This window comes from Burkholderia sp. 28_3 (assembly GCF_003253915.1).
Taxonomy (GTDB): Bacteria; Pseudomonadota; Gammaproteobacteria; order Burkholderiales; family Burkholderiaceae; genus Burkholderia; species Burkholderia cenocepacia.
Genome location: NZ_QKZF01000005.1, coordinates 55,609 through 112,042, shown reverse-complemented (window position 1 = coordinate 112,042; position 56,434 = coordinate 55,609). Strand labels below are relative to the sequence as shown.

The window sequence follows — 56,434 nt, the reverse complement described above, 5'->3', positions numbered from 1 at the left end:
CAATGCGCGCAGCTCTTGCAGGTCGCGCTGTTGCCGGCCGTCGGCGCGGCGATGAAGGTCTTGCCGGGCGCGGCAAGCTGCATCTTGTGCAGGATGCCGAGATCGGTCGCGACGATGAAGCGGGTCGCGTCGAACTTGACGGCCGCGTCGATCAGCTGCGTGGTCGAGCCGACGACATCGGCCTGCGCCACGACGTTTTCCGGCGACTCGGGATGGACGAGCACCTTCGCGTCCGGATATTCGGCGCGCAGCAGGTCGAGCTCGATGCCCTTGAACTCGTCGTGGACGAGGCACGAGCCCTGCCACAGCAGCATGTCCGCGCCGGTTTTCTTCTGGATGTAGCTGCCGAGATGGCGGTCCGGCGCCCAGATGATCTTTTCGCCGCGCGCGTGCAGGTCGGCCACGATCTCGAGGCCGATCGACGACGTGACCATCCAGTCCGCGCGCGCCTTCACGGCCGCGCTGGTGTTCGCGTAGACGACGACGGTACGGTCGGGATGCGCATCGCAGAACGCCGAGAATTCGTCGACCGGGCAGCCGAGGTCGAGCGAGCAGGTCGCGTCGAGATCGGGCATCAGGATCCGTTTGTTCGGGCTCAGGATCTTCGCGGTTTCGCCCATGAAGCGCACGCCGGCGACGACCAGCGTCTGCGCGTCGTGATCGCGGCCGAAGCGCGCCATTTCGAGCGAATCCGCCACGCAGCCGCCCGTTTCGTCGGCCAGTTCCTGCAGTTCGGCGTCCACGTAGTAGTGGGCGACCAGCACGGCCTTTTCACGGGCAAGCAACGCCTTGATGCGTGCTTTCAGCGCAGCGCGTTCCTCGGCGGACGGCGCATCGGGCACCTTGGCCCATGCCTGCCCCACGCCGCACACGGTCCCGGCTGCGACGGGCCGGTCGTACTCGACGGGTTTGATCGTCGATTGCATCTCCATATCTCCTGTCGATCAGCGTTGGCGCTTGAGCGCTTACCCTGATCCCATGCTACGCGGTCGATCGGCGTTGGCGCGTTCGTGCCTGCCCCGATCCCATCCCTTTCATTCGCCCCGGGACACCACCCGCCACGGCCCCAAGCGTCAGACAAATCCCGGCCCGCCGACGCGCTTCACAAACCGGCGGCCCAAATGAAAAAACCCCGCCAACGCGGGGTTTGTGACGTCCTGAGATTCTAATCGATTTCGAATCAGGCGTAGCGACGCAGGCGCGTCGCGAATTCCTGCAGCGCCTTGATGCCGCTTTGTTCTGCGCGATGACACCAATCCTGCAATTGCGCGAGAAGCTGTTCGCGCGACGCGGTCGAACGATCCCAGATCGCGGCCAGATCCTGGCGCAGCTGGAAGTACGTATGCAGCTTCTGGCTGTTCGCGAAGATTTCCGGCAGCAGCTTCTTCTGCGGCTCGTCGAGACCGTCGGCGTCCTTGTGGAACCACTTGCGGGCACCGCGCATCAACTGGTACTTCTCGCTCGAACCGAGTTCCTTCAGGTGCGCGAGCTCCTGGCGGTACGCACGCTTCACGGCCTTGCCGTAGCTCGCCATCACTTCGTAGCGGTTCGACAGCACGGCCTGCAGCGTTTCCTGATCGAGCACCGTCTTCGGCTTGTTCAGGCGCGGCGTCGGCGCGACCTTCTTCACCTTCGCGAGACCGAAGGCCGACATGATGCGGATGTACATCCAGCCGATGTCGAACTCGTACCACTTGTTCGACAGCTTCGCCGACGTCGCGAACGTGTGGTGGTTGTTGTGCAGCTCTTCGCCGCCGATCACGATGCCCCACGGGAACAGGTTCGTGCTCGCGTCGGCCGAGTTGAAGTTGCGATAGCCCCAGAAGTGACCGAAGCCATTGACGACACCGGCCGCCCAGAACGGGATCCACACCATCTGCACGGCCCAGACGGTCAGGCCGAGCACGCCGAACAGCGCGACGTCGATCACCATCATCAGGCTCACGCCGAGGATCGGGTACTTCGAATAGAGGTTGCGTTCGATCCAGTCGTTCGGCGTGCCGTGGCTGAACTTGCGCATCGTCTCTTCGTTCTTCGCTTCCGCGCGATACAGCTCGGCGCCCTCGAGGAACACCTTCCAGATGCCGCGCGTCTGCGGGCTGTGCGGATCTTCCTCGGTCTCGCACTTCGCATGGTGCTTGCGGTGAATCGCGGCCCACTGGCCGGTCAGCATGCCGGTGGTCATCCACAGCCAGAGACGGAAGAAGTGGCTCGCGATCGGATGCAGCTCCAGCGCGCGGTGCGCCTGGCAGCGATGCAGGTAGACCGTCACACCGATGATCGTGACGTGCGTGACGGCGAGCGCGAACAGCGCGACCTGCCACCACGAAAAATGCAGGAGCCCGTGGGAAAGAAAATCGAGCAGGGAATTCAACAAGGCAGTTACCTGTGATGAGAGCGACGCCGCACCGGCGTCAGAAGAATGAAAGCATACCGCGTGTAGACCAGAATTTTACTTCAACCGTTCCAAGTCTTTGTAAAAAATGAATATTTTCTTGCCCTGACGCAATCCGCGCGGTCCACGGCCGGACTGGGAAAGGCCCGCGATCCGGTTCCGACCGCGGAATCGGTACGATTGACCGCCCGCACCCGCTACGCGGCCGGCGCGCGCCCGTCCAGCGCACCGTTGGCGGCGGCCGAATCGTGCCCGGCCGCCACGCCGGCCGCGGCGAAGCCGTCTGGCAACCCGACCACGCGCACTTCGCGCTGCGGAAACGGAATCGAAATCCCGTGCTCGCTGAAGAGCCGCCAGATGTTGCGGTTCACGCTCGAACGCACGCCCGACGTGCCCTTCGCCGAATCCTCGATCCAGAAGCCGAGCTCCAGGTCGATCCCGTCCGCGCCGAAACTCACGAGGTACGGGGTGGGCGCCGGCTCGGCCAGCACGCGCGGCACGTCCTTCGCCGCGTCGGCGAGCAACGCGAGCGCCTGCTCGACGTCGCTCGTGTACGCCACCTGCACCGCCACCTTCGCATAGCCGCGCGTCAGGTACGACGACTGGTTCTGCACGACGTCGGTGATCAGCTTCTCGTTCGGGATCAGCGTCTCGTTGCCGTCGAGGCCGCGCACGACCGTGTAGCGCGTGCGGATCTGGGTGACCACGCCCTGCAGCCCGCCGACGCTGATCGCATCGCCGAGCCGCAGCGAGCGGTCGAGCAGGATGATGAAGCCCGACACGTAGTTGCTGGCGATCTTCTGCAGCCCGAACCCGAGGCCGACGCCGACCGCGCCGCCGAACACGCCGAGCACCGTCACGTCGATGCCGACGAGCGACAGCCCGATCAGGATCGCCGCGAACACGAGCAGCGCGCGGCCGACCCGCGACAGCACGACCTTCAGGTTCGCGTCGAGCGTGCTCGCGCGCGACAGGCGATCCTCGAGCACCGAGCCGAGCCACATCGCGACCATCAGCGTCACGCACACCCACAGCGCGCCGGAAATCACCGACAGCAGCGTGAGGTGCGCGGTCGCGACGCGGAACTGCACGCTGTCGAGCCAGCCGAGCACGTCGCGCTGGATGCCGAGCACGGTCATCACCATCGCGGCCCACACGACGGTCGACACGATCTTCTCGACGATCGACAGCCATGCGTGCGTGTGGCCGTCACGCGCGAACACGCGCCGCGCGAAGAAGAACAGCACGTAGATCAGCCCGATGCCGAACAGCGGCACGAGCGCGAGCGACAGCAGCGACGTCGACATGAACGGGTCGAACGCGAGCTGCGCACCGCCGACGAACACGCTGCCGAACAGCGGAAACAACGCGCGCTTGAGGCTTTGCGCGCCCGCGCCCGGCGCGCGTCCGGCCGCCCGGCGCCGCGCATCGATCCGGCCGTGCACGAAGCGCGCGGCGACCCACGCGAAACACAGCGCACCGACGAGGATCGCCGCCTGCCAGATCATCACCGGCTGGTGGAAATCGCGAATCACCGAGGCCAGCCGGTGCGACAGCAGGCGGCTCTGCAGGTTCTCCATCGTCCGTCCGGGCGGTCGTTACTGCGCCGCGCGGCGCTCGAGCACCGCGGCGAAGAAGCCGTCGGTCGCGTGACGGTGCGGCCACAGCGACAGATAGTCGCCCGTCTCGAGCTCGATGCGCTGGTCGGCCAGCACCTTCTGCGCCGGCACCAGCACGAAGTCCGGATGGTCGGCCAGGAACTGTTCGACGATGCGCTCGTTCTCGGCATCCAGCACGCTGCAGGTCGCGTAGACGAGCCGGCCGCCCTTCTTCACGAGCCGCGCGGCGCTCGCGAGGATCGACGCCTGCTTCGGCGTCAGCTCGTCGATCGCGGTGCGCGTCTGGCGCCATTTGAGGTCCGGATTGCGACGCAGCGTGCCGAGGCCGCTGCACGGCGCGTCGACCAGCACGCGGTCGATCTTGCCGGCGAGGCGCTTGATCTTCGCGTCGTGCTCGCTGTCGATCAGCACCGGGTTCACGTTCGACAGCCCGCTGCGTGCGAGGCGCGGCTTCAGCTTCGCGAGACGCTTCTCCGACACGTCGAACGCATAGAGGCGCCCGGTCGAGCGCATCATCGCGCCGAGGGCGAGCGTCTTGCCGCCCGCGCCCGCGCAGAAATCGACGACCATCTCGCCGCGGCGCGGCGCGACCAGCGAGCACAGCAGCTGGCTGCCTTCGTCCTGGACCTCGATCGCGCCCTCCTCGAACAACTTGAGGCGCGTCAGCGCCGGCTTGCCGACCACGCGCACGCCGAACGGCGCGAACGGCGTCGCGCCCGCATCGATGCCGCTCACGCGCAGCGCTTCGATCACCTGGTCGCGGCTTGCCTTCTGCGCGTTGGCACGCAGGTCGAGCGGCGCCGGGTAGTTCAGCGCGGCGGCGAGCTGCGCGAGCTCCTCGGCATCGAAACGCTCCGACAGCGCCTGGTGAATCCAGTCGGGCAGGTTGGTGCGAATGCGCACCGGCAGGCTCGCCGGATCGATCTTCGACACGTGCTCGAGCCACGCGGACTCGGTGTCGGACAGGAACGGCTTCAGCGCATTGCGGCCGACCGTCTGCATCAGGCCGAGCAGCGTGAGGCGTCGCGCAGGCGTGCCGGTGCCGCTCTCGGCCAGGTGCGAAAACTCCATCTTCCGGCGCAGCACCGCGAACACGGCCTCGGCGATCACGCCGCGCTCCGCATGCCCGAGCTTCGGGTGCGCGCGGAAGAACCGGCTCGTCGTCGCGTCGGCGGGGCCGGCGAACTTCAGCACCTCGGCCAGCAAAGTCTCGGTCTGGCCGATCAGGAATCCGTGCAGCTTCATACGCCCTCACTCGTTTCGGTTTGCGGTTGGTCCGCGAAAATCCAGCGCGCCTCTTCGGGCGCCACCACTGCGCGGCCGTTCTCGAGGCGCAACCGCCCGTCGACGAACCAGCGCACCGCACGCGGATACAGCACGTGCTCGACCGCCAGCACGCGCTGCGCGAGCGCGGCCGCGTCGTCGCCGGCGCGCACGGGCACCGCGCCCTGCGCGACGATCGCCCCGCTGTCCAGCTCGGGAATCACGAAATGCACGCTCGCGCCATGCAGCGCGACCCCGGCGTCGAGCGCCTGCTGGTGCGTGTGGATGCCCTTGAAGCTCGGCAGCAGCGACGGATGGATGTTCAGCAGCCGGCCCTCGTATCGTCTGACGAATGCGGGCGTGAGGATGCGCATGAAGCCGGCGAGGACGACGAGATCGGGCGAGAAGCGGTCGATCTCGGCGGCGAGCGCCGCGTCGAAGCTGTCGCGGCCGTCGAACGACCGGTGGTCGACCACCGCCGTCGCCACCCCGTGCGACGCGGCAAAAGCCAGTCCGGCCGCATCGGGCCGGTTGGCGATCACGGCGGCAATCTCGGCCGGCCAGCGTTCCTGCGCGCACGCGCGGACGATGGCCTCCATGTTGCTGCCGCGACCGGAAATCAGGATCACGAGTTTTTTCATCCGCGAATTTTACCATTCGCCCCCGCGTTTCCCGCCTTCTCGGCCGCCGGCCCGCCCGAACGTTTATAATCTTCTGCTTTGCGGCATCCCACCGCCCATTCCCCCGACGCTGCATCCGCTATCGTGAAAGTCTTCCGCGGCCTGCCCAACGCCGAGAGCCGCGCCCCGTGCGCGCTGACGATCGGCAACTTCGACGGTGTCCATCGCGGCCACCAGGCCCTGCTCGCGCGCGTGCGCGCGGCAGCGGACGCGCGCGGCCTGCCCGTGTGCGTGATGACGTTCGAGCCGCACCCGCGCGAATTCTTCAATCCGGCCGGCGCGCCGCCGCGCATCGCGATGCTGCGCGACAAGCTCGAAGCGCTGCGCGATCACGGTGTCGACCGCGTCGTCGTCGAGCACTTCAACCACACCTTCGCGAGCCAGTCGCCGCAGGCGTTCGTCGAGCGCACGCTGGTGAACGGGCTGCATACGCGCTGGATGATGGTCGGCGACGATTTCTGTTACGGCGCGAAGCGCGCGGGCACCTTCGACACGCTGAAGGCGGCCGGCGAGCAGCACGGCTTCGAGGTCGAGCAGATGGGCACGGTGGCCGGCAGCGACGGCACGCGCATTTCCAGCTCCGGCGTGCGCGCGGCGCTCGCCGCGGGCGATCTCGACGCGGCCGCTCAGGCGCTCGGCCACGGCTACGCGATCAGCGGCCACGTCGCGCACGGGCTGAAGCTCGGCCGCGATCTCGGCTTCCCGACGCTGAACCTGCCGATCGCGCACAAGCGGCCGGCGCTCGCGGGCATCTTCGTCGTGCAGGTGCACGGCCTCGGCCCCGAGCCGCTGCCGGGCGTCGCGAGCCTCGGGCTGCGCCCGACCGTCGACGATTCGGGCCGCGTGCTGCTCGAAGTTCACCTGCTCGACTGGCACGGCGATGCGTACGGCAAGCTGATCCGTGTCGAATTCCTGAAGAAGCTGCGCGACGAGGCGAAGTTCGACGATCTCGAGGCGCTGTCGCGCGCGATCGCGCTGGACGTCGCGAATGCGCGCGCGTACTTCATCGAACGCGACCGTGCGCCGGGCAGCCGCGCGACGGGCTTCGCGACGTCGGCTACCGACCGAATTAGCTGATCCGGACGGCGGCGCGCGGGCGCCGCCCCCCTCGCGCCGCCCTCTCGCGCGCATCCCCGATTCACGACGCCCGAGCGTCCCCCGATTGAGATAGCGATCCCATCATGAGCAACAAGAAAGCCGATTCGAAACCGCAGGCCAAGTATCCGGTCAACCTGCTCGACACGCCGTTCCCGATGCGTGGCGACCTGCCCAAGCGCGAGCCGCAGTGGGTCAAGGAGTGGGAAGAGCGCGGCATCTACGACAAGATCCGCGCGGCCAGCCAGGGCCGGCCGAAGTTCATCCTGCACGACGGCCCGCCGTATGCGAACGGCGACATCCACCTCGGCCACGCGGTCAACAAGATCCTGAAGGACATCGTCGTCAAGTCGCGCAACATGGCCGGCTTCGACGCGCCGTACGTGCCCGGTTGGGATTGCCACGGGATGCCGATCGAGATCCAGATCGAGAAGCAGTTCGGCAAGTCGCTGCCGGCGGCCGAGGTGATGAGCAAGGCGCGCGCGTACGCGACCGAGCAGATCGAGAAGCAGAAGGTCGGCTTCAAGCGCCTCGGCGTGCTCGGCGACTGGGCGAATCCGTACAAGACGATGAACTTCGTGAACGAGGCGGAAGAAATCCGCGCGCTCGGCAAGATCATCGAGAAGGGCTACGTGTACCGCGGGCTGAAGCCGGTGAACTGGTGCTTCGACTGCGGCTCGGCGCTCGCGGAAGCGGAAGTCGAGTACAAGGACCGCACCGATCCGACGATCGACGTGATGTTCGCGTTCGCGGAACCGGAAAAGACCGCGCAGGCGTTCGGCCTGCCGGCGCTGCCGCGCGCCGACGGCGGGATCGTGATCTGGACCACCACGCCGTGGACGATTCCCGCCAACCAGGCGCTGAACCTCCATCCGGAAATCGTCTACGCGCTGGTCGACACCGAGCGCGGGCTGCTGATCATCGCGGAAGAGCGCGTCGAAGCCTGCATGAGCGACTTCAAGCTGACGGGCCGCATCATCGCGACCACACCCGGCGTGAAGCTCGCGAACCTGCGCTTCCACCACCCGCTCGCATCGGCCCACCCCGGCTACAAGCGCACCGCGCCCGTCTACCTCGGCGACTACGTGACGACCGACACCGGTACCGGCGTCGTGCACTCGTCGCCCGCGTACGGTATCGAGGACTTCATGTCGTGCAAGGCGCACGGGATGACCGATTCCGACTTCATCAACCCGGTGATGGGCGACGGCCGCTATATCGAATCGCTGCCGCTGTTCGGCGGCCTGTCGATCTGGGATGCGAACCCGAAGATCGTCGACGCGCTGAAGGCGGCCGGCTCGCTGCTGCGCAGCGAGAAGTACACGCACAGCTACATGCACTGCTGGCGCCACAAGACGCCGATCATCTACCGCGCGACGTCGCAATGGTTCGCCGGCATGGACGTGACGCCGCGAGACGGCGGCAAGACGCTGCGCGAAACGGCGCTCGAAGGCGTCGACGCGACCGCGTTCTACCCGTCGTGGGGCAAGCAGCGCCTGTTCAGCATGATCGCGAACCGTCCGGACTGGACGCTGTCGCGCCAGCGCCAGTGGGGCGTGCCGATGGCGTTCTTCGTGCACAAGGAAACCGGCGAGCTGCACCCGCGCACGCTCGAGCTGCTCGAGGAAGTCGCGAAGCGCGTCGAGCAGTCGGGTATCGAGGCGTGGCAATCGCTCGACCCGCGCGAGCTGATCGGCGACGACGCGAACCTGTACGAAAAGAACCGCGACACACTCGACGTGTGGTTCGACTCGGGCACGACGCACTGGCACGTGCTGCGCGGCTCGCACAAGGATCAGCTGCAGTTCCCGGCCGACTTGTACCTCGAAGGCTCGGACCAGCATCGCGGCTGGTTCCACTCGTCGCTGCTGACGGCCTCGATGATCGATGGCCGCGCGCCGTACAAGGGCCTGCTCACGCACGGCTTCACGGTCGACGGCGAAGGCCGCAAGATGAGCAAGTCGCTCGGCAACGGCATCGACCCGCATGAAGTCGCGAACCGCCTCGGCGCGGAAATCATCCGCCTGTGGATCGCGTCGACCGACTACTCGGGCGAGCTCGCGATTTCCGAGGAAATCCTGAAGCGCGTGACCGAAGGCTATCGCCGCATCCGCAACACGCTGCGCTTCCTGCTCGCGAACCTGTCGGACTTCGACTTCGCGCAGCACGCGGTGCCGGTCGACGAATGGCTCGAGATCGACCGCTATGCGGTCGCGTTCTCGCAGCAACTGCAGACGGAACTGCTCGGCCACTACGAGAAGTACGAATTCCACCCGGTCGTCGCGAAGCTGCAGACGTACTGCTCGGAAGACCTCGGCGGCTTCTACCTCGACGTGCTGAAGGATCGCCTGTACACGAGCGCCGCCGATTCGCGCGCGCGCCGCTCCGCGCAGACCGCGCTGTACCACCTGACGCACGGCTTGCTGCGCGTGCTCGCGCCGTTCCTGTCGTTCACGGCGGAAGAAGCGTGGAAGGTGTTCCAGCCGGCGAGCGACACGATCTTCACGGAGACCTACTATGCGTATCCGGAAGTCGCCGGCTCGGCCGCGCTGATCGACAAGTGGGCGCTGCTGCGCGACGTGCGCGGCAACGTGACGAAGGCGCTCGAGGAAGCGCGCACCGCGAACCGCATCGGTTCGTCGCTGCAGGCCGAAGTCACCGTCCATGCGAGCGGCGCGCGCTACGACGCGCTGACGAGCCTCGGCGACGACCTGAAGTTCGTGCTGATCACGTCGGCCGCGACGGTCGTCAAGGTCGACGACGAAGCGCAGGAAAGCGTCGACGTGGCCGCGTCGAAGTACCAGAAGTGCGAGCGCTGCTGGCACTACCGCGAAGATGTCGGCGCGCACGCCGAGCATCCGACGCTGTGCGGCCGCTGCTTCTCGAACCTGTTTGAAAACGGCGAAATCCGGAGCGCTGCGTAAATATGGCGAAGACCCTGTCGAAACCGGCCAGCGGCGCGCTCGCGCCCTGGCTCGGCATTTCGCTGATCGTGATCCTGTTCGACCAGCTGTCGAAGATCGCGATCCTGAAAACGTTCGCGTACGGCGCGCAGCATGCGCTGACGTCGTTCTTCAACCTCGTGCTGGTGTACAACCGCGGCGCCGCGTTCGGCTTCCTGTCGACCGCGAGCGGCTGGCAGCGCTGGGCGTTCACCGCGCTCGGCGTCGGCGCGACGCTCGTGATCTGCTTCCTGCTGAAGCGCCACGGCCACCAGCGGCTGTTCAGCGTGTCGCTCGCGCTGATCCTCGGCGGCGCGCTCGGCAACGTGATCGACCGGCTGGTCTACGGTCACGTGATCGACTTCCTCGATTTCCATCTCGGCGCGTGGCACTTCCCGGCGTTCAACCTTGCCGATTCCGCGATCACGATCGGCGCGGTGCTGCTGATCTACGACGAGCTGCGGCGCGTGCGCGGTTCGCGCTGAGCGCGCATACTCCGTGTCGACGGCCGGCTTCGCGCCGGCCGTTCCGTTTGACCCCAGGAGGCCTGAGTTGGCACACGCAGAACTCGCAGGAAAACACCTCGTTCTCGGCCTGACGGGCGGCATCGCCTGCTACAAGATCGCCGAGCTCACGCGGCTGCTCGTGAAGGCCGGCGCGACCGTGCAGGTCGCGATGACCGACGCCGCCACCCAGTTCATCACGCCCGTCACGATGCAGGCGCTGTCGGGCCGGCCCGTCTATACGAGCCAGTGGGACGCGCGCATCGACAACAACATGGCGCACATCGACCTGTCGCGCGAAGCCGACGCGATCGTGATCGCGCCCGCGTCGACGGATTTCCTCGCGAAGCTCGCGCACGGGTTCGCGGACGATCTGCTGTCGACGCTGTGCGTCGCGCGCGACTGTCCGCTGCTGGTCGTCCCCGCGATGAACCGCCAGATGTGGCAGAACCCGGCCACGCAACGCAACGCCGCGCAACTGCGCGCGGACGGCGTGTCGGTGCTCGGCCCGGATTCGGGCGCGCAGGCGTGCGGCGAAGTCGGCGACGGCCGCATGCTCGAGCCCGAGGCGATCTATGAGGCGATCGTCGCGCACTTCGCGCCGAAGGTGCTCGCGCACCGGCGCGTGCTGATCACGGCCGGCCCGACGTTCGAACCGCTCGATCCGGTGCGCGGCCTGACGAACCGCTCCAGCGGCAAGATGGGTTTCGCGCTCGCGCGCGCCGCGCAACAGGCCGGCGCCGACGTCCATCTGGTCGCCGGGCCGGTCGCGCTCGACACGCCGTGGGGCGTGTACCGCCAGGACGTGCAGACCGCGCAGCAGATGTACGACGCGGTGATGCATGCGGTCGCCGATGCCGACATCTTCATCGCGGTGGCCGCGGTCGCCGACTGGCGCGTCGACCAGCCGGCCGAGCAGAAGATGAAGAAGACGGCCGACCGCAAGATGCCGGCGCTCGCGTTCGTCGAGAATCCCGACATCCTCGCGTCGGTCGCGGCGCTGCCCGATGCGCCGTTCTGCGTCGGCTTCGCGGCCGAAAGCGGCGACCTCGACGTGCACGGCGACGAGAAGCGCAAGCGCAAGAACGTGCCGCTGCTCGTGGGCAACCTCGGCCCGCTGACGTTCGGCCGCGACGACAACGAAGTCGTGCTGTTCGAGGCCGCCGGCCTCACGCGCCTGCCCCGCGCGCCCAAAGACGAACTCGCGCATGCGCTCGTCGCGGAAATCGCGAAGCGCCTGCCCGACAACCGCCTGATCTGATCACCCGCGCGGCGGCGCGTGCCGCTGCGCCCTTCCCGACCGATTCGACGACCGCATGAAACTCGACCTGAAGATCCTCGACGCGCGCATGCGCGACTACCTGCCCGCCTACGCGACCACCGGCAGCGCGGGCCTCGACCTGCGCGCGTGCCTCGACGCACCGGTCACGCTGCAGCCGGGCGAGACCACGCTCGTGCCGACGGGCCTCGCGATCCACCTTGCGGACCCCGGCTATGCGGCGCTGATCCTGCCGCGCTCGGGCCTCGGCCACAAGCACGGGATCGTGCTCGGCAACCTCGTCGGCCTGATCGACTCCGACTACCAGGGCCAGTTGATGGTCTCGACATGGAACCGCGGTCAGACCGAGTTCGTGCTGAACCCGTTCGAACGCCTCGCGCAGCTCGTGATCGTGCCGGTCGTGCAGGCGCAGTTCAATATCGTCGACGAATTCACCGAGAGCGATCGCGGCGAAGGCGGCTTCGGCAGCACCGGCCGCCACTGAACCTGAGCCACGCAGCACGAAAAAAGGGGCCTCGCGGCCCCTTTTCTTTGGCACGCACCCGTCACTTGCCGGCTGGTTGCGCGATCCGCGCGGGCACCGGTTCGCGACGCCGCGCCTGCGTGATGCTCGCATAGGCGACCATCGCGACCAGCACGCCCGACAGCACCACCGACGAGCCGACCGTGCCGAGCGCGAGGCCGCCCTTCGCGACCGGCTTCGTCAGCAGGTCGCCGACCGTCGCGCCGAACGGCCGCGTGAGCACGAACGCGGCCCAGAACAGCAGCACGCCGGAGAGGTGCGTGAAGTAGTGCGCGAGCACGATCGCCGCGAGCAGGCCGCCGATCAGCAATGCGCCGCCGCCGAAGCCGAGCCCCGAGCTGTCCGCGAGGAAGTCGCCGAGCGCGGTACCGAGCGTGTTTGAGAACAGGATCGCGATCCAGTAGAGCAGCTCGACCTTGCGTGTACGGATCCGGTCGACCGACAGCGATTCGCCGCTGACGCGCCAGACCGCGAAGATCGCCAGCAGGATCGCGACGAGGATCGACGAGCCGGCCGCATAGCCGAGGCCGAGCGTGCGATCCATGAAATCGGACATCGTCGTGCCGGCCGTGCTCGTCGCGACGATCACCGCCCAGTAGATCGCCGGGCGATAGCGCGTCGTCCTGAGCTGGGCGCCCAGCGTCACGAGAAAGAAACCGAACAGCAGGATCGAGCTGACCGCGTAGCCGACGTTCAGCGTCATCGACAGCAGATCGCCGCCGGTCTCGCCGAGCGTCGTCGCACAGATCTTCATGATCCAGAACGCGAGCGTGATTTCGGGAAGTTTGTTCATTCGAACCCCTTTTTGCAGGAAGCGGCGTGCCGGTGCGGACCGGCACGCATTGCAGACAGGATCGAATGTAGTCGCCGCTCGCTTAACGGAACCTTAGCGACTGGAGAACGGCGTGGGCGGCCGCCCCGGCGCGGTCAGCGCGCGTGCTGGTGCCGGTAATGCAGTGCGTAGGCGAGCGTCAGCAGCACGACGAACACGACGCCGACCACCATCGTCATCCGGAATTCGCGCGTGAAGGCGGTCGTCAGCAGGATCGCCGCGACGAGCCCCGCGCCGAGCAGGCTGCCGAACGGGTGCCCCCACATCCGGAATGCGAGTGCGGGGCCGCGATACTGCGAGCGGAACCGCAAGTGCGTGACGAAGATCATCAGCCACGTGAACAGCGCGCCGAACATCGCGATCGCCATCATCACGGTGAACGCGGTGTCGGGCGCCACCGCGACCAGCACGGCCGCCACCGCGACGCCGCTCGTCGAGATCCACAGCGCCGCGCGCGGCACGCCGTTCGCGCCGAGCCGGCCGAACACTGCGGGCGCGAGGCGCGCGCGCGACAGGCTGAACATCATCCGCGTCGTCACGTAGAGCTGGCTGTTCATCGCCGACAGCGCCGCGATCAGCAGCACGAAATTGATCACGCCGGCCGCATACGGCACGTGCGTCGCGGCCATCACCTTCACGAACGGGCTTTCGTCGGTGCCGGCCTGCGTCCACGGGACGATCGCGAGCATCAGCGACAGCGTCAGCAGGTAGAACAGCACGAGCCGGAACACGGTCGAGCGGAATGCGCGCGTGACCGCGTGCTGCGGATCGCGCGCTTCGCCGGCCGCGATCGCGACGGCTTCGATGCTCATGTAGCTGAAGATCGCGACGATCACCGCGACCCAGGTGCCCCACGGTCCCTTCGGCATGAAGCCGCCGTGCGCGGTGTAGTTCGCGAAACCGATGCCCGACGCGGCCGGCGCCGCCCACACGAGATAGGCGCCGAGCACGATGAACACGACGATCGCCGCGATCTTCAGCAGCGAGAACGCGTATTCGACCGTGCCGTACAGCGTGACGCTCGCGAGGTTCACCGCGATCAGCAGCGCGGAGAAGCCGATCACCCAGTACCAGCCGGGCACCGCCGGGAACCAGTACTTCATGAACACGGCGATCGCGCTGATCTCGGTGCCGATCGCGAACACGACCGCGAACCAGTACGCATAGCGCACCAGGAAGCCCGCGAGCGGGCCGACGTAATGCTCGGCATACGCGCCGAACGAGCCGGCCGTCGGATGCGCGACGGTCATTTCCGCGAGCGCGCCCATCAGCAGCAGCGCGATCAGCGCGCCGATCGCATAGGAAACCAGCACGCTCGGGCCGGCGAGCCCGATCGCGAACCCGCTGCCGAGGAACAGCCCCGTGCCGATCGCGCCGCCGATCGCGATCATCGCCATCTGCCCCGACGTCAGCGCGTGGCGCAACCCTTGTTCGCGCGCGACGATAGCGTCGAACGACCGTTGTTGTTGTGTCACTGCGTTACCACTCCCCTGCACCACCATCGCGCCGCCGGCGCCGGATAAAACGAAACGGCGCGGAGACCTTCCCGCGCCGTTCGCATGAACAACGAATTATCGCTTACTCGACTTCGACCGTCTCTTCGTTCGGCTTGTGCGGCGGATTCGCCAGCTTGTCGAACGACAACTGCACCTTGTCGCTTTCGTCGACGTCGACCGTCACGTGGCCGCCGTTGAGGAGCTTGCCGAACAGCAGTTCGTCGGCCAGCGCACGCCGGATCGTGTCCTGGATCAGCCGCTGCATCGGCCGCGCGCCCATCAGCGGGTCGAAGCCGTGCTTCGCGAGATGCTTGCGCAACGCGTCGGTGAAGAGCGCGTCGACCTTCTTCTCGTGCAGCTGTTCCTCGAGCTGGATCAGGAACTTGTCGACCACGCGCATGATGATCTCCTCATCGAGCGAGCGGAAGCTGATGATCGCATCCAGGCGGTTGCGGAACTCCGGCGTGAACAGGCGCTTGATGTCGGTCATCTCGTCGCCCGTTTCGCGGCGCGTCGTGAAACCGATCGTCGCCTTCTGCATCGACTCGGCGCCCGCGTTCGTCGTCATGATGATGATGACGTTGCGGAAATCCGCCTTGCGGCCGTTGTTGTCCGTCAGCGTGCCGTGGTCCATCACCTGCAGCAGCACGTTGAAGATGTCCGGATGCGCCTTCTCGATTTCGTCGAGCAGCAGCACGCAATGCGGCTTCTTCGTGACGGCTTCGGTCAGCAGGCCGCCCTGGTCGAACCCGACGTAGCCCGGCGGCGCGCCGATCAACCGGCTCACCGCGTGACGCTCCATGTATTCCGACATGTCGAAGCGGATCAGCTCGATGCCGAGCGTGAACGCGAGCTGGCGCGCCACTTCGGTCTTGCCGACGCCCGTCGGGCCGGAGAACAGGAACGCGCCGATCGGCTTGTCCATCTTGCCGAGACCCGCACGCGCCATCTTGATCGAGGCCGCGAGCGCGTCGATCGCCGGATCCTGGCCGAACACGACGCTCTTCAGGTCGCGGTCGAGCGTCTGCAGCTTGCTGCGATCGTCCTGCGACACGCTTTGCGCCGGCACGCGCGCGATCTTCGAGATGATTTCCTCGATCTCGCTCTTGCCGATCGTCTTCTTCTGCTTCGACTTCGGCAGGATGCGCTGCGCGGCGCCCGCCTCGTCGATCACGTCGATCGCCTTGTCCGGCAGGTGACGGTCGGTGATGAAGCGTGCCGACAGCTCGGCCGCGGCCGACAGGGCGCCCGACGAATACTTGACGCCGTGATGCTCCTCGAAGCGCGACTTCAGCCCGCGCAGGATCGCGACCGTCTGCTCGACGCTCGGCTCCGTCACGTCGACCTTCTGGAAGCGCCGCGACAGCGCCGCATCCTTTTCGAAGATGCCGCGATATTCGGTGAACGTCGTCGCGCCGATGCACTTGAGCGTGCCCGACGACAACGCCGGCTTCAGCAGGTTCGACGCATCGAGCGTGCCGCCCGACGCGGCGCCCGCGCCGATCAGCGTATGGATTTCGTCGATGAACAGGATCGCGTGCGGGCGCTCCTTCAGCTCTTTGAGCACCGTCTTCAGGCGCTGCTCGAAATCGCCGCGATACTTGGTGCCCGCGAGCAGCGCGCCCATGTCGAGCGAGTACACCTGCGCGTTCGCGAGGATGTCCGGCACTTCGCCGCGCGTGATCCGATACGCGAGCCCTTCGGCGATCGCGGTCTTGCCGACGCCGGCTTCGCCGACGAGCAGCGGGTTGTTCTTGCGGCGACGGCACAGCACCTGCACGACGCGCTCGACCTCGGGCTCGCGACCGATCAGCGGATCGATGCGGCCGTCCTTCGCCATCTGGTTCAGGTTCTGCGTGAACTGCGCGAGCGGCGTTTCCTTCTGCGCATTCGCGTCTTCGCTTTCCGCGTTCGCGTCGGTCGACTTCGCGGCTTCGCCGTTGTTCGTCTTCGCGATGCCGTGCGAAATGAAGTTCACCACGTCGAGGCGCGTGACGCCCTGCTGCTGCAGGTAGTACACGGCGTGCGAATCCTTCTCGCCGAAGATCGCGACCAGCACGTTCGCGCCGGTGACTTCCTTCTTGCCGTTCGACGTCGACTGGACGTGCATGATCGCGCGCTGGATCACACGCTGGAAACCGAGCGTCGGCTGGGTATCGACATCGTCGGTGCCCGGGACGGTAGGTGTGTTGTCGTGGATGAAATTGCGCAGGTTCTGACGCAGGTCCTCGATGTTGGCCGCGCACGCGCGCAACACCTCGGCTGCCGTCGGATTATCCAGCAGGGCCAGCAGCAGATGCTCGACCGTAATGAACTCATGGCGCGCCTGACGTGCTTCCATGAACGCCATGTGCAGGCTGACTTCCAATTCCTGGGCAATCATGCTTCCTCCATCACGCACTGCAGCGGATGCCCTGCCTGCCGCGCATGGGTAACGACTTGCTCAACCTTGGTCGACGCGATGTCCCGCGTATAGACCCCACAAACCCCTCGCCCTTCGCGATGGACCTTCAGCATGATCTGCGTGGCCGTCTCGCGATCCTTCTTGAAATACTCCTGGACCACCATCACGACGAACTCCATCGGCGTGAAGTCGTCGTTGAGCAGCACCACCTTGTACATCGAAGGCGGCTTGAGCTTCTGCTGCTTGCGTTCCAGGACGGTACTGTCCTGCTTGTCCGGGATAATCGCCATACACCCATTCTAAACAACTCGGACAGGCCCGCAATCCTGCCATTACCCGACCGACCGGCCGGCGCCCTCCCCGGTATCCCGGAACACGCGCTCGTCTTCGCGCCATACGAAAGCCGGCTGCGGTGCCGGCTTTCACGCATGGCGCGGAACACGAACCGTCAGGGGGAATCGCACCGGAACGTCGTGTCCGCATCCAGTATCCCACAAGCCGGGACGACTCGAACGCGTGTCACTCGAGCCTGGTATATGAGCCGATTATGCGGCTTTTCAAGCCCCCGCGCTTGGCCGCATGCTGCAAAGCAAAGCCGGAAAAACCCTGAAAATGGGTTCTTTACAACGACCCTCTAAACGTCTAAAAATTCCACTTGACACTCCAATAAAGAGCGCCAACAATCAAGCTGGCACTTTTTTCAATTTGCCGGTTGGCGAAACGAAAGAGGCCGAGGTGAGCTTGTGAGGGGGGAACGGCTGCATTTTCCGGTCGTTTAGCTTTTCGAGCGTGCTCGTGGTAAGTAGCAGCGACTGTGTGACAGGGGAAGTAGGAAATGGCAACTGGTATCGTTAAGTGGTTCAACGACGCGAAGGGCTTCGGTTTCATCACTCCCGATGAGGGCGGTGAGGATCTGTTTGCGCACTTCTCGGCTATCACCATGAATGGCTTCAAGACGCTGAAGGAAGGCCAGAAGGTGAGCTTTGACGTCGTCCAAGGGCCGAAGGGCAAGCAAGCGTCGAACATCCAGGCCGTATAAGGCATCGGATATCTGACGAAGAAACCCGGCGCATTTGCGCCGGGTTTCTTTTTTTGTGGCCGGCCAATCGATAATCGATTGGCCGGCCTTTTCGTTCAATCCCGATAATTGAACACGCATTGTCTTGTCACGCATGCAGATCGGATATCGAATCCGCACGTGAAACAGTTTCGCGGCTTCGTTACACGACCTTCAGCGTCCCCATCATCCCGAGATCCTCGTGTTCGAGAATGTGGCAGTGAAACATGCGCTCGCCGGGCATGTCTTGGGTGACCAGAATCGACACGGTTTCACCGCTGCGCACGTTCACGGTATCGCGCCACGCGCGGAACGGTTCGCTCGTGCGCGAACCGGCCGACGCCCGCTCGATCACCTGGAACTGCGTGCCGTGCAGATGGAACGGATGGTCCATGTCCGTCGTATTGCGGATCTCCCAGCGCTCGACGTCGCCGCGCCGGCTCGTCAGCGTCGCACGGTGCGGCGCGTAGGTGTCGCCGTTGATCGTGAAGCGCATGCCCGCCGGCCGGCCGTGCGCCGCGCCCTTCATCATCGCGTCCATGTCCATTTCCTCGCCGAACGCGACCGTCTTGTGCGCCACCGGTTCGCCCAGCGGCGCCACCGCGCGCAACGTGGCAGGCAGCGCGCGGGCCTCGGCGGGCGCGAACGCGACATCGGCCAGCGCCAGCGCCGGATCGGGCGGCAGGCTGCCGTGGCCTGCGTCGTGCGACATCGCCATCTTGCGGCGGTCGTACTCGGCCGCCTGCAGCACCGCGCGCGACGCGCGGTCGCCGGCACGCACCAGCAGTTCCGCGCGCTCGCCCGGCGCGATCAGCAGCGACGTCACGCGCCGCGGCGCGTCGAACAACCCGCCGTCGGTGCCCACGTGCTCGAACGCGCGGCCGTCGTCGAACGCGATGCGCAGGTAGCGCGCGCTGCACGCGTTCCAGACCCGCCAGCGTTCGTCACCCGCGACGTCGATGCGCGGCCGGCGCGCGCCGTTGACCAGCACGAACTGGCCTTCACGGCCGTTCATCCAGTCCATCATGTCGTTCGGCGCAATCGTGCCGTCGCGTGCAAGCTTCAGGTCCGACACGAACAAGTGGCGCTCGGGCCAGCCGGCAAGCGGATCGTCCGCGGCGCGCACGACGAACGGGCCCGCCAGCCCGCGGAACACCTGCTCGGCGGTCATCATGTGCGGATGCGGGTGGTACCAATAGGTACCGGCGCTGCCCTTCGGCAGCGTGAAGCGATACACGCGCGACCCGCCGGGCGCGACGGGATCGGACGGATTGCCGTCCTGGTCGGGCGGCACAGGCAGGCCGTGCCAGTGAATCGTCGACGGCTGCGGCAGCTTGTTGACGAACCTGATCTCGACCGTATCGCCCTCGCGCACGTCGATCAGCGGGCCGACGACGGGGCCTTGCGTGCCCGCGCCGAACCGCCAGAACAAGGTCGGCCGCGCGCCGCGCAGCAGCGGTCGCGCCACCGGTTGAGCAACCAGCGTGGCCCGGAACGTGCCGGGCTCGCGGCTTTCGTTGGCGAGCGTGCGCAACGTCGCGAGCGGCGCGCCGGCCGGCAGCGCGTCGGCGGCCGCCAGCACGGCCGGCGCGGGCTGGCCGTGCTGCGCGTGCGCCGACATCCCCGACATGCCTGCCATGTCGTCCATCGCATCCATGCCGGCCATGCCCGCGTGACCGGCATGCTGCGCCCACGCGGTGCGCGCGAACAGCGATGCGGCCGCGACGCCGATGGCACGCGACAGGAAAGTTCTCCGTCTCATCAATCGATCCTCGTTGTTCATGCAGCGCCGCGCGACAGCCGCGGCGGTCGCGTCATCATAACCGCAGGGCCGGATCGGAAAACGCCGTCGCCGGGCGGGCGGCGATACGCCGCAGCGAGCATCGCCACCGTGCCGGATGCGGCGCCACGCTTGGCATCGCCGAGCGGCGCCTCGCCAGCGGTCGCTCCTCGTCCGCCGTCCCCATGCGCGTTGCGCCCGCCCCCACGTTTCCACCCGCTGCATCGACGATCCGCAAACCCGTTGATTTTTCACGATGCGGAACAAGTCACTGCGTTATAAAAATTCGTGGTGCAGGGCACAAATTTCCCGTTTCGCGATGCCGAAAAACGTTCCGCAATACAAAACGATCGAAATAATTATTTGTTTTTAAAAGAGAATTTTTGTTTCGAGAAGCCGTTCTACATGCACCATCCGGGCGGGTCGCGGACGTAGACTTTGTTCCATGCACTGACGCTTCGCCACGACGGTCCGACACGGAACGCGGCGCAGGCAGCCAGTCGGGCCACCGCCGGCCGAGCCGGCAGGCGGCACAACAGAATCGCTCGTCATCAGAAAGGGAGAACGGAAATGAAGGGATTTCGCTTTGGTTCAGCGCTCGGGTCGTTCTATATCCTGCCGGGAAACGGCGGCTGGGAAGCGACGTTCGGCAACGCCCTGCTCGGCGCATTCTCGTGCCCCGAAGTGGCGGCCGACCACATCTCCCGCGGCGACTGCGAGCAACTGTCCGAACTCGACACTGCAACGCTCGAAGTGCCGCACGAAATCGCCGAATGGGAAATCGTTCACGTCTGAATGGCACGCCTGCAACGAAAAACGCCCCGGGCGACCGGGGCGTTTTCATTGGATGTCGGGCGGCGAACGGCTGACCGCGCCGCGTCGACACGCGCATCGGCTCGCGCGAGTGCGCGCCCGGCGTCAGGCGACCGCGTCGACGATGCCGTTCAGCGTCGCGCTCGGGCGCATGGCCTGGCTCGTCAGGTCGACGTTCGGACGGTAGTAGCCGCCGATCGCCTGCGGCTTGCCCTGCGCGGCCGCCAGTTCCTCCAGGATGCGCGCTTCGTTGTCGGACAGCGCCTTCGCCACGCCCTCGAACTGCGCCTTCAGCGCGGCGTCCTCGGTCTGCTCGGCCAATGCCTGCGCCCAGTACAGGCACAGGTAGAAGTGGCTGCCGCGGTTGTCGAGGCCGCCGACCTTGCGCGCCGGCGACTTGTTCTCGTCCAGGAACTTGCCGGTTGCCTGGTCGAGCGTCTTCGCGAGCACGAGCGCCTTCGGGTTCTGGTACGCGTTGCCGAGGTGCTCGAGCGACGCGGCCAGCGCGAGGAATTCGCCGAGCGAATCCCAGCGCAGGAAGCCTTCCTCGACGAACTGCTGCACGTGCTTCGGCGCGGAGCCGCCCGCCCCCGTTTCGAACATCCCGCCGCCGGCCATCAGCGGCACGATCGACAGCATCTTCGCGCTGGTGCCGAGTTCCATGATCGGGAACAGGTCGGTCAGGTAATCGCGCAGCACGTTGCCGGTGACCGAGATCGTGTCCTTGCCCGCGCGGATGCGCTCGAGCGAGAAACGCGTGGCGTCGACCGGCGTCATGATCCGGATGTCGAGGCCGTTCGTGTCGTGATCCTTCAGGTAGCGTTCGACCTTCGCGATGATCTGCGCATCGTGCGCGCGCGCCGGATCGAGCCAGAACACGGCCGGGGCGCCGGTCGCGCGGGCGCGGTTGACCGCGAGCTTGACCCAGTCCTGCACCGGTGCGTCCTTCGTCTGGCACATGCGCCAGATGTCGCCCGCCTCGACCGCGTGCTCGAGCAGCACGTTGCCGGCTTCGTCGGTGACGCGCACGACGCCGTCCGCCGGGATCTGGAACGTCTTGTCGTGCGAACCGTATTCTTCGGCCGCCTGCGCCATCAGGCCGACGTTCGGCACGCTGCCCATCGTGACCGGATCGAACGCGCCGTGCTGCTTGCAGTCCTCGATCACGGCCTGGTACACGCCTGCGTAGCAGCGGTCCGGAATCACGGCCTTCGCGTCGTACAGTTGACCGTCCGGGCCCCACATGCCGCCCGAATCGCGGATCATCGCCGGCATCGATGCATCGACGATCACGTCGCTCGGCACGTGCAGGTTCGTGATGCCCTTGTCCGAGTTGACCATCGCGAGGCGCGGGCGCACCGCGTACTCGGCCTTGACGTCGGCCTCGATCGCTTCGCGCGTGTCGGCCGGCAGGTCCTTCAGGCGCGCGTACAGGTCGCCGATCCCGTTGTTCGGATTGAAGCCGGCCTTCGCCAGCACGTCCGCGTGCTTCGTGAGCGCGTCGCGGTAGAACACCGACACGAAGTGACCGAACAGGATCGGGTCCGAGACCTTCATCATGGTCGCCTTCAGGTGCACCGAGAACAGCACGTCCTGCGCCTTCGCGTCGGCGATCTGCGCTTCGATGAAGCTGCGCAGCGCGTTGCGGCTCATCACCGATGCGTCGATCACTTCACCGGCCTTCACGGCCGTCTTTTCCTTCAGCACCTTCTTCGCGCCGTCGGTCGTCGTGAGTTCGATCTTCACGCTGCCGGCCTCGGCGATCAGCGCCGACTTCTCGCTGCCGTAGAAGTCGCCTTCGCTCATGTGCGCGACGTGGGCCTTCGACGTGGACTTCCACGCGCCCATCTTGTGCGGATGCTTGCGTGCGTAGTTCTTGACCGACAGCGGCGCGCGGCGGTCGGAGTTGCCTTCGCGCAGCACCGGGTTCACCGCGCTGCCCTTGATCTTGTCGTAGCGCGCCTTGACGGCCTTCTCTTCGTCCGTCGACGGATCTTCCGGATAGGCCGGCAGCGCGTAACCCTGCGCCTGCAATTCGGCGATCGCGGCCTTCAGCTGCGGCACCGATGCGCTGATGTTCGGCAGCTTGATGATGTTCGCTTCCGGCTTCAGCGTGAGCTGGCCCAGCTCGGCCAGATCGTCGGAACCCTTCTGCTCCGACGGCAGGACGTCTGCGAATGCCGCGATGATGCGGCCGGCGAGCGAGATGTCGCGCGTTTCGACGGCGACGCCGGACGAACGCGTGAAGGCCTTGACGATCGGCAGCAGCGAATAGGTCGCGAGCGCCGGCGCTTCGTCGGTGAGGGTGTAGATGATCTTGGGCGAAGTGGACATGGTGGTCAAAGCATTGCTACGTAATGGTGGGACTGAAGAGCGCCGGCGGTAACCGGCGGGGAGCGACCGGGTCGATCGCGAAAGGGGCGCGCCGGCTCAGCCGGGCGGAGGTGTTGCGAGGGCCGTCATGTTCTACCTTGCAGGGCATGCGGGCCGCATCGCGGCGCCGCGGCCCGCATGCCGGACCGCCCTGCCAACAAACCTGCCATCCACGAAACGCTCCGGCGCCGGCAGTCAGCGCCGGGGCGGCCGGCAACGTGCCGGCCCACCCCGGAAGGGGTCTTACATGTTCTCGATCAGCACTTCGCCGAAGCCGGAGCACGACACCTGCGTCGCGCCTTCCATCAGGCGCGCGAAGTCGTACGTGACGCGCTTCTGCAGGATCGACTTCTCCATCGCGGCGATGATCGTGTCGGCTGCTTCCGTCCAGCCGAGGTGGCGCAGCATCATTTCCGCCGACAGGATCTCGGAACCCGGGTTCACGTAATCCTTGCCCGCGTACTTCGGCGCCGTGCCGTGCGTCGCCTCGAACATCGCGACCGAATCCGACAGGTTCGCGCCCGGCGCGATCCCGATGCCGCCGACCTGCGCGGCCAGCGCATCGGAGATGTAGTCGCCGTTCAGGTTCAGCGTCGCGATCACGTCGTATTCGGCCGGGCGCAGCAGGATCTGCTGCAGGAACGCGTCGGCGATCGAATCCTTGATCACGATCTCGTTACCCGTCTTCGGGTTCTTCACGCGCATCCACGGGCCGCCGTCGATCAGCTCGCCGCCGAATTCCTTCTGCGCGAGCGCGTAGCCGGCGTCACGGAACAGGCCTTCCGTGAACTTCATGATGTTGCCCTTGTGCACCAGCGTGACCGACTTGCGATCGTTGTCGATCGCGTACTGGATCGCCTTGCGCACGAGCCGCTCGGTGCCTTCCGTCGACACGGGCTTCACGCCGATCCCGGAGGTCTCCGGGAAACGGATCTTCTTCACGCCCATCTCGTCCTGCAGGAACTTGATCACCTTCTTCGCCTGCTCGGAGCCCGCGGCCCATTCGATGCCCGCGTAGATGTCTTCCGAGTTCTCGCGGAAGATCACCATGTCGATCTTCTGCGGTTCGCGCACCGGCGACGGCACGCCCTTGAAGTACTGGACGGGGCGCAGGCACACGTAGAGATCGAGCTCTTGGCGCAGCGCGACGTTCAGCGAACGGATGCCGCCGCCGACCGGGGTCGTGAGCGGCCCCTTGATCGACACCACGTATTCCTTCAGGACCTGCAGCGTTTCGTCCGGCAGCCACACGTCCGGACCGTACACCTTGGTCGCCTTCTCGCCCGCGAAGATCTCCATCCAGTGGATCTTGCGCTTGCCCTTGTACGCGTGCGCGACCGCCGCGTCGACGACCTTGATCATGACCGGCGTGATATCGAAGCCCGTACCGTCGCCTTCGATATAGGGAATGATCGGCTGATCGGAAACGTTGAGCGAGAAGTCCTTGTTGACGGTGATCTTGTCACCGCCCTCCGGAACCTTGATGTGCTGATACGGCATGATCGACTCCAGTGACGTGGCTGAGCAGGTGATGCTGGTCGAAGCTGCGCGCGCGGCGGGGGCGCGGCATGGCCACCCCGTGACGGCAACAGCGAGCCGCTATTCTAGCGCCCCAACCGGGCACTTCGGCGTGAACCGCGGCACTGCGTATCAAGACCTCACTTATGTCTTATATAAGACAGAGGACTTGCCGTTCCGTATTATGCATTAAGATTCCGCCATTTGCCATAGACCGCCCGCTCCCGCCTCCCGCGGTGCGCCGGGCGGGCGCCCTGCCATGAACCTCATCGCCCTCAACAAGCCGTTCGGCACGATTTGCCAGTTTTCCGCGCACGAGACGCGGCCCTCGCTCGGCGACTGGGTCAAAACGCCCGGCGTGTACGCAGCCGGCCGGCTCGACGCGGACAGCGAGGGGCTGCTGCTGCTCACCGACGACGGCGCGCTGCAGGCGCGCATCGCGGAGCCGCGCCACAAACTGGTGAAGCGCTACTGGGCGCAGGTCGACGGCGCACCCGGGCCGGCCGACCTGAAGGCGCTCGCCCGCGGCGTCGACCTCGGCGACTACGTGACCCGCCCGTGCCGCGCCGAATTCATCGAGCCGCCCGACACGCTGTGGCCGCGCAACCCGCCGATCCGCTACCGCGCCGCGATTCCGACCACGTGGATCGAGCTGGCGATCACCGAGGGCAAGAACCGGCAGGTGCGCCGGATGACGGCGGCCGTCGGGTTTCCGACGTTGCGCCTCGTGCGCGTCGGCATCGGCGCACTCGATATATTCGCGCTCGGCATTGCGCCAGGCGAAACAATTGCCCTGCCGCCGCGCGCGCCATGGGACGGTTTCGCGCCCGCCGGATGACGCCTCCGGGACGCGCGAATTTTTCGTCATCTTTTTCGTCAACCGCCTGCGGAGATCGTGCGTTAAACCACGCAGATGCCAACCTTAGCTATCCGGCATTGGCAGCCGAACCCGTGTTTGCGTCACGAAAGCGACGTTTTATTCGAATACGATTCGGCGCCCGCAGCGCAAAGAGAAATTTCTCGAAGCGTCTGTCAACCGAAAGGTGGATGGCACCGTTAGACGACATGACTCCTATTGCCGGGTCATTTGGTTAATTAACTAAAGCTGAGGAACACAACATGAACAAACTGATCGCCGCTCTGGTCGCTGGCCTCTTCGCAACGGCTGCTTTCGCACAAGCTTCGGCTCCGGAAGCTGCTCCGGCAGCAGCAGAAGCTGCTTCGGCACCGGCTAAGCACGCTGCCAAGAAGCACCACGCTGCCAAGAAGCACCACAAGGCATCGAAGAAGGCTGCAGCAAGCGACGCAGCAGCACCGGCAGCTGCTTCGAACTAAGTAAGCAAGCTGTAATAACGCAGTCAAGAACACGCAGTCTTGCCGTTCTTACGGCGTTGAAAGGCAGATCACCGCAAGGCGATCTGCCTTTTTCTTTTTTGTGCCCGCCGGCGCGCATCGCGTACCATGCGGGTCTTGTTTTCCAGACAGGAGCCATGCTGTGCACTTCTCCCTGCGCCCGTCGCTCGGCCGCCTTGCGCGTGCCGCCGTGTTTCCCGCCGCGCTCGCCGTCCTCGCGCTCGGCATGCAGGCCGCCGGCGCGCAAGTGCCGCCCGGCGCCAAGCAGCCGAGCGAGTTCCCGCGCGTGAAGCTGCGCGCCGGCATGTACGTGATCGACGCGGCCGTCGCCGCGAACGACGCCGACCGCGAACAGGGGCTGATGTACCGTTCGCAGCTCGCGCCGAACGAAGGCATGCTGTTCGTCTTCAACGAGAACGCCGTGCACTGCTTCTGGATGAAGAACACGCTGATTCCGCTGTCGATCGCGTTCATCCGTGCCGACGGCACGATCACCGACATCGACGAGATGCGCGCGGAAACCACCGACAACCACTGCCCGCGCAACAACGGCGTCTATGCGCTCGAAATGAGCAAGGGCTGGTTCGCCGCGAAGGGCATCAAGCCCGGCATGAAGCTCGACGGCCTGCCGCGGGCCCAGTAACCGCCCCGGCGTGCGCGGCGGCACCGCGCCGCGCACCGACCGAAAGCCGGCCGCCCGTCATTTGTCGTCGGGCGCCGGTTTTTTTTCGCCCGCCGGCGGCGCCCGCCTTGATTCGGCACCCGCTGCCCGCATCTGCAAAAGCCACGGACAAGCGCTATCCTTTAAATCTCGCTAGTTCCAGCCCGGGCCGGCACCCAATCAGACGGCCCGCTTACGATCCGAACCACCAGGAGGTTCACGTGCCCCGCAAAACCCCCATCGAGCGCTATCGAAATATCGGGATCAGCGCTCACATCGATGCCGGCAAGACCACGACGACCGAGCGCATCCTGTTTTACACCGGCGTGAGCCACAAGATCGGTGAAGTGCACGACGGCGCGGCCACGATGGACTGGATGGAGCAGGAGCAGGAACGCGGCATCACGATCACGTCGGCCGCGACCACGGCCTTCTGGAAGGGCATGGCCGGCAACTATCCGGAACACCGGATCAACATCATCGATACGCCCGGGCACGTCGACTTCACGATCGAGGTCGAGCGCTCGATGCGCGTGCTCGACGGCGCGTGCATGGTCTACGACTCGGTCGGCGGCGTGCAGCCGCAATCGGAAACCGTGTGGCGCCAGGCGAACAAGTACAAGGTGCCGCGCATCGCGTTCGTCAACAAGATGGACCGGATCGGCGCCGACTTCTTCCGCGTGCAGAAGCAGATCGGCGAGCGGCTGAAAGGCGTCGCCGTGCCGATCCAGATTCCGATCGGTGCGGAAGATCATTTCCAGGGCGTCGTCGATCTCGTGAAGATGAAGGCGATCGTGTGGGACGACGAAAGCCAGGGCGTGAAGTTCACCTACGAGGACATCCCCGCGAACCTCGTCGAGCTCGCGCACGAATGGCGCGAGAAGATGGTCGAGGCCGCGGCCGAAGCGAGCGAGGAACTGCTCGAGAAGTATCTGCACGACCATGAATCGCTGACCGAGGACGAGATCAAGGCCGCGCTGCGCAAGCGCACGATCGCGAACGAGATCGTGCCGATGCTGTGCGGCAGCGCGTTCAAGAACAAGGGCGTGCAGGCGATGCTCGACGCGGTGATCGACTACCTGCCGTCGCCGGTCGACGTGCCCGCGATCCTCGGCCACGACTTCGCCGATCCGGAAAAGCCGGCGGAACGTCATCCGAGCGATGACGAGCCGTTCTCGTCGCTCGCGTTCAAGATCATGACCGACCCGTTCGTCGGCCAGCTGATCTTCTTCCGCGTGTATTCGGGCGTCGTCGAGTCGGGCGACACGGTGCTCAACGCGACGAAGGACAAGAAGGAGCGGCTCGGCCGGATCCTGCAGATGCACGCGAACGAGCGCAAGGAAATCAAGGAAGTGCGCGCGGGCGACATCGCGGCGGCCGTCGGTCTGAAGGAAGCGACCACCGGCGACACGCTGTGCGATCCGGCCAAGCCGATCATCCTGGAAAAGATGGAATTCCCGGAACCGGTGATCTCGCAGGCCGTCGAGCCGAAGACGAAGGCCGACCAGGAAAAGATGGGCCTCGCGCTGAACCGTCTCGCGCAGGAAGATCCGTCGTTCCGCGTGCAGACCGACGAAGAGTCCGGCCAGACGATCATTTCGGGGATGGGCGAGCTCCACCTCGAAATCCTGGTCGACCGGATGAAGCGCGAGTTCGGCGTCGAGGCGACGGTCGGCAAGCCGCAGGTCGCGTATCGCGAAACGGTGCGCACGACGGCGGCCGACGTCGAAGGCAAGTTCGTCAAGCAGTCGGGCGGGCGCGGCCAGTACGGTCATGCGGTGATCACGCTCGAGCCGAACCCGGGCAAGGGCTACGAGTTCCTCGACGAGATCAAGGGCGGCGTGATTCCGCGCGAGTTCATCCCGGCCGTCGACAAGGGCATCACCGAGACGCTGAAGAGCGGCGTGCTCGCGGGCTACCCGGTCGTCGACGTGAAGGTGCACCTGACGTTCGGTTCGTACCACGACGTCGACTCGAACGAAAACGCGTTCCGGATGGCCGGCTCGATGGCGTTCAAGGAAGCGATGCGCAAGGCGAAGCCGGTGCTGCTCGAGCCGATGATGGCCGTCGAGGTCGAGACGCCCGAGGAGTTCATGGGCAACGTGATGGGCGACCTGTCCAGCCGGCGCGGCATCGTGCAGGGGATGGAGGACATCGCGGGCGGCGGCGGCAAGCTCGTGCGCGCCGAAGTGCCGCTCGCGGAGATGTTCGGCTATTCGACGTCGCTGCGCTCGGCCACGCAGGGCCGCGCGACGTACACGATGGAGTTCAAGCAGTACGCGGAAACGCCGGCCAACGTATCGGAAGGCGTGATCAGCGCGAAGACGAAGTAAGCGCCGTTCGCCCGCGCGCTGTCGCAGGCACGCAAGGCCCGTCCGGTTCCGGACGGGCCTTTTTTTCATCCGGCGCACCACGGCGTGCGCGGCTTTTTGATCGGCACGCCGGACATTTTTTTCGCGTGCCACAATGGATCGCGATTCGTCCGATGGAACCCGCCCGATGCCGCCCACCCCTGCCCTGCGCCGCCTGCTGACTCTCTATGCCGGCCTGATCGCCGCGAACGTCGCCGTCTGGCTGTGGGCGCTCGCGGTGCTGCGCGATCATCCGCTGCTGCTCGGCACCGCGGCGATCGCGTACGGGCTCGGGCTGCGTCACGCGGTCGACGCGGATCACATCGCCGCGATCGACGTCGCGACGCGCAAGCTGATGCAGGACGGCCAGCGTCCGGTGAGCGTCGGCCTGTTCTTCTCGCTCGGCCATTCGACGATCGTGATCGCCGCGACGCTCGGCATCGCGCTGACTGCGTTCGCGCTGCGCGACCGGTTCGATGCGTTCCGCGATATCGGCGGCACGATCGGCACGGCGGTATCGGCCACGTTCCTGCTGGTGCTCGCGTGCGTGAACCTGATGATCCTGCGCGACGTGTGGCGACGCTATCGCGGCGTATCCGCGCCCGCGCACGACGGCGCGCATGATCATCGCCCCGCCGGCCTCGTATCGCGGCTGCTGCGCCCGCTGTTCCGGTTCGTGTCGAAGAGCTGGCACATGTACCCGGTCGGCGTGCTGTTCGGGCTCGGTTTCGATACTGCAACCGAAATCGGCCTGCTCGCGATTGCCGCCGCGCAGGCGAGCCAGGGGCTGCCGATCTATACGGTCATGCTGTTTCCCGCGCTGTTCACGGCCGGCATGACGCTGATCGACTCGACCGACAACATGCTGATGATTCACGCATACGGCTGGGCGATGGACGATCCGCAGCGCAAGCTGCTCTACAACGCGAGCATCACGTTCGTGTCGGCTGCCGTCGCGCTGGCGATCGGCGGGATCGAGGCAGCCGGACTGCTGGCCGAAAAGCTGTCGCTGACGGGCCCCGTGCGCGACACGCTCGATGCGCTCGGCGAACGCTTCGGCTCGATCGGCTACGGCATCGTCGCGCTGTTCCTCGTCTGCTGGATCGCGTCGATCCTGTTTCACCGCTGGCAGCGCGCGGCCGACGCGCCGGCGCGCTGAACGACGCCCCGACGTTTCATTCCGGAAACAAAACGCTCCCCAACGACGTTGCATGCGTGGTCACGCGACTGCGCCCGCCTTGCGCCACGGCCCCGCGCGGCCGATGGCACGAATCTCGCAGAGTGGGATGCGCACGGCGGGCCCGCGTGCCGATCCGCGTTCGCGGCTAGCGTCAAGCGCTGGCCAGGAGGTCATCGGCTGACGATAGGACAACGAATCTTTTAAGCCCCCCTGCACCACACGTGAATAGTCGCGCGGCAACGAGGCATCGCGCGCATGGGGAGGCCATGATGCATAAGACGAAACAACCGTTCCGCGCGGCGGGACGGCGCCCTCGTGCAACCTTGCTGGCCGCGGCCGCGTTTGCGTGCTGCTGCTCGTATGCCGTCGCACAAAACACCACGCCCGACACCGCGTCCGCCGCGAACGCCAGCGCGGACACCATCATGACGCTGGTCGAGAATGCCTCGCCGTGCGCCGCCAATCCGGCCGCGTGCGCGGTGCACGTTTATGCCGGTCGGGGCGTCGGCAACAGCGGGGCCGGTGCGAGCGGCAGCGGTAATGGGAATGGAAGCGGCAGCGGCACCGGTAATGGCAGTGGCAACGGGACCGGTAGCGGCGGAAATAACGGGAACGGGGCCGTCGGACCGGCCGGTGTCGGTGGAACGACAGGTGGAACTTCAGGCAGTACGAGCGGCACCGGCCGCGGAGGCAATGCGTCGGGTAACGGTGGTTCGGGTGGCGGCACTTCCGGTGGTGGTACTTCCGGTGGCGGCACCTCAGGTGGCGGCACCTCGGGCGGAGGCACTTCGGGTGGCGGCACTTCGGGCGGTGGCACTTCAGGCGGCGGCACCTCAGGTGGCGGTGGGCACGGTGGTGGCGGCGATGGTGATGGCGGTGGTCACGGCCATGGTGGCGGCCATGGTGGCGGCCACGGCGATGGCGACGGTGACGGCGGTGGTCATGGCCATGGTGGCGGCCACGGCGATGGCGACGGTGGTCACGGCAACGGTGGCGGCCATGGTGACGGCGGCGGTCACGGCAATGGCGGCGGCCATGGTGACGGCGGCGGTCACGGCAATGGCGGCGGCCATGGTAACGGCGGTGGCGGTGGCAACGGCGGTGGCGGTGGCAACGGCGGCGGCGGCGGCAACGGCGGCGGCAACGGCGGCGGCGGCGGCAACGGCGGCGGCGGCGGCAACGGCGGCGGCGGCGGCGGCGGCAACGGCGGCGGCGGCGGCGGCGGCGGCGGCAACGGCGGCGGCGGCGGCAACGGCGGCGGCGGCAACGGCGGCGGCGGCGGCGGCGGCGGCAACGGCGGCGGCGGCAACGGCGGCGGCGGCGGTCACGGCGGCGGTCACGGCGGCGGCAATGGCGGCGGCAACGGCGGCGGCAACGGCGGCGGTCACGGCGGCGGTCACGGCGGCGGCGGTCACGGCAATGGTGGCGGCAACGGCAATGGCAACGGCAGCGGCGGTGCCGGCAATGGCGGCGCCAACGGTGTCGGCAACGGCCGTGGCAATGGCGGCAATAGCGGCGGTGCCGGCGGAGGCAACGGCGGAAACGGCGGCGCCAATGGCACCGGTGGCCACGGCAATGGCGGCGGCAACGGTAACGGCAATGGCAGTGGCGGCGCCGGCAATGGCGGGGCCAACGGCGTCGGCAACGGCCATGGCGCCGGCAACGGCGGCGGTCATGGCAACGGCGGATCGTCCGGCGGCAACCACTGACCCGACACGTTGCGCGACCGACTCCGGTCAGAGCATCTCGAGCGCGCGCTTGCTGCGCGGCGGACGGAAATACGCGTCAAGCTGCGCGCGCTCGTCATCGCTCAACACGAAATCGAGCGCGGCGCGGTTGTCGCGCACGTGTTCGATCCGCGACGCCTTCGGAATCGCGAATACCCCCGGCTGCGCGAGCACCCATGCCAGGGCGACGCGCGTCACCGACACGCCGCGCAGCCGTGCGATCTCGTCGAGCGGCGAGCGTTTCGGCAGCCGTCCGTGATCGACCGGGCTGTACGCCATCGCCGGTATCCGGTGGTCGGCCAGCCACGGCAGCAGGTCGAATTCCGGGCCGCGTCGCGCGATGTTGTAGAGAATCTGGTTGGTGGCGCATGCACCGCCGCCCGCCTCGTCGACGAGTTCGGCCATGTCGGCCGTATCGAAATTGCTGACGCCCCAGTGGCGGATCTTGCCCGCGCGCTGCAACGCGTCGAAACCCGCGACGGTTTCCTCGAGCGGCACCGACCCGCGCCAGTGCAGCAGGTACAGGTCGACGCGATCGGTACGCAGGCGCTTGAGGCTCGCGTCGCACGCGGCGACGACGCCGCGCCGGCTCGCATGATGCGGATAGACCTTGCTGACGAGGAACACGTCGTCGCGCAGGCCCGCAAGCGCGTCGCCGACGAGTTCCTCGGTCGCGCCGTCGCCGTACATCTCGGCGGTGTCGACCAGCGTCATCCCGAGTTCGATGCCTTCGCGCAACGCGGCAATCTCGTCCGCGCGCCGCGCCGGCCGCTCGCCCATTTCCCAGGTGCCCAGGCCCAGCTTCGGAATCGTCTCGCCGTTTGGCAAAACGACCGTGGCGATCGTGTCTGTCATCCGTTTCCTCGTTGCGGGTTCGTGGCCGCACACCGCGGCCGAAGCATCGAATACGACGCATCAGTGTAGTCAATCGGTGCGCCCCCGGCCTATTACACGGCAAAAACCGGCTATAACGGCGCGGCATGATGACTTAGAATGGCCGCAACCTGATCGATACCCATTGTATGAAGGCACCCACGGACGACCGCTGGCAGGACCTGCGCCCCGACCCCGACAACGATACGCCGCTCTACCTGCAGCTCGCCCGCAAGCTCGGCGATGCGATCCACGACAACCGCTGGACGGCCGGCGAAGCGCTGCCTTCCGAGCGTGTGTTGTCCGAAGCGCTCGGCGTGTCGCGCATCACCGCGCGCAAGGCGATCGCGCTGCTCGTCGAGCAAGGCTTGATCCGCCGCACGCAAGGCGCGGGCAACTTCATCCAGCCGCGCTACGAGGATCCGCTGTCGCGACTGTCGAGCTTCAGCGAAATGCTCGAGCGCCGCGGCTTCAAGCCGAGTTCGCAGTGGCTCGCACGCGAAATCCAGCCCGCCAACCGCGACGAAGTGATCCAGCTCGGGCTGTCGCCGGCCGCATCGGTTACACGCCTGAAACGCCTGCGCCTCGCCGACGGCATCGTGATGGCCGTCGAGAACTCGACGTTCCCCGCGACGCTGATTCCCGATCCGCAGGCGATCGTCGGCTCGCTGTACAGCTATCTCGAAGCACGCGGCACGCCGATCGTGCGCGCGCTGCAGCATTTCCGCGCGGTCAACGCGACCGACGAGATCGCCGAGCAGATGGGCATCGCCCCGCACGACGCACTGCTGCTGATCACACGGATCGGCTATACGTCCGACCAGCGCGCGATCGAACTGACCGATACCTACTGCCGCAACGACTACTACGATTTCGTCGTCGAGCTGCGCAAGTAACGCGAGCCGCGCCAGCGGCCCTCACAACCAGCGCGCGTCGTCGGTGCCGAGCGGCACGGGCGGCCGCGCGAACGCCGGCGGCGTTGCCGACAACCACTCGGCCGGCCGCACGGTGTCGAGCACGCCGAACGGCGACGCGACGCGATCGATCCGGTCGCGCACGTCGGCCAGCGCGAGATCGGGCGCCTGCAACCCGTCCGGCACGGCGCCGAACGACTGCAGCCAGCGCCCCGTCTGAGCGAGCGACATCCGCACGTGCCAACTGCCCCCTTCGCGCGCCCGCCGCGCGAGCGCGATCATCGCGCCGAACGCCGCGAGATACCCCGTTGCATGATCGAGCGCCTGGCACGGCAGATGGCGCGGCCCGCTCGCATGCGCGGCCTGCTGCTCCTGCCAGGCGATTCCGCTCGCCGATTGCACGAGGCTGTCGAACCCGCGCCGCTTCGCCCACGGCCCCGCGTGCCCGTACGCCGACACCGACACGTAGACGATGCCGGGCCGCCGCGCCGCCAGTGCCTGCGGCGTGAAGCCGCGCGCCGCGAGCGCGCCGGGCCGGTACGACTGCAGAAACACGTCCGTCTCGCGTGCCAGCGCGTGCAGCGTATCGACGCCCGCCGCGTCGCGCAGATCGATCCACGTCGAGCGCTTGCCGCGTCCGTTGTCGATCACGAGCGGCGCGATGTTGGGCAGGTGCGGACCGTTGACGAGCAGCGTCTGCGCGCCGTGCGACGCCAGCGTGCGGCCCGCGACCGGCCCAGCGATGATGCGCGTGAGATCGAGCACGCGCACGCCGGCCAGCGGCCGGTCGGCCTCGCCGCGGCCGATCGGCTCGGCCGGCGCGTCGCCGATCCGCTCGATCTCGAATAGCGGCAGCGACGCGATCGCGCGCGCCTGCTCGTGCGCCGCCCATTCGTCAGGGGTTCTGATCAATGCCGCGCACAGACCGGCGTCGGCCAGCGCGGTATCGAGTGCCGCGCCGTCCCACGTACGGATCGCTGCGGCGACGTCGGGCGGCTGCGGGCCGCAGCCGAGCACGTCGAGGATGCCGCGCAGGTGATGCGGGAAATTCGCGTGCAGTTGAATCCATCGTCCGTCGCCCGTCTCGAAGAAACCGGTCACCGGATGACGCAACTCCGGCGGCGGCCCGTCGTCCACGCGCAGGTAGCGCTCGCTGCGAAACGCGACGAGCGCGTCGCGCACCGACACGTCGACCGATTGCGCGATGCCCGTGCGCAGCCGATGACATTCGGCTGCCGCGAGCCCGGCCGCGGCGATCGTCGCGGCGGCAAGCGCACCGACGTGAAACGTCGACGGCAACGCCGGGTCCTGCCCGGTCACGGTCGTGCGGGCCAGCGCGTCGGGTTCGCCGTGTGCGAGTTGCCATAGATGCGTCAATGCGCGTTCGGGTGTCATGGTCATGGTGAAGAGGATGCCGTCGAGGAGACGGAATCGAGTCTAGAATTCGCGACAGCCGCGATCAATCTTGATTGCGCGAATCAATACATAACGAATAGTTGTAGCGGGCCCGCGCTTCATGCGCGCCGCCAGGAGCAACCGGCATGACATCCCTCAGTGCGCAGGAAGCCGCCGGCATGCTCGGCGTCAGCGTGAGCACCCTTTACGCGTACGTGAGCCGCGGCCTGCTGCGCTCGCTGCCCGACGGCGCGACCAAGCGCCGCCGCTACGACGCCAACGAAGTGCGCCTGCTCGCGCGCCGCCGCGCCGATGCGAAACGCGCGGGCGGTGTCGCCGAACGTTCGCTCGACTGGGGCGTGCCGGTGCTGGAATCGCGCATCACGCAGATCGCCGACGGCCGCCTGCGCTACCGCGGCGCCGATGCGATCGCGCTGGCCGGTGCAGCGACCCTCGAAGAAACGGCCGCGCGGCTCTGGGACTGTCCGCCCGCGCGGCTGGCCGCCACGTCGCTCGCGTCGACCGGTTTCGACGCGGCGCAGTGGGACGACTGGGCGCGTCGCTGGGCGCACCTCGCACCGCTCGAACGCACGCTGGTGCTGCTGCCGGCCGCCGCCGCGTCGCTGCCGCGCCTGTGGGCGCAGGGGCGCGACGCCCAGCTCGATGCCGCGGCGCTGCTGCTGCGCGTCGCGACGGCCGCACTCGCCGGCATCGCGCCGGGCGACGCGCCCGTGCACCGCCAGCTCGCGTCCGCGTGGCGCGTGCGGCGGCGCGATGACGCCGACCTGCTGCGGCGCGCGCTCGTGCTGTGCGCCGATCACGAACTGAATCCGTCGACCTTCGCGGTGCGCTGCATCGCGTCAACCGGCAGCCACCTGTTCGGCGCGATCTCGGGCGGGCTCGCGGCGCTGTCGGGGCCGCGCCACGGCGGCGAGACGTTCCGCGCCGGCACGCTGCTCGACGAAGCGGCCCGCGCCGCCGATCTCGATCGCTACCTCGCGCTGCGGCTGGCGCACGACGAACGCGCGGACGGCGGCCGCACGGCCCTGTCCGGCTTCGCGCACCCGCTGTATCCCGACGGCGACCCGCGCGCGCGGGCGCTGCTCGATGCACTGCACGCGACGGCGCCCGAGCGGCCGGCGCTGCGCATGGCGCGCGCGCTCGCCGCACGCGTCGAAGCGGCGACGGGCCTGCGGCCGACGATCGATTTCGCGCTCGCGGTGCTGGAGCGCACGCTCGCGCTGCCCGACGGCGCGGCGTTCACGCTGTTCGCGGCCGGCCGCACGGCCGGCTGGATCGCGCATGCGCTCGAACAGTACGCGGACGGAAAGCTGATCCGACCGCGGGCCCGCTACGTCGGCAGCGATGCGGCCGGGTGACGCCGGCCGTCGCGCCACGCGGCGAACGGGCGCCACCATGCAGGCGCGGTGCGCACGGCCGACACCGCGAGCGGGCCGAACGCGAACGTCGCGCCGCGCGGCCCGGCGCTGACCCACGCATGGGTGCCGGGCAGCAAGGTCAGCGACGCACCGGCGCCCAGCCAGTGATCGTCTGGCCGGCCCTCGACGGTCACCCACACGTCGCCTTCGGCCACCTCGAGCAGCGTGCGGTCGACGATCCGCCACCGTCCGGCCGGCTCGTCGCCGTCCATCACGTAAAGTCGCAGTTCGCGCATGGCAGCCTCCTGGTCGCACGGGTTCGATCACACCAGTATTTCGGACGGCGGCGGTACACGGACAGATACGGCCGCAGACGCTTTTGACCGAACTGTACTGGCCGCCCGACGAGGACAGGCCTCCGGCGGCCGGGCCGGCCGAGGTCGCGCCGAATCGGGTCGGGTCGTCGAGGCCACATGAGTGCCGCCCGAACCTGCACGGCGCGGCGGCTTTCCCTACAATGTCGGCTGTCCCGCGCCACCGCCCCGCCGTCATGTTCCAACGCCCGCCTGCCGCCGCTCCCGGCGAAAAGAACCTCACCGTGATGCTCTGGCTCGTTGCGACGGGCTTCTTCATGCAGACGCTCGACGCGACGATCGTCAACACGGCGCTGCCGTCGATGGCCGCGAGCCTCGGCGAATCGCCGTTGCGGATGCAATCGGTCGTGATCGCGTACTCGCTGACGATGGCGGTGATGATCCCCGTGTCGGGCTGGCTTGCCGATACGTTCGGCACGCGGCGGGTGTTCTTCAGCGCGATCCTGGTGTTCTCGCTCGGCTCGCTGCTGTGCGCGAACGCCCATACGCTGACGCAACTGGTCGCCTTCCGCATCGTGCAGGGCGTCGGCGGCGCGATGCTGCTGCCGGTCGGGCGGCTCGCGGTGCTGCGCACGTTCCCGGCCGAACGCTACCTGCCCGCGCTGTCGTTCGTCGCGATTCCGGGCCTGATCGGCCCGCTGATCGGGCCGACGCTCGGCGGCTGGCTCGTGAAGATCGCGTCGTGGCACTGGATCTTCCTGATCAACGTGCCGGTCGGCGTCGCGGGCTGCATCGCGACCTTCTATTCGATGCCCGATTCGCGCAACCCGGCCGCCGGCCGCTTCGACCTGAAAGGCTATCTGCTGCTGACGATCGGCATGGTCGCGATTTCGCTGTCGCTCGACGGGCTCGCCGATCTCGGCATGCAGCACGCAGCCGTGCTCGTGCTGCTGATCCTGAGCCTCGCGTGCTTCGTCGCGTACGGACTGTACGCGGTGCGCGCGCCGCAGCCGATCTTCTCGCTCGAGCTGTTCAAGATCCACACGTTCAGCGTCGGGCTGCTCGGCAACCTGTTCGCGCGGATCGGCAGCGGCGCGATGCCGTACCTGATCCCGCTGCTGCTGCAGGTGAGCCTCGGCTACTCGGCGTTCGAGGCCGGGCTGATGATGCTGCCGGTCGCGGCGGCCGGCATGTTCTCGAAGCGGATCATCACGCGCCTGATCACGCGGCACGGCTACCGCAAGGTGCTGCTCGCGAACACGATCATGGTCGGCGTGATGATGGCGAGCTTCGCGCTGATGCGCGACACGATGCCGGTGTGGGTGAAGGTCGTGCATCTCGCGCTGTTCGGCGGGTTCAACTCGATGCAGTTCACCGCGATGAACACGCTGACGCTGAAGGATCTCGGCACCGGCGGCGCGAGCAGCGGCAACAGCCTGTTCTCGCTCGTGCAGATGCTGTCGATGAGCCTCGGCGTCACGGTCGCCGGCGCGCTGCTCGCGACGTTCACCGGCATGCTGCGCACCGTGACGCCGAGCAACACGCTGCCGGCGTTCCATGCGACGTTCGTCTGCGTCGGGATCATCACGGCCGCGTCCGCGTGGATCTTCGCGCAGCTCGCACCCGAGATCCGCAGCACCGCGCGCAAGACCGATCCGTCCGAGCGCGCGTGAGCGCGGCGCGCGCCGAATCGGGCCGGCACGCACCATCGCGGTGCAACGCGACCCGGCCCCGTGCGCGTGCCAAGCGCGACGGGCGGCCGCACACGACGCGCAGCCGTGCATGCTTCTTGCTCGCCCATTCTGTAGGTAAACTGGCAGTCTCCCTTCGGCCGACATCATGAGCATGATCGAAATCGATCCCCCCGGCTTTCAGCCGCCCCGCCCCGTCGCCGGCGACGACGGGAACCGGCGCACCGTGCTGTACGGCGGCTACACCGTGTTCAGCGTGTTCCAGCCCGTGTTCTCGGTGTCGCACCGGCGCGCGATCGGCTATCACGCGTCGCTGCGCGCGCACGACGAGGAAAGCCGCCAGGTGGCGTCGCACGAGGTGTTCACGCAGGCGGCGCGGCGCGGCGACCTGCTCGAGCTCGGCCGGCTCGCCGAATCGTTGCATCTCGGCAACTTCCACGCGTTCGACAGCCACGACGAATGGCTCTTCCTGAGCCTGCATCCGGCCGCGCTGATGGACACCATCTACGGCGACGCGCTGCTCGCGAACCTGAAGGCGCTCGGGCTGCCGCCGCACCGCGTGGTGCTCGAGGTGCCCGAACAGGCCGGCGGCGAGACGCCACGCTATGCGGCGATCATCGACGGGCTGCGCAAGGCCGGCTTCCTGATCGCGCTCGTCGGGTTCGGCGCTAAGCATTCGAACGTCGATCGCGTGTGGCACCTGCATCCGGACATCGTCACGCTCGACCGCGGCATCCTCGCGCAGGCGAGCGAGCACTCGCATCTCGAACGCGTGCTGCCGGGGCTCGTGTCGCTGCTGCACGAATCCGGCCAGCTCGTGCTGATGGGCGGGCTCGCGACCGAACGCGACGCGCTGATCGCGCTCGAATGCGACGTCGATTTCGTGCAGGGCCAGTACTTCGCGGGGCCGAGCGTCGATCCCGTACAGCCGCAGGCCGCTGCGGGCTGCATGGACACGCTGTCGGCCGCGCTGCGGCTGCGCGTCGCGCAGCGCGAGCGCACGCAGGCGGAACGGCTCGCGCCGTACGTCGCCGCGCTCGAGGAAGCGAGCCGCCGGCTCGGCGCGGGCGAGTCGCTCGTCGATGCGGCCGCCGCCGTGCTCGGGCTGCCCGAGACCGCGCGCTGCTTCCTGCTCGACGCATCGGGCCGCCAGATCGGCGACAACGTGCTCGCGCGCGGCAGCGTATCGCAACGCGCGAAGCGTTTCCGGCCGCTGCTGCATTCCGAAGGCGCGAGCTGGGAACGCCGCCCGTACTTCATCGATGCGATGCGCGCGCCGGGCGGCGTGCATCTGACGGCGCCCTACCTGTCGATCAACGAGGCCCACCTGTGCGTGACCGCGTCGATCGCCGCACCGGCCGCGACGGGCATGCAGGTGCTCTGCGTCGACATCAACTGGGAAGCGGCCCTCAGCCGCGAGTAACTGCGCAGGCGCGGCGCGCTCACGCGTCGCCGCCCGCCTTGCGCACGATCAGCCGGTGCACGCGCTTGCCGGACGACGCACTGACCACCTCGTGTTCGTCGATCACGTGCACGCCGGCGCCCAGCGCCGCATGCATCCGCGCCGAATCGAGCGGCGTATAGAGGCGGCCGCGCTCGTCGCGCAACATGCCGCTTCCGGCCACCCGCCAGCTCAGGTACAACGTGCCGCCCGGCATCAGCAGATCAGCCAGCCGCGCGGCAGCCGCCGCGGCGTCCGCCTGTTCGAGATGCATGACGACGGTTTCGCACAGCACGTTGCGAAACGCGCCGGACGGCACGCCGGCCAGCGCCGGCAGCGCGGCCAGTTCGAACGTCAGACCGCGATGGCGTCGCCGCGCCTCGTCGAGCAGCGCGGCGCTCGCGTCGTAGCCGCGCACGTCGAAGCCGCGCGACGCGAGCCAGGCCGTGTCGCGCCCCGCGCCACAGCCGACGTCGGCGGTCAGCCCCGGCGAGAAATGCTGTTCGAGCAGCGCATACATGTCGTCGGGCGCGGCTTGGTCGAGCCAGTCCTGCGCGTATTGCGCGGCATGCGCGTCGTAGGCATCGAGGGTCGGGCGATCCACCATGGCGATTGCTCCGCAAAGGCGTCGTATGACGCACTCCGCATCTTAGTCGTTGCGCACGGCCCGCGCCGCCGCGTGGTCGACGCCGGGAGCACCGCCAGCCTACGCGGCCGGCACATGGCCCGCATGCGGCGCCCGCGCGGCGAGGTCGGCCCACAGCGCATCGCCGCGCCACGCCGGACGCACCGCCGCACGTTCCGCGTCGTGGACGAGCGCGCACAGCCGCGCATTGACCGGCGCCGGCGCACCGAAGCGCCCGGCCAGCCGCACGATTTCGCCGTTGATCCACTCGACTTCCGTCGCGCGGTGCGCGGCGAGATCGTCGGACATCGACGACCGCGCCAGCGGATCGATCGCGAGCATGCGGCCGCCGACCACGCGAAACGCCGCATCCGGCAGGTCGAGCACGGCCGGGATCCACGCGGCCGGCAGCGGCGTCAACCGCGCGGGCCGGATCGCGGCCCGCGCCAGCCAGTGCAGCGCCTCGCGCTGGGCCAAGGCGACGCAGCGCCGGTACGTGCGTTGGGCAAGTTCGTCGCGCAGCGGCACATTCGCGAGCGCATTGACCGCGTTGTTCAGGTTGAGCAGGAGCTTCGCCCACTGCACGGCACGCATGTCGCGATGCAGCACGAGCGGCAACCCGGCGCGCGCGAACAGGCCGATGAATGGCTGCAGCGTGGACGACGCGTCGGTCGCCAATCTGCCGGCCGAACCCTGGTGAAACGCGCCGGGACCGCGCTCGATCACGTTGAACGGCACCATGCCGGCCAGCACCGTCGCTTGCGGGAGCGCGTCGCGCAGCACGTCTGCGTTGTGCAGGCCGTTCTGGAAGCTGATCACGATCGTGCCGGGCCGCAGCACGCCGGCCAGTTGCGCGGCGGCCTCGCGCGTGGCCGCCGACTTCACCGCGACGAATACGAGCCGTGCGTCGGTCGCGGCGGCCGGCTCGGTGGCGAATCCGACATCGGCCGGCGCAAGCGCGGCGCGATAACCGCGCCGATCGGTCAACGTGAGCCCGTGCAGCTGAATCGCGTCGCCGATCCGCGCGCGGCCGACGAGCGTCACGTGCGCGCCGGCCGCCGCGAGACGGCCGCCGAGATAGCAGCCGACCGCGCCCGCGCCGAACACGCAGACCGGCCCGGCCGGCGCATCAGACATGCGAATGCGCGCCGCCATGCACCGGGCCCGCGCGCCGCTCGACTTCGCGGCGCACGTCGGCGCGCAGCCCCGCGAAAAACGCGACCTCGGCGACGACGAACAGCGGCCCGACGATCAGGCCGACCAGATCGTCGACGAACGCGGGCTTGCGGCCTTCGAACCAGTGCCCGACGAACTGCACGATCCAGCCGACGACGAACGCGCCGCTGCCGATCGCGAGCCATTGCGCGGTCGGCAGCGGCGCCAGCGACTGCGCGGCCCACAGGCCGAGCGCGAGCAGCACGGTCATCACGATCCCGAACCGCAGGTCGAGACGCAGGTAGAACAGCGCCGACACGACGGCGAGCAGCAGCGCCGGCGACAGCGCGATGCCGGCCGGCATCCCGAGCGCCGGCCGCGACAGCAGCACCTCGACCGCGAACACGATCATCGGGATGCCGACCAGATGCGTCGCGATGTTGCGCGCGTCGCGATGGTAGGCCGCATACTGGGAAAGATGGTCTTCGAGGGTCTTCATGGCGTCTCCTGATCGGTCATCGAGCGCTATGATGCGCGTCACGCCCGAGAACCTCTGTCAGCTACCCGACATCGCGTGCCCATGCCTTCTTCGCTCGCCCCGTACCTGCCGCAGATCGAAGCGAACCCGTGGTTCGCCGGGCTGCCGCCCGCGCTGCGCGCCGACCTGATCGCCCGCGCGACGCTGCGCCGCCTGCCGTCCGGCCATGCGCTGTTCCGGCGCGGCGACCCGCCGTGCGGGCTGTACGCGGTACTGGCCGGTTCACTCACGATAGGCGCGGTCGATCCGCACGGCAAGGAAGCGCTGCTGACGGTGGCGGAGCCCGTCACGTGGTTCGGCGAGATCGCGTTGTTCGACGGCCAGCCGCGCACGCACGACGCCGTCGCGCTCGACGACACGCTGCTGCTGCACGTGCCGCAGGCTGCACTGCTCGCGATCCTCGATGCGACGCCGCAATACTGGCGGCAGTTCGCGCTGCTGATGGCGCAAAAGCTGCGCCTGAGCTTCCTGACGGTCGAATCGATGAGCGTGATGCCGGCCGCGCAGCGGCTCGCCGCGCGGCTGTTGATGATCGCCGAGGGCTACGGCGGCATCAGCGCCGGGCGCACGCACATCCGGCTGTCGCAGGAAACGCTCGCGTCGATGCTGTCGCTGACGCGGCAGACCACCAACCAGTTGCTGAAGGCGCTGCAGGCCGACGGCGTCGTGCGGCTGCACGTCGGCGAGATCGAGCTCGTCGACATCGATGCGTTGCGGCGCGCGAGCGGGCTCGGCGACGGCCCGTACTGAACCCCGCACAACGGCCCCGACCGGCCGCTACGCGCTGCCCCGCGGCCGCCGAGTTGCGCTATCGTGGCGACTCGTTCCGCCAGCCGCGCGCACCGCCTTGAACACGTCGACCCTCCCCGCCCCCGCCCGTCATCCGTGGCCCGTCTTCATCGCGTTCCTGCGGCTCGGTCTCACGTCGTTCGGCGGACCGGTCGCGCATCTCGGCTACTTTCGTGCGGAATTCGTCACGCGGCGCGGCTGGCTCACGGAGCGCACCTATGCCGATCTGGTCGGGCTGTGCCAGTTCCTGCCGGGGCCGGCGAGCAGCCAGGTCGGGATGGCGATCGGGCTCGCGCGCGCCGGCTACGCCGGCATGTTCGCCGCGTGGCTCGGTTTCACGCTGCCGTCGGCGCTGCTGATGATGCTGTTCGCGCTCGGCGTTCACGCGACGGGCGCACCGATCGAAGCCGGCGCGCTGCACGGGCTGCGCATCGTGTCGGTCGCGGTGATCGCGCAAGCCGTGTGGGGCATGGCGCGCACGCTGTGCCCGGATGCGCGGCGCGTCACGCTGATGGCCGCGGCCGCGTGCGTCGCGCTGCTCGCGCCGGCCGCGTGGACGCAGATCGCGGTGATCGTCGTGGCCGGCGCGGCCGGTCTCGTGCTGCTGCCGCAACCGGCGCGCGACGCGCACGAACCGTTGCCGCTGCACGTGTCGCCCCGCGCGGGCGTGCTGTGGCTTGCGCTGTTCGCAGCGCTGCTCGTCGCGCTGCCGTTCGCGGCCCGCGCGCTGCGCTCCGATACGCTCGCCGTCGTCGATGCGTTCTTCCGCACGGGCGCGCTCGTGTTCGGCGGCGGCCATGTGGTGCTGCCGCTGCTGCAGGCGGCCGTGGTCGCGCCCGGCTGGGTCGGCGATTCGGCTTTCCTGGCCGGGTATGGGGTCGCGCAGGCCGTGCCGGGGCCGCTGTTCACGTTCTCGGCGTTCCTCGGTGCGTCGCTGCGCGATGCGCCGAACGGCTGGCTCGGCGGCACGATCGCGCTCGTGTCGATCTTCGCGCCGTCGTTCCTGCTGATCGCCGGCACCGCGCCATTCTGGGAACGCCTGCGCCGCAGCGCGCACATGCAGGCCGCGCTCGCCGGCGTGAACGCGGCCGTCGTCGGGCTGCTGCTCGCCGCGCTCTATCACCCGGTCTGGACCGACACGATCGTCGCGCCGCGCGACCTGGCCGCCGCGCTGGTCGCGTTCGTCGCACTGGTGTTCTGGCGCGTGCCGCCATGGGCCGTGGTGATCGCGAGCGCCACGTTCGGCTGGGTGCTGGGCATGGCCGGCTGATCCGGCCGATTCGACGCGTTCAGGGCGAGACACAAAAAACAAAAAGCCCTCGAAACGAGGGCTTTTTCTCGATGCCGCGCGCCGTGGCGGCGCGCAGGCGGCGGACTTACGCGAAGTTCTTCGCTGCGAAGTCCCAGTTCACGATGTTCCAGAACGCCTCGACGAACTTCGGACGGGCGTTGCGGTAGTCGATGTAGTACGCGTGTTCCCACACGTCGATCGTCAGCAGTGCCTTGTCGGCGGTCGTCAGCGGCGTGGCGGCGTTGCTCGTCGACACGATGTCGAGCGAACCGTCGGCCTTCTTCACGAGCCATGCCCAGCCCGAACCGAACGTGCCGACCGCGGCCTTCGTGAACGCTTCCTTGAATGCGTCGTACGAACCCCACTTCGCGTTGATCGCGTCGCCCAGCGCGCCCGTCGGTGCGCCGCCGCCGTTCGGCGACAGGCTGTTCCAGAAGAACGTGTGGTTCCAGATTTGCGCGGCGTTGTTGAAGATGCCGCCCGACGACTTCTTCACGATCTCTTCCAGCGGCAGGTTTTCGAATTCCGTGCCCGGGATCAGATTGTTCAGGTTCGTCACATAAGCCTGATGGTGCTTGCCGTAGTGGTACTCGATCGTCTCTTTCGAGATGGTCGGCGCGAGTGCGTCTTCAGCGTACGGGAGCGGCGGGAGCGTATGAGCCATGGCGATTCCTTCGTTGAGTATGTAGGGAGGCTGTGTTGGATGCTGCCGAGCGTCCGATTGTAGGCGAGGACGAATAACCCCGCAAACTCACGGGCCATTTATCCGCGGTATGCGGAAAAGCGATGCTGGCGCAACGTCCGGCAGGACGAACCCGACGATGCGCAGCATCCGTGCCCGCCCGCGTCGCGTTCGTTGCGACGATCGCCGCGTGTCGCTCGCGCCGGTTACGTCAGATCGTATCGGTCAGCCGCGGCTGCACGTCGGCGAGCGACACGTCGGCCGAGCCTTCGGCGAGATGCACGGTCAGGCGCCGCTGCGGCTTCAGCGCGTTCGGCGCGCGCACCGCGCGGCCCGTCTGCGCATCGATCAGCGCCGCATAGCCGCGCTCGAGCGTGCGCTGCGGGCTCAGCACCTCGAGCCGCGCCGCACAGGCCGACACACGCGCCGTGTCGCGTTCGTGACGGCGCTGCAACGCACTGGCCAGACGTTGCGACAGCCCCGCGAGCGCATGGCGCGCCTGTGACGCATCGGGCCGCGCGCGCTGCCAGCGCAGTTGCGCGAGCGCGAAACGCGCGCGTGCATCGCGAACCGGCCGCGACGCCGCCGACGCCAGCCGCGCCGCGAGCTGCTCGACGTGCGTGCGTTGCCGCTGCAGCCGCTCGGCCGGGCTCACGAGCCGGCGTGCAAGCCAGTCGAGCTGCTGCGCGCGCTGTTCGAGTCGACGCGCCATGCCGCGCGCGAGCGCACGCTGGCGCTCGTCGACCTCGCGCAGCAGCAGCGCGCGTTGCGGGCTCGCGAGTTCGGCCGCGCCGGTCGGCGTCGGCGCGCGCAGGTCGGCCGCGAAGTCCGCGATCGTGAAATCGGTTTCGTGGCCGACACCGCTGACGACCGGCAGCTCGCTCGCCGCGATCGCGCGCGCCAGCGCTTCGTCGTTGAACGACCACAGATCCTCGATCGAGCCGCCGCCGCGACACACCAGCAGCACGTCGACCTCGCGCCGCGCATTCGCGGTCGCGACGGCCGCGACGAGCTTCTCTGCGGAACCGGCGCCCTGCACGGGGGCCGGATAGACGATCACCGGAATGTGCGGCGCGCGCCGGGCGAGCGTGGTGAGCACGTCGCGCAGCGCGGCGGCCTGCAGCGACGTGACGATGCCGATCGCGCGCGGGTGGGGCGGCAACGGCCGCTTGCGCTCGGGGGCGAACAGACCCTCGGCTTCGAGCTGCGCCTTCAGCCGCAGGAACGCCTCGTACAGGCGCCCCTGCCCGGTGCGTCGCACGGCTTCGACGTTGAGCTGCACTTCGCCGCGCGGCTCGTACATCGTGACGACCGCGCGCACTTCGATGCGGTCGCCTTCGCGCGGCGTGAATTCGGCGTATTGCGCGCGGCCGCGGAACATCACGCAGCGCATCTGCGCCTGCTGGTCCTTGATCGAGAAATACCAGTGGCCGCTCGCGGCGCGCGTGAAATTCGATACTTCGCCCGAAATCCACAGCAGCGGAAACGAGCGCTCGAGCATCGTCGAAATCGCGCGATTGAGCGCCGAAACGGGAATCACTTCGTCGCCGCCGCGCGTGGCGCCGGGCGCGGAAAAAGGAGAGTCGGAAAGCATGGACGGTCGGATGAATGCTGGCGGCGTCACGATAGTCCGACACGCGTGCGGCGTCCAGCGCCGCCGCATTCGCCGCCACGCGCGGAAAGTGTCCACACTCTGGCATTCGTCCGCGTAAAACGCGCGGAAACCGCTAAAAAAACCAGACAATTCTTCGTAACACCTTGATTTTTATAGTTTTTTAAACCTTTCAAAATAATTCACATCCGATTCGATGCCCGCCGGGCGGGCGTTTGAGGCAATCGACCGGGGAGTTTTTCACAGAGTTATCCACAGGGCGCCACGATCCGGCCCCGGGCGCTGCGGCGGCCGGTCGCGCTTGCCGCGCCGGCGTGCGGCGCGCTAGAGTGCCGCCTTCCACGGACCCTGCGGCATGCGCCGCCCAACGGAGAATCCGCCTTGACGAATCCGTCCCTCGCCGCGGCGCACGACGCGCCGCGCCCGGCCCGATGAGCGCGCCCGGCGGCCCGCTCGCGCGACTCGAAGCGCGCCTGACACGCGAATGGCAGCGCCGCGGCGCGCTCGCGTGGGCGCTCACGCCGTTCGCCTGCGTGTTCGGCCTGTGCGCGGCGCTGCGGCGCACCGCTTACGCGCAAGGCTGGAAGCAGCCGGTCGACGTCGGCGTGCCGGTCGTCGTGGTCGGCAACGTGACCGTCGGCGGCACCGGCAAGACGCCGACCGTGATCGCGCTCGTCGACGCGCTGCGCGCGGCCGGCTTCACGCCCGGCGTCGTGTCGCGCGGCTATGGCGCGAACGTGAAGGCGCCGACCGCCGTCACGCCGGCGTCGCGCGCGGGCGCGGCCGGCGACGAACCGCTGCTGATCGCGCGCCGCACCGGCGCGCCCGTGTGGGTGTGCCCCGATCGCGTCGCGGCCGCGCAGGCGCTGCGCGCCGCGCATCCGGACGTCGACGTGATCGTCAGCGACGACGGCCTGCAGCACTACCGCCTCGCGCGCACCGTCGAGCTCGTCGTATTCGACCACCGGCTCGGCGGCAACGGTTTCCTGCTGCCGGCCGGCCCGCTGCGCGAGCCGCTGTCGCGGCACCGCGACGCGACGCTCGTCAACGACCCGTACAGCGGCGCGCTGCCGCCCTGGCCCGACACCTACGCGCTCGCGCTGACGCCGGGCGCCGCGTGGCACCTCGACCAGCCCGCGCTGCGCCGCCCGCTGTCGCAATTCGCGAACGAACGCGTGCTCGCCGCGGCCGGCATCGGCGCGCCGGAGCGCTTCTTCGCGACGCTGCGCGCGGCCGGTCTCGCGCCGGCGACCCGCGCGCTGCCGGACCATTACGCGTTCGCGGACAATCCGTTCGTCGACGATGCCGTCGATGCGATCCTGATCACCGAGAAGGATGCAGTAAAATTGGGCGCTTCCTGGCGCGACGCCCGACTGTGGGTGGTCCCCGTCGAAGCCGCGCTCGACCCTCGCCTCATTGCCCTCGTTGTGGAGAAACTCCGTGGACGCTCGCCTGCTTGAAATCATTGTGTGCCCTATCTGCAAAGGCCCGCTCCACTACGACCGTGCCGCGCAGGAGCTGATCTGCAACGCGGACAAGCTCGCCTACCCGATCCGCGACGGCATCCCCGTGATGCTGGTCGACGAAGCGCGCCAGACCGTCGAAGGCACGCCGGTCGACCCGGCCGGCCGCTGAACCGCCGCGCCGCTCGTCCGGCGCACCGAATCGACACAGGCGGCCCGGCCCCGGCCGGGTCGCCGCACTTCGCCGGGCGACCGGCTTCCGGCGTCGCCCGCCCCGTCCTTCTCAACGCTCCCCGATGACTCACCCGCAACCCTTCATCGCCGTCATTCCCGCCCGGCTCGCGTCGACGCGGCTCCCGAACAAGCCGCTCGCCGATCTCGGCGGCAAGCCGATGGTCGTGCGTGTCGCCGAGCGCGCGCGCGAAGCGGGCGCGCAACAGGTGCTCGTCGCATCCGACGCGCAGAGCGTGCTCGACGCGGCGCGCGATCACGGCTTCGAGGCGGTGCTCACGCGCGCCGATCATCCGTCCGGCACCGACCGGCTCGCGGAAGTCGCGGCGGCCTTCGGCTGGCGCGACGACACCGTGGTCGTCAACGTGCAGGGCGACGAGCCGCTGATCGACCCCGTGCTCGTGCGCGACGTAGCGTCGCACCTCGCCGCGCATCCGGCGTGCGCGATCGCGACCGCGGCCCATCCGATCCACGACGCGGCCGACGTGTTCAACCCGAACGTCGTGAAGGTCGCGCTCGACGCGCAGAGCGTCGCGCTGTACTTCTCGCGCGCGCCGATTCCGTGGAGCCGCGATGCATACCAGCCGCACTGGCCCGACGTCGCGGCCATGCCGGCGCCGGCCTTCCCGGTCTACCGGCACATCGGCCTCTATGCGTATCGCGCGCGTTTCCTGCGCACCTATCCGTCGCTCGCGCAGGCGCCGATCGAACAGGCCGAGCAGCTCGAACAGCTGCGCGCGCTGTGGCACGGCGAGCGCATCGCGGTGCTGATCACCGAGTCCGCGCCCGAAGCCGGTATCGACACGCCGGCCGATCTCGCGCGCGTGCAGGCCCTTTTTCAGCCGGGTTCAAAATAACCCGTGGCATAATCAGGCGATTGTGCGAGCCGTCCGCGACCAGCGCGTCCTCGCTTGACCCCGCCCGTGGCCCTGCCGGCAGCCGCGCGTCGCCCAAGCCGACGCGCCGCATCAGACCGGTCCGCCGCGCGCCGGGCAAGCCCCGCGCCCGCCGTCGCCGACGCCTTTGTGTCTCGCCACACGAATCTACATACTTGGAGATATCACCATGCGTTTGATCCTGTTGGGCGCGCCCGGCGCGGGAAAGGGCACCCAGGCAAACTTCATCAAGGAAAAATTCGGCATCCCGCAAATCTCGACGGGCGACATGCTGCGCGCGGCCGTGAAGGCCGGCACGCCGCTCGGCGTCGAGGCGAAGGGCTACATGGATGCCGGCAAGCTCGTGCCGGACGCGCTGATCATCGGCCTCGTCAAGGAGCGCCTGAAGGAATCCGACTGCGCGAACGGCTATCTGTTCGACGGTTTCCCGCGCACGATCGCGCAGGCTGACGCGATGAAGGAAGCCGGCGTCGCGATCGACTACGTGCTCGAGATCGACGTCCCGTTCTCGGAAATCATCGAGCGCATGAGCGGCCGTCGCACGCACCCGGCATCGGGCCGTACGTACCACGTCAAGTTCAACCCGCCGAAGGTCGAAGGTCACGACGACGTGACGGGCGAACCGCTGATCCAGCGCGACGACGACAAGGAAGAAACTGTCAAAAAGCGTCTCGAAGTATACGAAGCGCAGACCAAGCCGCTGATCACGTACTACGGCGACTGGGCGCAGCGTGGCGAGGAAAACGGTCTGAAGGCGCCGCAGTATCGCAAGATCTCGGGCCTCGGCACCGTCGACGAAATCCGCGAGCGCGCGTTCGACGCACTGAAGTAAGCAGCGCGTCGCGCACCCGCAAGCCGCCCGTTCCGGGCGGCTTTTTTTTTGCCTGCCGCGATTGGCACGGTCGTGCGCGTGTCGCCGCCGCCCGGCGGCGCCCCGTACAATCGGTCGAACGCGTGGGTCGTGCGAGCGGCGCACCGGAGTTTCAGCCGATCGCGGGGCCGGCACGCGCACGCGCAAGAAAAAACGCCCGCGATGCGGGCGTTTTTTTCGTGTGCCGGTGGACGTGCGCCGATGGCTCGGCTCACTCCTCGCCGTCGCGCTGCATCCGTTGCCGCAGTTCGCTCACCTGCGATTCGACGACGGTCGCATCGTCCGCATCCGGTCGCTCGCCGAGATACTGCTCGAGATCCTCGAGCGCGGGGCGCAGGTAGTCGAGCCGCGCATACGCGAAGCCGCGGTCGCGCACCTCGTCGAGCTGCTCGGGCAGCAGGATCACGAGCCGCTGCTGCACCGCGAGCAGCCGCTGCCAGCGTTCCGTCTGCAGATAGATCGTCTTCAGGTTGCGCAGCATCCGCGCGATGATCTCGCGGCTCGTCGCCGGCTGCAGCAACGCGCGCAACGCGCTGTCGACCGCGCCGGCCGCACGCGCGACGTACGGCTCGAGCATCTCGACCATCTCGGCTTCGGACAGCGAATGGCCGTTGGTCGGATCGATGATCAGGTCACCGTCCGGCAGCGTCACGCGCAGCAGGAAATGGCCGGGGAACGATACGCCGCGCGCCGGCACGCCGATCTGCTCGGCGAGTTCCAGGTACAGCACCGACAGCGAGATCGGGATCCCGCGCCGCCGTTTCAGCACGGCGTTCAGGTGGCTGTTATCGGGGTCGTAGTAATCGTTGTGATTGCACGCGAAACCGAGCTCGCGGAAGAAGAAGTCGTTCAGCGCGGCGACGCGGCCCTTCAGGTCCGTATCGTCGGCGAGCCGCCGGCGCAGCCGCGCCGCCAGCATGTCGAGTTCGGCCAGCGTGCCCTGCAGGTCGAGGTCGGGATACGCGTCCTGCGCCAGCGACAGCGCGGCTTCCGTGACGGGCAGACTGTCGTCGTCCGCCACGAGCGTGCTGAAGTAGTCGAGGACGCGGGTCATTGCGGTCGTCACTTGGCGCGCCTTCTGAAGTAAGCGTATTTGAAGCCCATCACCCACAACATACCGAAATATAGTGCAGCAAACAGCACGAGGCACGCGGCCATCAGCGCAATGCGATCGAGCGGCTGCGCGCGCATCCCGGTCCAGTCGAAATTGATCGCGCACCAGTGCATCAGGCCCGCGAGCACGAGCGCCGCGCCGACGAGCTGCACGAAAAAGCGCAGCCAGCCCGGCGACGGCTGGTAGATGCCGCGCTTGCGCAACCCGAGGAACAGCAGCAGCGAATTCAGGCACGCACCGACGCCGATGCTCAGCGTGAGCCCCGCGTGGCCGATCAGCGGCACGAACACGTAGTTCGAGAGCTGCGTGACGATCAGCACGCCGATCGCGATCTTCACCGGCGTCTTGATGTCCTGCTTCGCATAGAAGCCCGGCGCGAGGATCTTGATCAGGATGATGCCGACGAGGCCGATTCCGTACGTCGCGAGCGCGCGCGCGACCATCGTGACGGTATGCGCGTCGAACTTGCCGTAGTTGAACAGCGTCGCGGTGAGCGGCGTCGCGAAGAAGAACAGCGCGAGCGCGCTCGGCGCCGCGAGCAGGAACGTGACGCGCAGCCCCCAGTCGAGCAGCGCCGAATATTCGTGCGAGTCGGCGTCGACGTGCGCCTTCGACAGGCTCGGCAGCAGGATCGTGCCGAGCGCGACGCCGAGCAGCGCCGTCGGGAACTCCATCAGGCGGTCGGCGTAATTGATCCACGACACCGCGCCCTGCCCGAGCCGCGACGCGATGTTGGTGTTGATGATCAGCGACAGTTGCGCGACGGACACCGCGAACGTCGCCGGCACCATCTTCGCGAGCACGCGCTTCACGCCCGGATGACGCAGCGCGCGCAGCGGATTCAGGCCGATCAGCGGCACCATGTCGACCTTCTTCAGGCCCGGCAGTTGCACGAGAAACTGCAGCACGCCGCCGACGATGACGGCCCACGCGAGCGCGTAGACCGGCACCTTCAGGTGCGGCGCGACGAACACGGCCGCGGCGATGAATGCGACGTTGAGCAGCACCGGCGCGAACGCGGGCAGCGAGAAGCTCTTGTACGTGTTCAGCACGCCCGACGCGAGCGTGGTCAGCGAAATGAACACGATGTACGGGAACATGATCCGCGTCATCGTGACCGCGAGCGGGAACGCCTGGCCGTCGCTGTGCAGGCCGGACGCGACCGCGAACACGACCCACGACGCACCGGCGATCCCGACGACCGACAGCACGGCCAGCGCCCACGCGAGCACGGTGGACATCGCGTCGACGAGCGCCTTCGTCGCATCGTGCCCCTGCTGGTTCTTGAACTCGGCGAGGATCGGCACGAACGCCTGCGAGAACGCGCCTTCGGCAGACAGGCGGCGCAGCAGGTTCGGAATGCGGAAGGCGACGTAGAACGCGTCGGTGTATTGACTGGCGCCGAACGCACGGGCGATCAGCGTCTCGCGGGCCAGTCCGGTCACGCGCGACAGCAGCGTGAAGCCGCTGACCGTCAGCAGGGCTCGGAATAGATTCATGGGGCGCTTATTATACGGACGTTGCGCGACCCGGCCACCGGCCGATACCGAAAAGCGCGGCCGCCGCCGGCGCCCCGCCCGGCGGGCGTTAAGTCGAACTTGCCACTCGCTTGATTTTGTTGCTATAATCGCCGGTTTCTGGGCTCGTACATGCACGGCAACTGCCGTTTTCATGTCCCGGCCTCGGTTAAAATCACCGTTTTTTTATGCGCCCCTGGGCAATCGTTCTCAGGGGACGGATCGAAAAGCAGCGCTTGGCCGTCAGGCTCCAAGCTCTGGAAACAGGACAGGATAAGGAACCGTCATGGCTAACTCCGCACAAGCACGCAAGCGCGCCCGCCAGGCCGCGAAGGCAAACTCGCACAACTCGGCGCTGCGCTCGAAATTCCGTACCGCGATCAAGTCGGTTCGCAAGGCTGTTGAAGCCGGCGACCAGGCAAAGGCTGCCGAGCTGTTCAAGGCTGCCGTGAAGACGATCGACACGATCGCCGACAAGAAGATCGTTCACAAGAACAAGGCCGCTCGCAGCAAGAGCCGCCTGGCCGCAGCCGTCAAGGGTCTGCAGGCAGCAGCGTAAATCCGGTGCGCCCGCTCGCGCGGGCGTTCCTGTTTCCTGCGATCACGAAAAAGCCCGCCTAGGCGGGCTTTTTCGTTGCCGGTCGCTCGCGCATCACGCGCGGCGGCGACCTGTACGCGGGCGGGCACGGCACGCGCCCTCGCCCGCCGGCATCACTTCTTCGCGTTGTAGTCCGGCAGCTCGCACGCCTCGGTCACGACGAGGTTGTTGTCCTTCGCGAAATTCAGCACGAAATCGAAAGCCATCGGCTCGATGTCGCGCAACCGCGAATCGAGGATCACGCATTTCAGGTCGCCGAGCATCGTCGGACGCACGTACAGCGAATACTTGAGACGCGCGTTCGGCCCGCTCGCCCCCGGCCCGAAGCAGGCCATCACACCGGCCAGACGTTCCGACCAGTCGCTCGGGCGAAACTTTTTCCCGTCTTTCGTGATGCCCTGGATGAAAAATTCGGTCGGAGGGGTTTCAGCCATGTGGTTACCCAAGTGACGGCCCGGCGATGTCCAGGCAACGGCGCCTGGATACGCGAACACAAAGCTGGAGGGTCGGCGGCACAAGCTCATCGATATCCCGAAAACGGGGCGTCGAGGCGCGCCGCCGGTGGACTGCACCGGATGTGTGCAGCGCACGGCTTGTGTCCGGCAGAGCGCGAAAAGCCTTGCCTGCCGGGCTGGAGAAAACTTTCGAATTATACCGCAGCGCGCCATCGCGCGTCGTCCCGACGCCCGTCTTCCCGCACTGCGGATCGCGCGCGGCGATCCTGCCCCGCGTCGCTCCACGGCTCGTCAAAGCACAGAAAATCCTTTATGCTGCTTTGAGTTATCCACACCCGACGGCGGCGCCGTCCGGCCTCGCTGCCGGGTGAGACCCGCCGTATTTCGTTTCATGACCGCCAAAACCATTCGTCACTACCTGCAGTTCAAGGATTTCTCGCTGGAAGACTACGAGTACGTGCTCGAACGCACGGGTATCCTGAAGCGCAAGTTCAAGAACTACGAGACCTATCACCCGCTGCACGACCGCACGCTCGCGATGATCTTCGAGAAGAGCTCGACGCGCACGCGCCTGTCGTTCGAGGCCGGGATCTTCCAGCTCGGCGGTCACGCCGTCTTCATGAGCACGCGCGACACGCAGCTCGGCCGCGGCGAGCCCGTCGAGGATTCCGCGCAGGTCATCTCGCGAATGGTCGACATCATCATGATCCGCACGTTCGAGCAGGACGTGATCACGCGCTTCGCGCAGAACTCGCGCGTGCCGGTGATCAACGGCCTGACGAACGAATACCACCCGTGCCAGGTGCTCGCCGACATCTTCACGTACTACGAGCACCGCGGCCCGATCGCCGGCAAGACCGTCGCGTGGGTCGGCGACGCGAACAACATGCTCTACACGTGGATCGAAGCCGCGCAGATCCTCGGCTTCAAGCTGCGCCTGTCGACGCCGCCCGGCTACGCACTCGACATGAAGCTCGTGTCGCCCGACAGCGCGCCGTTCTACGAGGTGTTCGACGATCCGAACGAAGCGTGCAAGGGCGCCGATCTCGTGACGACCGACGTGTGGACGAGCATGGGCTTCGAGGCCGAGAACGAGGCGCGCAAGCAGGCATTCGCCGACTGGTGCGTCGACGAGGAAATGATGGGCCATGCGAATCGGGACGCCCTCTTCATGCACTGCCTGCCCGCGCACCGCGGCGAGGAAGTGACGGCCGGCGTGATCGACGGCCCGCAGAGCGTCGTGTGGGACGAAGCGGAAAACCGCCTGCACGTGCAGAAGGCGCTGATGGAGTTCCTGCTGCTCGGCCGCCTCAAGCACTGACGCGCCGCAACGCACACGCGTAAAAAAGCGCCGATCGACGATCGGCGCTTTTTGTTTGGGCGCGCCAAAACCGGCGCGCACTGCGTTACAGGCAGACCGGTTCCGCCTCCAGCTCGACACCGAACTGCGCGCGCACGTCGGCCTGGATCGCCCGCGCCAGCGCCAGCACATCGGCACCGGTGGCGCCGCCGCGATTGACGAGCACGAGCGCCTGGCGGTCATGCACGGCCGCCGCCCCGAGCGCGCGCCCCTTCCAGCCGCAGCGGTCGATCAGCCAGCCGGCCGCGAGCTTCACGTGCCCGTCCGGCTGCGGATACGACACGACCTCCGGCACGCGGGCGCGCAGCGCATCGAACTGCGCGGTGTCGATCACCGGATTCTTGAAGAAACTGCCCGCATTGCCGAGCACCAGCGGATCGGGCAGCTTCGCGCGGCGGATCGCGACGACCGCATCGAACACGTCGCGCGGCGTCGCCGCCTCGGGCGTGATGCCGCGCGCGTCGAGCTCGCGTGTGACGTCCGCGTAGCCGAGCCGCGGCGTCCATTGCTTCGGCAGCCGGAACGTCACCGCGACGATCGCGAACCGGCCGCGCCCTTCCCGCTTGAAGAAGCTGTCGCGGTAGCCGAATGCGCAGCGCGCGGCGTCGAAGCGCTCGCGGCGCCCCGTCGCCAGCTCGACCGCGACCAGCGAATCGAAATACGCCTTCATCTCGAGGCCGTACGCGCCGATGTTCTGGATCGGCGCGGCGCCGACGGTGCCCGGGATCAGCGCGAGATTCTCGAGGCCCGGCATCCCGTGCTCGAGCGTCCACGCGACGAACGCGTGCCAGTTCTCGCCGCCGCCGGCCTCGACGTACCACGCGTCGTCGTCCTCGCGCAGGATGCGGCGGCCCGCGATCTCGTCGAGCAGCACGACGCCGTCGAAATCGCGCGTGAACACGATATTGCTGCCGCCGCCGAGCACGAGTTGCGGCAGGGTCGCGACCCGCGGGTCGCGATGCAGCGCCTCGAACTGCGCCGCCTGCGTGATGCGCGCGGCGAAGCGCGCGCGCGCGGCGATGCCGAACGTGTTGTGCGCGGCGAGCGGATGGTCGGGAAGCAGCGACAGGGCGGAATCGTCAGGGGGCATCGGCATTCGCGGTCACGTCCGCCCGGGCGGCGCATGGCCGGCCTTGGGCAAACGGAGGGGCATCGGTAAAATGGCAAACAGTCCGCAATTATAGCGAGTGCCCGCGCGCGAGCCGGGTGCCCGCATCTCAAGGGAGAATGCCATGCCATCGTTCGACGTCGTTTCCGAAGCGAACATGATCGAAGTGAAGAACGCCATCGAGCAGTCGAACAAGGAAATCTCGACGCGCTTCGACTTCAAGGGCTCCGACGCACGCGTCGAGCAGAAGGAACGCGAGCTGACGCTGTTCGCCGACG

General features: G+C 67.7%; 52 protein-coding genes (2 of these 52 running past the window's edge). 28 read left to right on the top strand and 24 right to left on the bottom strand.

What is annotated here, in order from left to right:
- The 5 genes from nadA to purN form a co-directional block, all read right to left on the bottom strand.
- On the bottom strand, positions 1-926 hold the 5' portion of the coding sequence (gene nadA / locus DFS13_RS13480) for a quinolinate synthase NadA (RefSeq protein WP_048984591.1). The gene continues 211 nt to the left of window position 1, outside the view; 926 of the gene's 1,137 nt are visible here — the first part of the coding sequence; the start codon lies at positions 924-926; the stop codon falls past the left edge of the window.
- 254 nt (positions 927-1,180) lie between these two features.
- Positions 1,181-2,377 carry an acyl-CoA desaturase gene (locus DFS13_RS13475; protein WP_006491832.1) on the bottom strand — a complete coding sequence of 399 codons (1,197 nt, stop codon included), beginning with the start codon at positions 2,375-2,377 and terminating at the stop codon, positions 1,181-1,183.
- A gap of 215 nt (positions 2,378-2,592) precedes the next feature.
- Complete coding sequence (locus DFS13_RS13470) at positions 2,593-3,975, bottom strand: mechanosensitive ion channel family protein (RefSeq protein WP_006488952.1); 1,383 nt, start codon at positions 3,973-3,975, stop codon at positions 2,593-2,595.
- A gap of 18 nt (positions 3,976-3,993) precedes the next feature.
- Positions 3,994-5,259: an RsmB/NOP family class I SAM-dependent RNA methyltransferase gene (locus DFS13_RS13465; protein ID WP_006488956.1), complete on the bottom strand. Its 1,266-nt coding sequence runs from the start codon at positions 5,257-5,259 to the stop codon at positions 3,994-3,996.
- Positions 5,256-5,918 (bottom strand): phosphoribosylglycinamide formyltransferase, encoded by a 663-nt coding sequence (gene purN / locus DFS13_RS13460; protein ID WP_006496140.1) that lies wholly within the window; start codon positions 5,916-5,918, stop codon positions 5,256-5,258. The genes DFS13_RS13465 and purN overlap by 4 nt, the downstream gene beginning before the upstream one ends.
- A gap of 123 nt (positions 5,919-6,041) precedes the next feature.
- Between purN and DFS13_RS13455 the strand changes: the two genes are divergently transcribed.
- From DFS13_RS13455 to dut, 5 genes are all read left to right on the top strand, one after another.
- On the top strand, positions 6,042-7,034 hold the full coding sequence (locus DFS13_RS13455) for a bifunctional riboflavin kinase/FAD synthetase (RefSeq protein ID WP_006488971.1): 993 nt from the start codon (positions 6,042-6,044) through the stop codon (positions 7,032-7,034).
- 104 nt (positions 7,035-7,138) lie between these two features.
- Positions 7,139-9,976, top strand: a complete 2,838-nt coding sequence (gene ileS / locus DFS13_RS13450; RefSeq protein WP_111441807.1) for an isoleucine--tRNA ligase — start codon at positions 7,139-7,141, stop codon at positions 9,974-9,976.
- Between the two features lie 2 nt (positions 9,977-9,978).
- Complete coding sequence (gene lspA, locus DFS13_RS13445) at positions 9,979-10,479, top strand: signal peptidase II (protein ID WP_006488949.1); 501 nt, start codon at positions 9,979-9,981, stop codon at positions 10,477-10,479.
- Positions 10,480-10,546: 67 nt separating this feature from the next.
- A complete protein-coding gene (coaBC, locus tag DFS13_RS13440; RefSeq protein WP_048984467.1) occupies positions 10,547-11,758 on the top strand; it encodes a bifunctional phosphopantothenoylcysteine decarboxylase/phosphopantothenate--cysteine ligase CoaBC in 1,212 nt (403 codons plus the stop codon).
- A 55-nt stretch (positions 11,759-11,813) separates the two neighbouring features.
- Positions 11,814-12,260 (top strand): dUTP diphosphatase, encoded by a 447-nt coding sequence (gene dut, locus DFS13_RS13435; RefSeq protein WP_006488961.1) that lies wholly within the window; start codon positions 11,814-11,816, stop codon positions 12,258-12,260.
- 61 nt (positions 12,261-12,321) lie between these two features.
- Here dut and DFS13_RS13430 read toward each other — a convergent pair whose 3' ends face one another.
- From DFS13_RS13430 to clpS, 4 genes are all read right to left on the bottom strand, one after another.
- Positions 12,322-13,092, bottom strand: a complete 771-nt coding sequence (locus tag DFS13_RS13430) for a membrane protein (RefSeq protein ID WP_048984465.1) — start codon at positions 13,090-13,092, stop codon at positions 12,322-12,324.
- 134 nt (positions 13,093-13,226) lie between these two features.
- Positions 13,227-14,606 (bottom strand): amino acid permease, encoded by a 1,380-nt coding sequence (locus DFS13_RS13425; RefSeq protein ID WP_006488957.1) that lies wholly within the window; start codon positions 14,604-14,606, stop codon positions 13,227-13,229.
- Positions 14,607-14,709: 103 nt separating this feature from the next.
- Complete coding sequence (clpA, locus tag DFS13_RS13420; protein WP_006496143.1) at positions 14,710-17,010, bottom strand: ATP-dependent Clp protease ATP-binding subunit ClpA; 2,301 nt, start codon at positions 17,008-17,010, stop codon at positions 14,710-14,712.
- Positions 17,007-17,321 carry an ATP-dependent Clp protease adapter ClpS gene (clpS, locus tag DFS13_RS13415; RefSeq protein ID WP_006398529.1) on the bottom strand — a complete coding sequence of 105 codons (315 nt, stop codon included), beginning with the start codon at positions 17,319-17,321 and terminating at the stop codon, positions 17,007-17,009. The genes clpA and clpS overlap by 4 nt, the downstream gene beginning before the upstream one ends.
- A 289-nt stretch (positions 17,322-17,610) precedes the next feature.
- On the opposite strand from clpS, the gene DFS13_RS40305 reads away from it, so the two are divergent.
- Positions 17,611-17,778 (top strand): hypothetical protein, encoded by a 168-nt coding sequence (locus DFS13_RS40305; protein ID WP_153260047.1) that lies wholly within the window; start codon positions 17,611-17,613, stop codon positions 17,776-17,778.
- 88 nt (positions 17,779-17,866) lie between these two features.
- Complete coding sequence (locus DFS13_RS13405) at positions 17,867-18,070, top strand: cold-shock protein (protein ID WP_006488945.1); 204 nt, start codon at positions 17,867-17,869, stop codon at positions 18,068-18,070.
- Positions 18,071-18,251: 181 nt separating this feature from the next.
- Here the strand turns inward: DFS13_RS13405 and DFS13_RS13400 are convergent, their stop codons facing one another.
- Positions 18,252-19,850 (bottom strand): multicopper oxidase family protein, encoded by a 1,599-nt coding sequence (locus tag DFS13_RS13400; RefSeq protein ID WP_111441806.1) that lies wholly within the window; start codon positions 19,848-19,850, stop codon positions 18,252-18,254.
- Between the two features lie 588 nt (positions 19,851-20,438).
- Between DFS13_RS13400 and DFS13_RS13395 the strand changes: the two genes are divergently transcribed.
- On the top strand, positions 20,439-20,663 hold the full coding sequence (locus tag DFS13_RS13395; RefSeq protein ID WP_006490888.1) for a hypothetical protein: 225 nt from the start codon (positions 20,439-20,441) through the stop codon (positions 20,661-20,663).
- 123 nt (positions 20,664-20,786) lie between these two features.
- On the opposite strand, the gene DFS13_RS13390 is transcribed toward DFS13_RS13395, so the two are convergent.
- Positions 20,787-23,015: an NADP-dependent isocitrate dehydrogenase gene (locus tag DFS13_RS13390; RefSeq protein WP_048984425.1), complete on the bottom strand. Its 2,229-nt coding sequence runs from the start codon at positions 23,013-23,015 to the stop codon at positions 20,787-20,789.
- A gap of 282 nt (positions 23,016-23,297) precedes the next feature.
- Entirely contained in the window at positions 23,298-24,554 is a 1,257-nt protein-coding gene (icd, locus tag DFS13_RS13385) for an NADP-dependent isocitrate dehydrogenase (protein ID WP_006478026.1), read from the bottom strand.
- Between icd and DFS13_RS40300 the strand changes: the two genes are divergently transcribed.
- From DFS13_RS40300 to DFS13_RS40830, 7 genes are all read left to right on the top strand, one after another.
- Positions 24,553-24,765 (top strand): hypothetical protein, encoded by a 213-nt coding sequence (locus DFS13_RS40300; RefSeq protein WP_034178370.1) that lies wholly within the window; start codon positions 24,553-24,555, stop codon positions 24,763-24,765. The two genes, icd and DFS13_RS40300, sit on opposite strands and share 2 nt — an antisense overlap.
- A 66-nt stretch (positions 24,766-24,831) precedes the next feature.
- Complete coding sequence (locus DFS13_RS13380) at positions 24,832-25,410, top strand: pseudouridine synthase (protein WP_006490892.1); 579 nt, start codon at positions 24,832-24,834, stop codon at positions 25,408-25,410.
- A gap of 281 nt (positions 25,411-25,691) precedes the next feature.
- Positions 25,692-25,907 carry a hypothetical protein gene (locus DFS13_RS13375; RefSeq protein WP_011352970.1) on the top strand — a complete coding sequence of 72 codons (216 nt, stop codon included), beginning with the start codon at positions 25,692-25,694 and terminating at the stop codon, positions 25,905-25,907.
- Positions 25,908-26,067: 160 nt separating this feature from the next.
- Positions 26,068-26,568, top strand: coding sequence for a DUF192 domain-containing protein (locus DFS13_RS13370; RefSeq protein WP_006490889.1), 501 nt, complete (start codon positions 26,068-26,070; stop codon positions 26,566-26,568).
- Positions 26,569-26,807: 239 nt separating this feature from the next.
- Complete coding sequence (gene fusA / locus DFS13_RS13365) at positions 26,808-28,919, top strand: elongation factor G (protein WP_006496147.1); 2,112 nt, start codon at positions 26,808-26,810, stop codon at positions 28,917-28,919.
- A gap of 166 nt (positions 28,920-29,085) precedes the next feature.
- Complete coding sequence (locus DFS13_RS13360) at positions 29,086-30,096, top strand: HoxN/HupN/NixA family nickel/cobalt transporter (protein WP_181461614.1); 1,011 nt, start codon at positions 29,086-29,088, stop codon at positions 30,094-30,096.
- 290 nt (positions 30,097-30,386) lie between these two features.
- The gene (locus DFS13_RS40830; RefSeq protein ID WP_111441854.1) at positions 30,387-31,826 is read left to right on the top strand and encodes a hypothetical protein; all 1,440 of its coding nucleotides are present in this window, start codon (positions 30,387-30,389) and stop codon (positions 31,824-31,826) included.
- A 27-nt stretch (positions 31,827-31,853) separates the two neighbouring features.
- Here the strand turns inward: DFS13_RS40830 and DFS13_RS13350 are convergent, their stop codons facing one another.
- Entirely contained in the window at positions 31,854-32,699 is an 846-nt protein-coding gene (locus DFS13_RS13350; RefSeq protein ID WP_034201437.1) for an aldo/keto reductase, read from the bottom strand.
- A gap of 167 nt (positions 32,700-32,866) precedes the next feature.
- Between DFS13_RS13350 and DFS13_RS13345 the strand changes: the two genes are divergently transcribed.
- Positions 32,867-33,613, top strand: coding sequence for a GntR family transcriptional regulator (locus DFS13_RS13345; protein ID WP_006489667.1), 747 nt, complete (start codon positions 32,867-32,869; stop codon positions 33,611-33,613).
- Between the two features lie 21 nt (positions 33,614-33,634).
- Here DFS13_RS13345 and DFS13_RS13340 read toward each other — a convergent pair whose 3' ends face one another.
- The gene (locus DFS13_RS13340; RefSeq protein WP_111441853.1) at positions 33,635-35,026 is read right to left on the bottom strand and encodes a CoA transferase; all 1,392 of its coding nucleotides are present in this window, start codon (positions 35,024-35,026) and stop codon (positions 33,635-33,637) included.
- Positions 35,027-35,172: 146 nt separating this feature from the next.
- Between DFS13_RS13340 and DFS13_RS13335 the strand changes: the two genes are divergently transcribed.
- Positions 35,173-36,405 (top strand): citrate/2-methylcitrate synthase, encoded by a 1,233-nt coding sequence (locus tag DFS13_RS13335; RefSeq protein WP_043205384.1) that lies wholly within the window; start codon positions 35,173-35,175, stop codon positions 36,403-36,405.
- Here the strand turns inward: DFS13_RS13335 and DFS13_RS13330 are convergent.
- Positions 36,378-36,701: a DUF2917 domain-containing protein gene (locus DFS13_RS13330; RefSeq protein ID WP_006491803.1), complete on the bottom strand. Its 324-nt coding sequence runs from the start codon at positions 36,699-36,701 to the stop codon at positions 36,378-36,380. The genes DFS13_RS13335 and DFS13_RS13330 overlap by 28 nt on opposite strands.
- Positions 36,702-36,955: 254 nt before the next feature.
- Here DFS13_RS13330 and mdtD point away from each other — a divergent pair, with 254 nt between their 5' ends.
- Both mdtD and DFS13_RS13315 read left to right on the top strand, forming a co-directional pair.
- Positions 36,956-38,392, top strand: coding sequence for a multidrug transporter subunit MdtD (gene mdtD / locus DFS13_RS13320; protein ID WP_111441852.1), 1,437 nt, complete (start codon positions 36,956-36,958; stop codon positions 38,390-38,392).
- Between the two features lie 166 nt (positions 38,393-38,558).
- A complete protein-coding gene (locus tag DFS13_RS13315) occupies positions 38,559-39,833 on the top strand; it encodes an EAL domain-containing protein (protein WP_006496463.1) in 1,275 nt (424 codons plus the stop codon).
- A gap of 19 nt (positions 39,834-39,852) precedes the next feature.
- Here the strand turns inward: DFS13_RS13315 and DFS13_RS13310 are convergent, their stop codons facing one another.
- From DFS13_RS13310 to DFS13_RS13300, 3 genes are all read right to left on the bottom strand, one after another.
- Positions 39,853-40,458 carry a bifunctional 2-polyprenyl-6-hydroxyphenol methylase/3-demethylubiquinol 3-O-methyltransferase UbiG gene (locus DFS13_RS13310; protein ID WP_006496464.1) on the bottom strand — a complete coding sequence of 202 codons (606 nt, stop codon included), beginning with the start codon at positions 40,456-40,458 and terminating at the stop codon, positions 39,853-39,855.
- A gap of 99 nt (positions 40,459-40,557) precedes the next feature.
- A complete protein-coding gene (locus DFS13_RS13305; RefSeq protein WP_111441851.1) occupies positions 40,558-41,613 on the bottom strand; it encodes a 2-dehydropantoate 2-reductase in 1,056 nt (351 codons plus the stop codon).
- Positions 41,606-42,130, bottom strand: coding sequence for a DUF962 domain-containing protein (locus DFS13_RS13300; protein WP_111441804.1), 525 nt, complete (start codon positions 42,128-42,130; stop codon positions 41,606-41,608). The genes DFS13_RS13305 and DFS13_RS13300 overlap by 8 nt, the downstream gene beginning before the upstream one ends.
- Positions 42,131-42,211: 81 nt before the next feature.
- On the opposite strand from DFS13_RS13300, the gene DFS13_RS13295 reads away from it, so the two are divergent.
- Together DFS13_RS13295 and chrA are read left to right on the top strand one after the other, a co-directional pair.
- Positions 42,212-42,919 (top strand): Crp/Fnr family transcriptional regulator, encoded by a 708-nt coding sequence (locus tag DFS13_RS13295; RefSeq protein WP_006491070.1) that lies wholly within the window; start codon positions 42,212-42,214, stop codon positions 42,917-42,919.
- 97 nt (positions 42,920-43,016) lie between these two features.
- Positions 43,017-44,228 (top strand): chromate efflux transporter, encoded by a 1,212-nt coding sequence (chrA, locus tag DFS13_RS13290; RefSeq protein WP_034201435.1) that lies wholly within the window; start codon positions 43,017-43,019, stop codon positions 44,226-44,228.
- 106 nt (positions 44,229-44,334) lie between these two features.
- Here the strand turns inward: chrA and sodB are convergent, their stop codons facing one another.
- A complete protein-coding gene (sodB, locus tag DFS13_RS13285) occupies positions 44,335-44,913 on the bottom strand; it encodes a superoxide dismutase [Fe] (protein WP_006489396.1) in 579 nt (192 codons plus the stop codon).
- A 229-nt stretch (positions 44,914-45,142) separates the two neighbouring features.
- Complete coding sequence (gene xseA / locus DFS13_RS13280; protein WP_058901755.1) at positions 45,143-46,525, bottom strand: exodeoxyribonuclease VII large subunit; 1,383 nt, start codon at positions 46,523-46,525, stop codon at positions 45,143-45,145.
- 449 nt (positions 46,526-46,974) lie between these two features.
- Between xseA and lpxK the strand changes: the two genes are divergently transcribed.
- The 4 genes from lpxK (at position 46,975) to adk (ending at position 49,965) form a co-directional block, all read left to right on the top strand.
- On the top strand, positions 46,975-48,003 hold the full coding sequence (gene lpxK, locus DFS13_RS13275) for a tetraacyldisaccharide 4'-kinase (protein ID WP_027812762.1): 1,029 nt from the start codon (positions 46,975-46,977) through the stop codon (positions 48,001-48,003).
- On the top strand, positions 47,984-48,178 hold the full coding sequence (locus DFS13_RS13270) for a Trm112 family protein (RefSeq protein WP_006482216.1): 195 nt from the start codon (positions 47,984-47,986) through the stop codon (positions 48,176-48,178). The genes lpxK and DFS13_RS13270 overlap by 20 nt, the downstream gene beginning before the upstream one ends.
- Before the next feature lie 124 nt (positions 48,179-48,302).
- Entirely contained in the window at positions 48,303-49,094 is a 792-nt protein-coding gene (kdsB, locus tag DFS13_RS13265) for a 3-deoxy-manno-octulosonate cytidylyltransferase (RefSeq protein WP_006482208.1), read from the top strand.
- Positions 49,095-49,302: 208 nt separating this feature from the next.
- Positions 49,303-49,965: an adenylate kinase gene (gene adk, locus DFS13_RS13260; protein WP_006482212.1), complete on the top strand. Its 663-nt coding sequence runs from the start codon at positions 49,303-49,305 to the stop codon at positions 49,963-49,965.
- Between the two features lie 250 nt (positions 49,966-50,215).
- Here adk and DFS13_RS13255 read toward each other — a convergent pair whose 3' ends face one another.
- Together DFS13_RS13255 and murJ are read right to left on the bottom strand one after the other, a co-directional pair.
- Positions 50,216-51,058, bottom strand: a complete 843-nt coding sequence (locus DFS13_RS13255; protein WP_060210756.1) for a SirB1 family protein — start codon at positions 51,056-51,058, stop codon at positions 50,216-50,218.
- A gap of 8 nt (positions 51,059-51,066) precedes the next feature.
- Complete coding sequence (gene murJ, locus DFS13_RS13250; protein ID WP_006482209.1) at positions 51,067-52,617, bottom strand: murein biosynthesis integral membrane protein MurJ; 1,551 nt, start codon at positions 52,615-52,617, stop codon at positions 51,067-51,069.
- A 304-nt stretch (positions 52,618-52,921) separates the two neighbouring features.
- Between murJ and rpsT the strand changes: the two genes are divergently transcribed.
- On the top strand, positions 52,922-53,194 hold the full coding sequence (gene rpsT / locus DFS13_RS13245; RefSeq protein WP_006482211.1) for a 30S ribosomal protein S20: 273 nt from the start codon (positions 52,922-52,924) through the stop codon (positions 53,192-53,194).
- 152 nt (positions 53,195-53,346) lie between these two features.
- Here rpsT and DFS13_RS13240 read toward each other — a convergent pair whose 3' ends face one another.
- Positions 53,347-53,667, bottom strand: coding sequence for a DUF3579 domain-containing protein (locus DFS13_RS13240; protein ID WP_006482210.1), 321 nt, complete (start codon positions 53,665-53,667; stop codon positions 53,347-53,349).
- A gap of 412 nt (positions 53,668-54,079) precedes the next feature.
- Between DFS13_RS13240 and argF the strand changes: the two genes are divergently transcribed.
- On the top strand, positions 54,080-55,009 hold the full coding sequence (gene argF, locus DFS13_RS13230; protein ID WP_034201432.1) for an ornithine carbamoyltransferase: 930 nt from the start codon (positions 54,080-54,082) through the stop codon (positions 55,007-55,009).
- A gap of 85 nt (positions 55,010-55,094) precedes the next feature.
- On the opposite strand, the gene murB is transcribed toward argF, so the two are convergent.
- Positions 55,095-56,144, bottom strand: coding sequence for a UDP-N-acetylmuramate dehydrogenase (murB, locus tag DFS13_RS13225; protein WP_111441803.1), 1,050 nt, complete (start codon positions 56,142-56,144; stop codon positions 55,095-55,097).
- 136 nt (positions 56,145-56,280) lie between these two features.
- On the opposite strand from murB, the gene DFS13_RS13220 reads away from it, so the two are divergent.
- Positions 56,281-56,434, top strand: the start of a protein-coding gene (locus DFS13_RS13220; RefSeq protein ID WP_006482217.1) for a YajQ family cyclic di-GMP-binding protein. It continues 332 nt past the right edge of the window; the window shows 154 of its 486 coding nt (coding positions 1-154); its start codon is at positions 56,281-56,283; the stop codon falls past the right edge of the window.

What these genes read in the sequence shown, in the direction of transcription:
- DFS13_RS13400 (WP_111441806.1), bottom strand. Translation starts at nt 19,850, where the DNA reads ATGAGACGGAGAACTTTCCTGTCGCGTGCCATCGGCGTCGCGGCCGCA.
- DFS13_RS13380 (WP_006490892.1), top strand. Translation starts at nt 24,832, where the DNA reads ATGAACCTCATCGCCCTCAACAAGCCGTTCGGCACGATTTGCCAGTTT.
- purN (WP_006496140.1), bottom strand. Translation starts at nt 5,918, where the DNA reads ATGAAAAAACTCGTGATCCTGATTTCCGGTCGCGGCAGCAACATGGAG.
- lpxK (WP_027812762.1), top strand. Translation starts at nt 46,975, where the DNA reads ATGAGCGCGCCCGGCGGCCCGCTCGCGCGACTCGAAGCGCGCCTGACA.
- DFS13_RS13375 (WP_011352970.1), top strand. Translation starts at nt 25,692, where the DNA reads ATGAACAAACTGATCGCCGCTCTGGTCGCTGGCCTCTTCGCAACGGCT.
- DFS13_RS13255 (WP_060210756.1), bottom strand. Translation starts at nt 51,058, where the DNA reads ATGACCCGCGTCCTCGACTACTTCAGCACGCTCGTGGCGGACGACGAC.
- DFS13_RS13390 (WP_048984425.1), bottom strand. Translation starts at nt 23,015, where the DNA reads ATGTCCACTTCGCCCAAGATCATCTACACCCTCACCGACGAAGCGCCG.
- ileS (WP_111441807.1), top strand. Translation starts at nt 7,139, where the DNA reads ATGAGCAACAAGAAAGCCGATTCGAAACCGCAGGCCAAGTATCCGGTC.
- DFS13_RS13315 (WP_006496463.1), top strand. Translation starts at nt 38,559, where the DNA reads ATGAGCATGATCGAAATCGATCCCCCCGGCTTTCAGCCGCCCCGCCCC.
- murJ (WP_006482209.1), bottom strand. Translation starts at nt 52,617, where the DNA reads ATGAATCTATTCCGAGCCCTGCTGACGGTCAGCGGCTTCACGCTGCTG.
- lspA (WP_006488949.1), top strand. Translation starts at nt 9,979, where the DNA reads ATGGCGAAGACCCTGTCGAAACCGGCCAGCGGCGCGCTCGCGCCCTGG.
- adk (WP_006482212.1), top strand. Translation starts at nt 49,303, where the DNA reads ATGCGTTTGATCCTGTTGGGCGCGCCCGGCGCGGGAAAGGGCACCCAG.
- dut (WP_006488961.1), top strand. Translation starts at nt 11,814, where the DNA reads ATGAAACTCGACCTGAAGATCCTCGACGCGCGCATGCGCGACTACCTG.
- DFS13_RS40305 (WP_153260047.1), top strand. Translation starts at nt 17,611, where the DNA reads ATGCTGCAAAGCAAAGCCGGAAAAACCCTGAAAATGGGTTCTTTACAA.
- DFS13_RS13350 (WP_034201437.1), bottom strand. Translation starts at nt 32,699, where the DNA reads ATGACAGACACGATCGCCACGGTCGTTTTGCCAAACGGCGAGACGATT.
- DFS13_RS13360 (WP_181461614.1), top strand. Translation starts at nt 29,086, where the DNA reads ATGCCGCCCACCCCTGCCCTGCGCCGCCTGCTGACTCTCTATGCCGGC.
- DFS13_RS13305 (WP_111441851.1), bottom strand. Translation starts at nt 41,613, where the DNA reads ATGTCTGATGCGCCGGCCGGGCCGGTCTGCGTGTTCGGCGCGGGCGCG.
- clpS (WP_006398529.1), bottom strand. Translation starts at nt 17,321, where the DNA reads ATGGCGATTATCCCGGACAAGCAGGACAGTACCGTCCTGGAACGCAAG.
- DFS13_RS13310 (WP_006496464.1), bottom strand. Translation starts at nt 40,458, where the DNA reads ATGGTGGATCGCCCGACCCTCGATGCCTACGACGCGCATGCCGCGCAA.
- DFS13_RS13430 (WP_048984465.1), bottom strand. Translation starts at nt 13,092, where the DNA reads ATGAACAAACTTCCCGAAATCACGCTCGCGTTCTGGATCATGAAGATC.
- rpsT (WP_006482211.1), top strand. Translation starts at nt 52,922, where the DNA reads ATGGCTAACTCCGCACAAGCACGCAAGCGCGCCCGCCAGGCCGCGAAG.
- DFS13_RS40300 (WP_034178370.1), top strand. Translation starts at nt 24,553, where the DNA reads ATGATCGACTCCAGTGACGTGGCTGAGCAGGTGATGCTGGTCGAAGCT.
- sodB (WP_006489396.1), bottom strand. Translation starts at nt 44,913, where the DNA reads ATGGCTCATACGCTCCCGCCGCTCCCGTACGCTGAAGACGCACTCGCG.
- DFS13_RS13330 (WP_006491803.1), bottom strand. Translation starts at nt 36,701, where the DNA reads ATGCGCGAACTGCGACTTTACGTGATGGACGGCGACGAGCCGGCCGGA.
- DFS13_RS13240 (WP_006482210.1), bottom strand. Translation starts at nt 53,667, where the DNA reads ATGGCTGAAACCCCTCCGACCGAATTTTTCATCCAGGGCATCACGAAA.
- DFS13_RS13340 (WP_111441853.1), bottom strand. Translation starts at nt 35,026, where the DNA reads ATGACACCCGAACGCGCATTGACGCATCTATGGCAACTCGCACACGGC.
- DFS13_RS13345 (WP_006489667.1), top strand. Translation starts at nt 32,867, where the DNA reads ATGAAGGCACCCACGGACGACCGCTGGCAGGACCTGCGCCCCGACCCC.
- DFS13_RS40830 (WP_111441854.1), top strand. Translation starts at nt 30,387, where the DNA reads ATGCATAAGACGAAACAACCGTTCCGCGCGGCGGGACGGCGCCCTCGT.
- DFS13_RS13465 (WP_006488956.1), bottom strand. Translation starts at nt 5,259, where the DNA reads ATGAAGCTGCACGGATTCCTGATCGGCCAGACCGAGACTTTGCTGGCC.
- DFS13_RS13335 (WP_043205384.1), top strand. Translation starts at nt 35,173, where the DNA reads ATGACATCCCTCAGTGCGCAGGAAGCCGCCGGCATGCTCGGCGTCAGC.
- mdtD (WP_111441852.1), top strand. Translation starts at nt 36,956, where the DNA reads ATGTTCCAACGCCCGCCTGCCGCCGCTCCCGGCGAAAAGAACCTCACC.
- DFS13_RS13405 (WP_006488945.1), top strand. Translation starts at nt 17,867, where the DNA reads ATGGCAACTGGTATCGTTAAGTGGTTCAACGACGCGAAGGGCTTCGGT.
- kdsB (WP_006482208.1), top strand. Translation starts at nt 48,303, where the DNA reads ATGACTCACCCGCAACCCTTCATCGCCGTCATTCCCGCCCGGCTCGCG.
- DFS13_RS13300 (WP_111441804.1), bottom strand. Translation starts at nt 42,130, where the DNA reads ATGAAGACCCTCGAAGACCATCTTTCCCAGTATGCGGCCTACCATCGC.
- murB (WP_111441803.1), bottom strand. Translation starts at nt 56,144, where the DNA reads ATGCCGATGCCCCCTGACGATTCCGCCCTGTCGCTGCTTCCCGACCAT.
- argF (WP_034201432.1), top strand. Translation starts at nt 54,080, where the DNA reads ATGACCGCCAAAACCATTCGTCACTACCTGCAGTTCAAGGATTTCTCG.
- xseA (WP_058901755.1), bottom strand. Translation starts at nt 46,525, where the DNA reads ATGCTTTCCGACTCTCCTTTTTCCGCGCCCGGCGCCACGCGCGGCGGC.
- icd (WP_006478026.1), bottom strand. Translation starts at nt 24,554, where the DNA reads ATGCCGTATCAGCACATCAAGGTTCCGGAGGGCGGTGACAAGATCACC.
- clpA (WP_006496143.1), bottom strand. Translation starts at nt 17,010, where the DNA reads ATGATTGCCCAGGAATTGGAAGTCAGCCTGCACATGGCGTTCATGGAA.
- DFS13_RS13395 (WP_006490888.1), top strand. Translation starts at nt 20,439, where the DNA reads ATGAAGGGATTTCGCTTTGGTTCAGCGCTCGGGTCGTTCTATATCCTG.
- DFS13_RS13470 (WP_006488952.1), bottom strand. Translation starts at nt 3,975, where the DNA reads ATGGAGAACCTGCAGAGCCGCCTGCTGTCGCACCGGCTGGCCTCGGTG.
- DFS13_RS13295 (WP_006491070.1), top strand. Translation starts at nt 42,212, where the DNA reads ATGCCTTCTTCGCTCGCCCCGTACCTGCCGCAGATCGAAGCGAACCCG.